The organism is Marinococcus halotolerans DSM 16375 (genome assembly GCF_000420725.1).
Lineage (GTDB): Bacteria > Bacillota > Bacilli > Bacillales > Marinococcaceae > Marinococcus > Marinococcus halotolerans.
Genome location: NZ_ATVM01000023.1, coordinates 1 through 46,575 on the forward strand (window position 1 = coordinate 1; position 46,575 = coordinate 46,575).

At 47.1% G+C, this 46,575-nt stretch carries 49 protein-coding genes and 1 pseudogene; 29 read left to right on the forward strand and 21 right to left on the reverse strand.

From position 1 onward, the window contains the following. Window positions 1-83 precede the first annotated feature (83 nt). Window positions 84-740 (forward strand): hypothetical protein, encoded by a 657-nt coding sequence (locus G548_RS19305; protein ID WP_156847949.1) that lies wholly within the window; start codon window positions 84-86, stop codon window positions 738-740. A 125-nt stretch (window positions 741-865) separates the two neighbouring features. Here G548_RS19305 and G548_RS0113715 read toward each other — a convergent pair whose 3' ends face one another. Next, a complete protein-coding gene (locus G548_RS0113715) occupies window positions 866-1,639 on the reverse strand; it encodes an MBL fold metallo-hydrolase (RefSeq protein WP_022794726.1) in 774 nt (257 codons plus the stop codon). 191 nt (window positions 1,640-1,830) lie between these two features. Here G548_RS0113715 and G548_RS0113720 point away from each other — a divergent pair, with 191 nt between their 5' ends. Then, the gene (locus G548_RS0113720) at window positions 1,831-2,604 is read left to right on the forward strand and encodes an SDR family NAD(P)-dependent oxidoreductase (protein WP_022794727.1); all 774 of its coding nucleotides are present in this window, start codon (window positions 1,831-1,833) and stop codon (window positions 2,602-2,604) included. A 556-nt stretch (window positions 2,605-3,160) separates the two neighbouring features. Here the strand turns inward: G548_RS0113720 and G548_RS0113730 are convergent. Next, window positions 3,161-3,574 carry a hypothetical protein gene (locus G548_RS0113730; protein ID WP_022794729.1) on the reverse strand — a complete coding sequence of 138 codons (414 nt, stop codon included), beginning with the start codon at window positions 3,572-3,574 and terminating at the stop codon, window positions 3,161-3,163. Between the two features lie 532 nt (window positions 3,575-4,106). Between G548_RS0113730 and G548_RS0113735 the strand changes: the two genes are divergently transcribed. The 3 genes from G548_RS0113735 to G548_RS0113745 all read left to right on the forward strand — a co-directional run bounded on the left by G548_RS0113735 (window position 4,107) and on the right by G548_RS0113745 (window position 6,815). Next, on the forward strand, window positions 4,107-5,132 hold the full coding sequence (locus G548_RS0113735; RefSeq protein ID WP_022794730.1) for a LytTR family transcriptional regulator DNA-binding domain-containing protein: 1,026 nt from the start codon (window positions 4,107-4,109) through the stop codon (window positions 5,130-5,132). A gap of 124 nt (window positions 5,133-5,256) precedes the next feature. After that, window positions 5,257-6,105: an ABC transporter ATP-binding protein gene (locus G548_RS0113740; protein WP_022794731.1), complete on the forward strand. Its 849-nt coding sequence runs from the start codon at window positions 5,257-5,259 to the stop codon at window positions 6,103-6,105. Next, on the forward strand, window positions 6,105-6,815 hold the full coding sequence (locus tag G548_RS0113745) for an ABC transporter permease (RefSeq protein WP_022794732.1): 711 nt from the start codon (window positions 6,105-6,107) through the stop codon (window positions 6,813-6,815). Before G548_RS0113740 ends, G548_RS0113745 begins: the two co-directional genes overlap by 1 nt. A 91-nt stretch (window positions 6,816-6,906) precedes the next feature. Here G548_RS0113745 and mqo read toward each other — a convergent pair whose 3' ends face one another. Beyond that, the gene (mqo, locus tag G548_RS0113750; RefSeq protein ID WP_022794733.1) at window positions 6,907-8,403 is read right to left on the reverse strand and encodes a malate dehydrogenase (quinone); all 1,497 of its coding nucleotides are present in this window, start codon (window positions 8,401-8,403) and stop codon (window positions 6,907-6,909) included. A gap of 227 nt (window positions 8,404-8,630) precedes the next feature. Between mqo and G548_RS0113755 the strand changes: the two genes are divergently transcribed. The 6 genes from G548_RS0113755 to G548_RS0113795 all read left to right on the forward strand — a co-directional run bounded on the left by G548_RS0113755 (window position 8,631) and on the right by G548_RS0113795 (window position 14,773). After that, on the forward strand, window positions 8,631-9,416 hold the full coding sequence (locus tag G548_RS0113755; RefSeq protein ID WP_022794734.1) for an SDR family NAD(P)-dependent oxidoreductase: 786 nt from the start codon (window positions 8,631-8,633) through the stop codon (window positions 9,414-9,416). Between the two features lie 171 nt (window positions 9,417-9,587). Further along, window positions 9,588-10,181, forward strand: a complete 594-nt coding sequence (locus G548_RS0113760; RefSeq protein WP_022794735.1) for a TetR/AcrR family transcriptional regulator — start codon at window positions 9,588-9,590, stop codon at window positions 10,179-10,181. A gap of 45 nt (window positions 10,182-10,226) precedes the next feature. Beyond that, window positions 10,227-11,447, forward strand: a complete 1,221-nt coding sequence (locus G548_RS0113765) for an MFS transporter (protein ID WP_022794736.1) — start codon at window positions 10,227-10,229, stop codon at window positions 11,445-11,447. A 193-nt stretch (window positions 11,448-11,640) separates the two neighbouring features. Continuing rightward, window positions 11,641-12,708 carry a WD40/YVTN/BNR-like repeat-containing protein gene (locus G548_RS0113770; RefSeq protein WP_027847428.1) on the forward strand — a complete coding sequence of 356 codons (1,068 nt, stop codon included), beginning with the start codon at window positions 11,641-11,643 and terminating at the stop codon, window positions 12,706-12,708. 812 nt (window positions 12,709-13,520) lie between these two features. Beyond that, complete coding sequence (locus G548_RS0113790) at window positions 13,521-14,228, forward strand: carbonic anhydrase (RefSeq protein ID WP_156847950.1); 708 nt, start codon at window positions 13,521-13,523, stop codon at window positions 14,226-14,228. Between the two features lie 200 nt (window positions 14,229-14,428). Beyond that, window positions 14,429-14,773: a YflT domain-containing protein gene (locus G548_RS0113795; RefSeq protein WP_022794742.1), complete on the forward strand. Its 345-nt coding sequence runs from the start codon at window positions 14,429-14,431 to the stop codon at window positions 14,771-14,773. A gap of 105 nt (window positions 14,774-14,878) precedes the next feature. Here G548_RS0113795 and G548_RS0113800 read toward each other — a convergent pair whose 3' ends face one another. Continuing rightward, window positions 14,879-16,234, reverse strand: coding sequence for a GntP family permease (locus tag G548_RS0113800; RefSeq protein WP_022794743.1), 1,356 nt, complete (start codon window positions 16,232-16,234; stop codon window positions 14,879-14,881). Window positions 16,235-16,797: 563 nt separating this feature from the next. On the opposite strand from G548_RS0113800, the gene G548_RS0113810 reads away from it, so the two are divergent. Then, window positions 16,798-17,616, forward strand: a complete 819-nt coding sequence (locus G548_RS0113810; RefSeq protein WP_022794745.1) for an alpha/beta fold hydrolase — start codon at window positions 16,798-16,800, stop codon at window positions 17,614-17,616. Window positions 17,617-17,734: 118 nt separating this feature from the next. On the opposite strand, the gene G548_RS0113815 is transcribed toward G548_RS0113810, so the two are convergent. From G548_RS0113815 to G548_RS0113850, 8 genes are all read right to left on the reverse strand, one after another. Next, window positions 17,735-18,061 (reverse strand): DUF3243 family protein, encoded by a 327-nt coding sequence (locus tag G548_RS0113815; RefSeq protein ID WP_022794746.1) that lies wholly within the window; start codon window positions 18,059-18,061, stop codon window positions 17,735-17,737. 270 nt (window positions 18,062-18,331) lie between these two features. After that, a complete protein-coding gene (locus G548_RS0113820) occupies window positions 18,332-19,081 on the reverse strand; it encodes an ABC transporter permease (protein WP_022794747.1) in 750 nt (249 codons plus the stop codon). Next, window positions 19,078-19,929 carry an ABC transporter ATP-binding protein gene (locus tag G548_RS0113825; protein WP_022794748.1) on the reverse strand — a complete coding sequence of 284 codons (852 nt, stop codon included), beginning with the start codon at window positions 19,927-19,929 and terminating at the stop codon, window positions 19,078-19,080. The genes G548_RS0113820 and G548_RS0113825 overlap by 4 nt, the downstream gene beginning before the upstream one ends. Before the next feature lie 178 nt (window positions 19,930-20,107). After that, a complete protein-coding gene (locus G548_RS0113830) occupies window positions 20,108-21,103 on the reverse strand; it encodes a LytTR family transcriptional regulator DNA-binding domain-containing protein (protein ID WP_022794749.1) in 996 nt (331 codons plus the stop codon). Window positions 21,104-21,164: 61 nt separating this feature from the next. Then, window positions 21,165-21,512, reverse strand: a complete 348-nt coding sequence (locus G548_RS0113835) for a DUF4260 family protein (protein ID WP_022794750.1) — start codon at window positions 21,510-21,512, stop codon at window positions 21,165-21,167. 241 nt (window positions 21,513-21,753) lie between these two features. Then, window positions 21,754-22,254 carry an NUDIX hydrolase gene (locus G548_RS0113840; protein WP_022794751.1) on the reverse strand — a complete coding sequence of 167 codons (501 nt, stop codon included), beginning with the start codon at window positions 22,252-22,254 and terminating at the stop codon, window positions 21,754-21,756. 136 nt (window positions 22,255-22,390) lie between these two features. Continuing rightward, the gene (locus G548_RS0113845) at window positions 22,391-22,948 is read right to left on the reverse strand and encodes an NADPH-dependent FMN reductase (RefSeq protein ID WP_022794752.1); all 558 of its coding nucleotides are present in this window, start codon (window positions 22,946-22,948) and stop codon (window positions 22,391-22,393) included. Between the two features lie 12 nt (window positions 22,949-22,960). Then, window positions 22,961-24,019: an LLM class flavin-dependent oxidoreductase gene (locus tag G548_RS0113850; protein WP_022794753.1), complete on the reverse strand. Its 1,059-nt coding sequence runs from the start codon at window positions 24,017-24,019 to the stop codon at window positions 22,961-22,963. A gap of 335 nt (window positions 24,020-24,354) precedes the next feature. Here G548_RS0113850 and G548_RS0113855 point away from each other — a divergent pair, with 335 nt between their 5' ends. Both G548_RS0113855 and G548_RS0113860 read left to right on the forward strand, forming a co-directional pair. Continuing rightward, window positions 24,355-24,795: a universal stress protein gene (locus G548_RS0113855; protein ID WP_022794754.1), complete on the forward strand. Its 441-nt coding sequence runs from the start codon at window positions 24,355-24,357 to the stop codon at window positions 24,793-24,795. Window positions 24,796-25,121: 326 nt separating this feature from the next. Further along, window positions 25,122-26,171 carry a homocysteine S-methyltransferase family protein gene (locus tag G548_RS0113860; protein WP_022794755.1) on the forward strand — a complete coding sequence of 350 codons (1,050 nt, stop codon included), beginning with the start codon at window positions 25,122-25,124 and terminating at the stop codon, window positions 26,169-26,171. A gap of 81 nt (window positions 26,172-26,252) precedes the next feature. Here G548_RS0113860 and G548_RS0113865 read toward each other — a convergent pair whose 3' ends face one another. Both G548_RS0113865 and G548_RS0113875 read right to left on the reverse strand, forming a co-directional pair. Then, on the reverse strand, window positions 26,253-27,065 hold the full coding sequence (locus G548_RS0113865; RefSeq protein ID WP_022794756.1) for a hypothetical protein: 813 nt from the start codon (window positions 27,063-27,065) through the stop codon (window positions 26,253-26,255). Window positions 27,066-27,274: 209 nt separating this feature from the next. Continuing rightward, window positions 27,275-27,838 carry a DNA-3-methyladenine glycosylase I gene (locus G548_RS0113875; protein WP_022794758.1) on the reverse strand — a complete coding sequence of 188 codons (564 nt, stop codon included), beginning with the start codon at window positions 27,836-27,838 and terminating at the stop codon, window positions 27,275-27,277. A gap of 172 nt (window positions 27,839-28,010) precedes the next feature. Between G548_RS0113875 and G548_RS0113880 the strand changes: the two genes are divergently transcribed. From G548_RS0113880 to G548_RS0113895, 3 genes are all read left to right on the forward strand, one after another. Then, window positions 28,011-28,559, forward strand: a complete 549-nt coding sequence (locus tag G548_RS0113880; RefSeq protein ID WP_027847431.1) for a dihydrofolate reductase family protein — start codon at window positions 28,011-28,013, stop codon at window positions 28,557-28,559. 182 nt (window positions 28,560-28,741) lie between these two features. Continuing rightward, window positions 28,742-29,599 carry an alpha/beta fold hydrolase gene (locus G548_RS0113885; RefSeq protein WP_022794760.1) on the forward strand — a complete coding sequence of 286 codons (858 nt, stop codon included), beginning with the start codon at window positions 28,742-28,744 and terminating at the stop codon, window positions 29,597-29,599. Between the two features lie 230 nt (window positions 29,600-29,829). Next, window positions 29,830-30,189, forward strand: a complete 360-nt coding sequence (locus G548_RS0113895) for a hypothetical protein (RefSeq protein WP_022794761.1) — start codon at window positions 29,830-29,832, stop codon at window positions 30,187-30,189. 151 nt (window positions 30,190-30,340) lie between these two features. Here G548_RS0113895 and G548_RS0113900 read toward each other — a convergent pair whose 3' ends face one another. Then, entirely contained in the window at window positions 30,341-30,529 is a 189-nt protein-coding gene (locus tag G548_RS0113900; protein ID WP_022794762.1) for a hypothetical protein, read from the reverse strand. 186 nt (window positions 30,530-30,715) lie between these two features. On the opposite strand from G548_RS0113900, the gene G548_RS0113905 reads away from it, so the two are divergent. The 5 genes from G548_RS0113905 to G548_RS0113925 all read left to right on the forward strand — a co-directional run bounded on the left by G548_RS0113905 (window position 30,716) and on the right by G548_RS0113925 (window position 33,537). Continuing rightward, on the forward strand, window positions 30,716-30,949 hold the full coding sequence (locus G548_RS0113905) for a hypothetical protein (protein WP_022794763.1): 234 nt from the start codon (window positions 30,716-30,718) through the stop codon (window positions 30,947-30,949). Window positions 30,950-31,226: 277 nt separating this feature from the next. Beyond that, entirely contained in the window at window positions 31,227-31,400 is a 174-nt protein-coding gene (locus tag G548_RS19315; RefSeq protein ID WP_022794764.1) for a hypothetical protein, read from the forward strand. Between the two features lie 84 nt (window positions 31,401-31,484). Next, window positions 31,485-31,667 (forward strand): hypothetical protein, encoded by a 183-nt coding sequence (locus G548_RS0113915; protein WP_022794765.1) that lies wholly within the window; start codon window positions 31,485-31,487, stop codon window positions 31,665-31,667. 184 nt (window positions 31,668-31,851) lie between these two features. After that, window positions 31,852-32,259, forward strand: a complete 408-nt coding sequence (locus G548_RS0113920) for a hypothetical protein (RefSeq protein WP_022794766.1) — start codon at window positions 31,852-31,854, stop codon at window positions 32,257-32,259. A gap of 24 nt (window positions 32,260-32,283) precedes the next feature. Further along, window positions 32,284-33,537, forward strand: a complete 1,254-nt coding sequence (locus G548_RS0113925) for an aminopeptidase (RefSeq protein ID WP_027847433.1) — start codon at window positions 32,284-32,286, stop codon at window positions 33,535-33,537. 127 nt (window positions 33,538-33,664) lie between these two features. Here the strand turns inward: G548_RS0113925 and G548_RS0113930 are convergent, their stop codons facing one another. From G548_RS0113930 to G548_RS18315, 6 genes are all read right to left on the reverse strand, one after another. Then, window positions 33,665-34,132, reverse strand: a complete 468-nt coding sequence (locus tag G548_RS0113930) for a CBS domain-containing protein (protein WP_022794768.1) — start codon at window positions 34,130-34,132, stop codon at window positions 33,665-33,667. Further along, entirely contained in the window at window positions 34,125-34,481 is a 357-nt protein-coding gene (locus G548_RS19590) for a P-II family nitrogen regulator (RefSeq protein ID WP_027847434.1), read from the reverse strand. The genes G548_RS0113930 and G548_RS19590 overlap by 8 nt, the downstream gene beginning before the upstream one ends. Window positions 34,482-34,512: 31 nt before the next feature. Continuing rightward, complete coding sequence (locus G548_RS19595; RefSeq protein WP_027847435.1) at window positions 34,513-34,848, reverse strand: P-II family nitrogen regulator; 336 nt, start codon at window positions 34,846-34,848, stop codon at window positions 34,513-34,515. Beyond that, a complete protein-coding gene (locus tag G548_RS0113945; protein ID WP_022794769.1) occupies window positions 34,820-35,569 on the reverse strand; it encodes a DUF1538 domain-containing protein in 750 nt (249 codons plus the stop codon). Before G548_RS0113945 ends, G548_RS19595 begins: the two co-directional genes overlap by 29 nt. After that, window positions 35,566-36,258, reverse strand: coding sequence for a DUF1538 domain-containing protein (locus tag G548_RS0113950; protein WP_022794770.1), 693 nt, complete (start codon window positions 36,256-36,258; stop codon window positions 35,566-35,568). Before G548_RS0113950 ends, G548_RS0113945 begins: the two co-directional genes overlap by 4 nt. Before the next feature lie 153 nt (window positions 36,259-36,411). Further along, window positions 36,412-36,957, reverse strand: a complete 546-nt coding sequence (locus G548_RS18315; RefSeq protein ID WP_022794771.1) for a DUF2812 domain-containing protein — start codon at window positions 36,955-36,957, stop codon at window positions 36,412-36,414. 596 nt (window positions 36,958-37,553) lie between these two features. On the opposite strand from G548_RS18315, the gene fadX reads away from it, so the two are divergent. From fadX to G548_RS19720, 7 genes and pseudogenes are all read left to right on the forward strand, one after another. After that, window positions 37,554-39,152 carry a fatty acid degradation protein FadX gene (gene fadX, locus G548_RS0113965; protein WP_022794772.1) on the forward strand — a complete coding sequence of 533 codons (1,599 nt, stop codon included), beginning with the start codon at window positions 37,554-37,556 and terminating at the stop codon, window positions 39,150-39,152. Continuing rightward, entirely contained in the window at window positions 39,142-40,665 is a 1,524-nt protein-coding gene (fadD, locus tag G548_RS0113970) for a long-chain-fatty-acid--CoA ligase FadD (protein WP_022794773.1), read from the forward strand. Before fadX ends, fadD begins: the two co-directional genes overlap by 11 nt. Before the next feature lie 45 nt (window positions 40,666-40,710). Continuing rightward, window positions 40,711-41,916 (forward strand): acyl-CoA dehydrogenase FadE, encoded by a 1,206-nt coding sequence (fadE, locus tag G548_RS0113975; protein ID WP_022794774.1) that lies wholly within the window; start codon window positions 40,711-40,713, stop codon window positions 41,914-41,916. A gap of 46 nt (window positions 41,917-41,962) precedes the next feature. Next, complete coding sequence (gene fadB / locus G548_RS0113980) at window positions 41,963-44,221, forward strand: 3-hydroxyacyl-CoA dehydrogenase/crotonase FadB (protein WP_022794775.1); 2,259 nt, start codon at window positions 41,963-41,965, stop codon at window positions 44,219-44,221. A gap of 32 nt (window positions 44,222-44,253) precedes the next feature. After that, window positions 44,254-45,441: a thiolase family protein gene (locus G548_RS0113985; RefSeq protein WP_022794776.1), complete on the forward strand. Its 1,188-nt coding sequence runs from the start codon at window positions 44,254-44,256 to the stop codon at window positions 45,439-45,441. A gap of 397 nt (window positions 45,442-45,838) precedes the next feature. Beyond that, the gene (locus G548_RS0113990) at window positions 45,839-46,282 is read left to right on the forward strand and encodes an Lrp/AsnC family transcriptional regulator (RefSeq protein WP_022794777.1); all 444 of its coding nucleotides are present in this window, start codon (window positions 45,839-45,841) and stop codon (window positions 46,280-46,282) included. 122 nt (window positions 46,283-46,404) lie between these two features. Next, window positions 46,405-46,575 (forward strand): annotated as a pseudogene (locus G548_RS19720) (IS701 family transposase); the annotation flags it as partial.

Genomic DNA, 46,575 nt, shown 5'->3' on the forward strand with positions numbered 1-46,575 from the left:
AGGCCCAACATCAATTGGAAGACATGTTCCGACCGCAGGGTTAACTTCCCGGCTGGAAAAGGACAGCCGTTTACACAAAATTATTGACGGTCCCTAAAGAAATATCAAATGTCGATTTGCCGCCTTTTACACCTAGAAATATAATAAGCATAGATGATTTATCTTATTCTTATAAAGACCTCCATCATGAACAAATTTTTAAATATGAAGCAACAACAAATGTCGTAATAACAAGGTTGTTATTCACGCTACAAGAAGCATATACTTGTGTATGGTTGTATAATGGGATTTCCGGTTCCGATCGCTTAGATTTGAATAACTATATACTATTGAGAATGTTATCCATCAAAGCTGACGAAATCATGGATAATTTGAAAAACATTCAATCGTTTTTACAAGACGATTTCAAAAAAATAGATTCAAAATGTAACTACAAGTTATCCTCATTAATTAGTAGTTTTGAAGGTGAATTAGCAGAAGAATGTCGATATTTAAGAAATATGCTGCATTACAATGAAGAAAAAACGAATTTTTTAGATTACATTGTCACTAAACATGAAAGTGACTCTACTTATGTCAAAACAACTATAGGAAGTATCGTTTTAAATTACATGGAGCCCTTATATGCCACAATTTCTGAGTATTTGAATGTGGAAAACTTAAAAAGTATGAACGATTTTGAGAAAATTTATAAGCGTTTACGTACTAAAATAAAATCAAAAATGGATAAAAATAATTAATAATAGGTTGAAAAAGCGATAAAACAGCTCCGATTTTAATAGAATTCGGAGCTGTTTGCAGTATATTGAATAGAATTTGAATAGCTTCTCCCAGCACATAAATTAAAACTAACTTCAATCTTTACCTAAAAACGATAAATTTCCCCGTCGTCCGGCACCCAAAGATTTGCCGAGATGCCTTTTTCGTCAGCAAAGCTCTTTAACTCATTTTTCGATAACGTCCAGTGGTTTACTGCTTCCATGTGCACGGCAATAATCTTTGCACTGGGGGCGGCCTGCTGCAATTTGTACACGTCTTCCTTGCCCATGACGAGCGAACCGCCCTCGGCGAACTGGTTGTCCCCGGCATTGACCACGATGATGTCCGGCTGGTGAAGGTTCACTGCCTCCTGGACGCCCTCGTACCAGACGGTGTCACCGGCCACATACAGCGTCTGCTCCGATTCGTGGCTGAACACAACGCCGCATACCGGTCCGGTCATTTCAAGGATGTCGCCGCGGCCGTGCTCGCCCTTCGTTTTGCTTAAGCTGATCCCTTCGAAGACGGTGTCTTCATGCAGCACCTCGACGTTCTGAAAGCCCTCGTTCCGGATAGTCTCCGCCTCGTCGGCATTCTGGGTAAACAATGGAATATCCCCGGGGAGCGCCTTTTTTGCGGCCTCGTCCCAGTGATCCTGGTGGGTGTGCGTGACAATCACCGCATCAATGCCTGCGGTAATTTCCTGCAGTGCAACCGGAAGCTCGGCGACGGGGTTGTTCTGGTCGCCGTCCGGGGCGTGGGGCGCCGGGTTTGGCAGCGGTGGATACGCGCCTTTTTCCCCTAAATACGGATCGATCAAAAACTTTTTACCCGCGTATTCGACAATAAGGGTAGCGTTTCGGATCTGCTGGATGTTCATCTGGCAAAACTCCCTTTACATGAAAAATTTAATGGTGTCCTGTTTATTGTAACCGAAACCCGCCAAGGAAACACACGCCGCGATGTTTCGAATACTACTGTCTGGGAATGGGAATTACGTCAATGGACAGTTAATGGCTATGGGAAAACGAAACAACAGGCTGCCCGCCGGGTAGTACAGGAGGTATAAAGATGAAGATATTGATTACAGGAGCGACAGACGGCATCGGCATGGAAACGGCAAGGATGCTGACAAAAGAGGGCCATGAGGTGCTGCTGCACGGACGCAGCGAAGAAAAGCTTGCGGATGTGGCCAAAGAGACGGGAAACGAAAACGCCGAGCAGTATGTGGCGGATTTGTCCCAGATGGCGAATGTGAGAAGCTTCGCCCGGGCGGTCAGGGAGAAGCACAGTCACCTGGACGTGCTCATCAATAACGCGGGCGTGTATACGGCGCCGGGGGAGAAGACCGAAGACGGGCTCGATGTCCGGTTTGCGGTAAATGCGGTGGCGCCGTACATTTTAACGAATGAGCTGCTTCCGCTCATGGATGACTCTGGACGCATTGTGAACCTATCCTCCGCGGCGCAGAAGCCGGTGGATGCAAAGGCACTTTCGGGTGATGCGGACCTGCAGGACGGAGAGGCGTATGCGCAAAGCAAGCTCGCACTCACAATGTGGACGGTGGAGCTGGCGGATAGTATCGATCCGGTTATCGTGGCCGTGAATCCGGGGTCCTTGCTCGGAAGTAAAATGGTAAAGACCGCGTTCGGCGTCGAAGGCAACGATATTACCATCGGGGCGAATATTCTGTATCAGGCGGCTCTTTCGGATACGTTTGCCGACGCGTCCGGGAAGTATTTTGACAACGACAGCGGCGACTTCGGCGACCCGCATCCGGACGCCATGGACCGGGACAAGCGTGCTGAGCTTATCAAACAGATAGAAGGCATTATCGGAAAATAAAAAGCATATAAGTATACATGCAGAACTCCAGGGCAAGGGGTTCTGCTTTTTTAGGCGGAAGGCTTCAAACCTGGTATCCCGGGAAACGAAAAAACTCCGGCAGAAATTACTGCCGGAGAGCTGCGGGTGAATTCAAAAAAGAAGCCTAAAGCAGCAGTCACCAGCTGCGGCTGGAAACATTAACTTATCCATAAAGAAAATAAGTTCTGGCCCCAAGCGTCAGGGTGCTTTGATTTCCGGGAATATAAAAACAATTGTGGAGGTAAGAATGTGACGCACGCTGCCGGTGCCACACGGACACAATGGTGCCGGCTGTGGTTTTCTGGGCTAAACAATGAAGAGTGGTTCCTTCTGTTTCTGCGAAAGTCTGAATGCTCCGGGACTTTCTATTAATATACACGACCTTCATAGTAACACTCCTTTTGGGACAAACGCTTGTGAAAACAAGTTTTTGAAGGATCAATGGAGAAGGGTAAGGGTCGTTGTTTTACTGGTATGAAAAGAATTAAGCGTAGACGTTTTATAGTTTTTAATTAACTCCCGGGTTGGCCGCTCTTTACTTCGATACGGTGTTCGACACACGGGTCCGTTCGCAAATCTGATGATATTTCCGGAACAAATAATAGGTCCAGTTCGCCACAGACATTGCTGTCTGATAATCTCCGGGAATGGAGGTAATGGAAACTGCCTCGTGAAAAAATCGTTTGATTTGTTTGTCGGCGTGAAGAGCGGGGGCATCGAGGGCGATGTGAGCAGCGTGGTTTAGGGCGGGAGGAAGGGGATCGTTGGTAAAAAGCGTATATTCCTTCCACTCACTGGGGTGAAAATAATACATATAAAAAGGAAGAAGCAAAGCCATTTCTCTGCTTTGATGGGCAAATTTGGTGAACGCTTCCGGGTCTTTAGGAATGTGCCCGCCGGCTGCTTGAAACGTCTCTTCAAAAACAACATGCTTCATTTCGTCATTCATTATTAGTCTCCTTTGCTCGTCCGAGTATTAGCATGAAAGGAAAATCTCCATTTTGGCTAAACGTCGATACAGGCAGAAGCACAAGAAAAAGTATTTTGTGCGTGACGCGTGATAATAGAAATGAGTCTTAGGTTACTTATATTCCCAATTATACGTTTGATACAGGTAATTACATGAACATAAAGGCTCTATAGAAAAAATCCCTACTAAATACGCATATGAAATAAATATTATTAATTTAATACTTTAAATTGTTAAATTATAAAGGCCGTAAACAGGGCATTTTAAAGAAGAAAGACGGCAGTAAAAAATATAAGCTGATAAAAAGAAATTTAATATCGTGTAATTATCCTTCGCCTGCATGAACCAGTTTTCTATTTACTAAATATGAATTCTATTTATTTACATATTTCCTGGGGAATAAAAAACGGACCTCTGGAAAATCAAACGCATCACCACTACCACTATATGGGTTATTTTAGGTATACTGAACAAAAAGAGGTGGCGGAAACCTTCGAAAGGAGAACGTGAATTGGCTACACTATCACTTCATCAATGGGAAAAACAAAACGAAGGGATCACGCTGTTTCCCGCTTTTACAATGGAGGTGACTGAGCCATCGGTGCTTGCGGTCTATACACATACCCACATCCGGGAGGTGCTGCTTCAGGCATTTCTCGGCAGGTCTGTGCTTTCAGAGGGAGCGACGATCGTAAATGGCGATCCGCTGAAAAAGCGCCGGTCGTTTACCCGGGAGGTTGGAGTGTGCCGGCTGGAGGACGGATTGTACGAGCGTATCCGGGTGCGGGACCAGGTGCGTTTGTTTCAGCAGCTGTATGCTTCCTCCTGGTCGGTCACTGAACTGCTTTCGGCAGTAAAGCTACAGGAGCGGGCACACTTAGCGGTAAAGCAGCTGACGTATTCGGAAAAGCAGCGGTTAAAACTGGTGCGCCTGTGCGCCCAGCGCGCGCCGTTCTGTGTGTTCGAAGAGCCGGACCAGAACGTGGACCTGGAAACGAGGCGCATTATCGCCCGTCTGTTTCAACGTCTGCAGGAAGAAGGCAGCACGGTGCTTGTGCTGACGGGAAATATGGAAAGTGCGGTTCTTTTGGCAGAAAATGTGTACCGCCTGGAATCCTCCGGGCTGCATTTGGTGGAAACACAAACGGAAAACGAGGAGGAAGAACCAGCTGAAGTGGAGGATAAAGAGCCGGGGCTGCCGTTTGATAAAATTCCAAGCCGCGTGAATGAGAAATTAATTTTGTTTCATCCCACGGAGATCGATTTTATTGAAAGCTTGCAGGGGGAGGTGCATCTTCACGTCCAGGGAGAAGCCTTCCCGGCGGTGTTCACGCTCACTGAGCTTGAAGAGCGGCTGCAGCCGTTCGGCTTTTTTCGCTGCCACCGGTCGTATATCGTAAATCTGCAGAATGTGCGCGAAATTATGACCTGGACCCGCAACAGCTATACGCTCGTGCTAAATGATGCTTCCCAGGCGGAAATTCCGCTGTCCAAAACGAAAATGGCCGCCCTGAAGGCGATGCTAGGCATCAAATAAGTGTTCCATTGAGGGCATTATACGCATCATTGGGGCCCGGATATGCTCCATTGACCCGTAATATAATGCGCCAGACCGCATTTCTTCGTATGCTGAGAGCAATCACATAGGAGGAGGCACAACAATGGAACCGATTCTTCATCTTCAAGGCGTATCCAAGATGTACGGCAATCAGGTAGCGGTCGCCGACCTGGATATCGACGTGCAGCCGGGCGAAATTTTCGGCTTTTTAGGCCCGAGCGGCTCCGGAAAAACAACCACTATTAAAATGATTACCAATCAGCTCGAGGCAACCGACGGCGAGGTGCGCGTGTTCGGCCGGTCTCTGCCGGTGCGGGCGACGAGCGAATTTTACCGGCGGTTTGGCGTGCTGACGGATAACAGCGGCCTGTACCAGCGGCTGAGCATCGAGGAAAATCTCGCCCTTTATGCCAAGCTGTACGACGTGCCGAGGCAGCGCATCCAGGACGTGCTGGAGCTTGTAAATCTGCAGGACGCACGCCGCAGGTCTGTGGCCAAGCTGTCCAAGGGCATGAGGCAGCGGACGGTTCTCGCCCGGACGCTGCTCCATGAACCGGAGCTTCTCGTGCTCGACGAACCGACGTCGGCGCTTGACCCGGGAAACGTACAGCATATTCACCAGGGGCTTCGGGCATTGAACGAACGGGGAACAACGATTTTTCTTTCGACCCATGACATGCAGGAAGCGGAAACGCTCTGCGACCGGGTGGCCTTTATCCATGACGGGCGTCTGCAGCAGGTTGATACCTCGAAAAACCTGCGGCGCCGGTATTCGGAGGGCATGATCCAGGTAGAGCTGACGAATGGGGATGTGCATACGCTTGCGAACACCCCGGCGTATGCCAAGCAGCTGTATGAATATATGGCTGACGACCGGGTGGCTGCAATCCATTCCCAGGAACCGACCCTGGGTGACATTTTCGTCCGTTTAACGGGAAGGGAGCTGGTGTAATGATGATGGCCGTACAGCGCATGTATGCGATTTTTATGAAGGATGTTAAAGATTTATCGAAAAACCTGTTTGTGACGACCACGGTAATAACGCCGGTCATCCTGGCTCTGTTTTACGGGCAGCAGGACCAGCTGCCGATAGAAATTCATTACTTAACGTTCAACATTGCGCTGGTGCTTGTGGCGACATTTGTCCAGGCTGCGCTGATTGCCGAGGAAAAGGAAAAGCATACCCTGCGGGGGCTGATGCTGTCTCCGGCATCCCCGTGGGAAATTCTGGCCGGCAAAAATGTGTTAACCTTTCTGTTCACGGCATTGACGCTGCTTGTATGTACTCTCCTCGCCGGCTACGAGCCGGCTCACGCAGGCATTGTCGGAGCGGGGATGGCGCTGTCGATCGGTTTTTACCTGGCGCTCGGTACGTTACTGGGGCTCCTAGCGACATCGGTCGTTCAGGCATCTGTCGCTCTGCTGCCGATCATGTTTGTTTTCGGATTTTCACAGATTATCGAAGAAATGGCCAACCGATACCAGGCAGCAGGCGTGCTGGAATACCTGCCGAACGTCCAGCTGGTGGAGATTGCCCGCCAGGTGGAGCAGGGAGCGGCGTGGGGCGACGTGACGGCTCCGCTCCTATGGATTGTCGGATGGACGGCGGTCATGTGGGGCGTTGTTTTCATTACCTACCAGCGGCGTCAACTGGAGGACTGAGAAGAAGGCCTTCGCATAAATAAGGGAAGCATCAAGCGCCGTTGGGCACACTGATGCTTCCTTTTTGTCGTGATTCTATTGGTGGGCTTTTTTATACTTTAAGAGCCGTTAACTTAAGGGTGCGTGAGGTGGAGTCGTGCACCATATCAAGCAGCTCGGGGTTATCCTCCAGGGACTGGCCGTAGGAGGGGAGGATTTCCTTCAGCTTCGGCTCCCATGCTTCCAGCTGGTCGGGGAAGCATTTGTTCAGCACTTCAAGCATGATCGATACAGACACCGAAGCGCCTGGTGATTCACCGAGAAGAGCCGCCATCGTGCGATCTTCGGCATGAATCAGCTTGGTGCCAAATTGCAGAGCGCCGCGGCCGCCTTCCTCGGTATCTTCAATCAACTGGACGCGCTGGCCGGCGACGAGAAGCTCCCAGTCCTCACTGGACGCATTCGGCACAAAGTTGCGCAGCTCCTCCATCCGGTCTTCCTTGGTCATGCTCAGCTGCTGGGCGAGATACTTGAGCAGCGGGGTATTCTTTGCGCCGGCTGCAAGCATCGTCAGCACGTTTGTCGGCTTGACCGAGCCAAACAGGTCCATCGGCGATCCCTGCTTCAAAAACTTGGGCGTAAATCCGGCGAACGGGCCGTACAGAAGCGTATCCCTGCCTTCGATATGACGCCGGTCCAGGTGCGGCACCGTCATCGGCGGCGTGCCCTCCGGTTCTTTGCCGTAAACCTTGGAATGATGCTTTTGAACAACCTCAGGATTATCACAGACAAGGAATTCGCCGCTGATCGGAAATCCTCCGATGTGCTTACTTTCGGGAATCCCGGTTTTTTGCAGCAGCGGCAGGGCACCGCCGCCAGCACCGATAAAGGCGAAGGAAGCCGTATGCTCTTCGAGCGTTTCCTTTTGATGGTTTCGGACCTTTACTTCCCACGTACCGTCTGATCGCTGGGCAATATCGTCGACGGAGTGATTGTAGCGGATCTCGACGTTATGCTGCTTCTCCAGGTTGGCAAGCATCTGGCGCGTGAGTTCCCCGAAATTGATATCGGTGCCGTAGTCGACCTTGGTGGCCGCTATCGGCTCGTCGGAGTCACGCCCCTCCATCATTAACGGGATCCACTGTCTGATTTGCTCGGGATCGTCGGAAAACTCCATCCCCTGAAACTGGGGATGGCCGTCGAGGGCCTCGAACCGTTTCTTCAGAAAGTTTACGTGATCCTGGCCGTACACAAAGCTGATGTGGGGCAGGGGACGGATAAACTCTTCCGGGTTTTGAAGGTCGCCCTGGTCCACGAGATGCGCCCAGAGCTGTCTTGAAATCTGAAACTGTTCATTAATTTCGACCGCCCGGCCGGTTTTGAGAGAGCCGTCCGGCTGCTCGGGGGTATAGTTCAGCTCACAGAGAGCCGCATGCCCGGTACCGGCGTTGTTCCATTCATTCGAGCTCTCCTGTCCCGCAGAATCGAGCTTTTCAAAAATGGTAATGCGCCACTCCGGCTCCAGCTTTTTCAGAAGCGTGGCGAGCGTCGCACTGACGATGCCGGCGCCAACAAGAATTACGTCCGTGGTGGTGTTGCTGTAGTTCATGGTTTTTCCTCCTTAAAAGGTGCATGAGTGTAAGCGTTTGCTTTAAGTAGTATGATCATCTGATGACTATAAATTTATAATAACATACTCGTCGTTGAAAAACGAGATGGAGTATAAACTGGGCACCTTAGTTTGACTAAAGCAATCCAGGGAATAATGGGAAAGGGCAGGCATAGAATATTTAATAATCAATGAAAGATTCATAGAATTTTATTGGAGGGATTATGATGAAAATTTTAATTACAGGGGCAACCGACGGCATCGGTATGGAAACAGCGAGAATGCTGATGGCCGAGGGCCACGAGGTGCTGCTTCACGGCCGCAGCGCGGAAAAGCTTGAAAAGGTGGCAGAAGAGCTCGGCAACGAACAGGCAGATCAGTATGTGGCAGACCTGTCCAAGCCGGCTGATGTAAGAAGCCTGGCTCTGGGAATCACGAACAAGCACAGTCATCTGGACGTGCTCATTAATAACGCCGGAGTCTATAATGCCACGGAGGCGGCCACCACAGATGGCCTGGACATCCGATTTGCGGTGAATACGTTCGCCCCATACATTTTGATGAACGAGCTGCTGCCGCTGATGGATGAGTCGGGACGTATCGTAAACCTGTCTTCTGCAGCGCAGAACCCAGTGGATTCGGAGGCACTTTCAGGAAACAAACATCCCCAGGACGGGGAAGCCTATGCCCAGAGCAAGCTCGCCCTGACCATGTGGACGATGGAGCTCGCTCCTCGCGTGGATCCGGTGTTAGTGGCGGTGAATCCGGGATCCCTGCTCGGAAGTAAAATGGTGAAACGGGCGTTTGGCGTCGAAGGTAACGATATTACCATCGGGGCGAATATTTTGTATCAGGCGGCTCTGTCGGATACGTTTGCGAATGCCTCCGGCAAGTATTATGATAATGACGCAGGCGATTTCGGCGACCCTCATCCGGACGCCAGCGACAGCGAAAAACGCCAGATACTCGTGAAACAGATGGATGACATAATAGAACAGACAGGTAGTTTGTAAACACTCTGCCAAGATTACTACTGTAAATTTGACAGTAAAGCAAGGCTCTGTAAAAGAGCTTTGCTTTATTTGTGTATGAAGCTGTTAAAATGGTGCTGGCATTAAAACAAGGTGTATGTTAAATTTACCTAACGTTAGGTAGGAAATGAATACAGAAAAGGTGTTGATCGGATGGACACGCGCGAGCGCATTCTTCATACAGGTCTGGAGCTGTTCACCGAACGGGGATACGAAGGGACAACGCTTGCGGCAATTGCCGGGCAAATAGGCATTAAAAAGCCGTCGCTGTATGCTCATTTTACGAATAAAGAAGCTTTATTTCTGGCTGCAGTCAAAAAAGCTGTGCTTGAATATAACCAGATCGTGAGCAGCGAATTAAAAGCATCGGAAACAGAATCAACGGAGAGCCAGTTAAAAACCTTATTATACCGACTAGCAGAAGTTTATTACGATGAATATACAATCAGTCAGTTTTATTACCGGTTTTTATTTTTTCCACCGCCGGAACTTGCCCCGCGCATGCAGGAGCTGGTGGTGTATCACGGGAGTATTGCCGATCAGCACATTGAAGCCGTCGTGCAGCAGGGCAAGGATGAAGGGGAAATAGAGCCCTCGCTTGCCAATGATCTTATCACGGAAGCCTATTTAACCCTGCTGAGCGGCATCGACTTTGACATCCGCTATTACGATTTTAATAAAAAACAGATCCGAACCCACGTCGACCGGATATGGCAGGTGTTTTGGCGTGGAATTCGGGCTTCCTGACTAAAATTAAAGAGGGAAGCCGCACAGATGTACAGGAGGGCACAGATGGCGGATTCATGGGTTTCGTTACTAAAAAATAAAACGTTTGTACTCGTATGGCTGTCGGGCATGACGGTAATGCTCGGCTTTTCCATTTTCTTTCTGTCCGTTTCGTGGTTTGTCGTCGATGAAATGCAGCAGCCGGCGATTCTCGGCGTCGTGATGACGACGATCGCTATTCCGCGTGTCGCGATGATGATTTACGGCGGGGTGCTGGCGGATAAAATCCAGAAGTCGCGGATTATGTTTACGACAAATGCGATGCAGGTGGGCGTAATGATCGTTCTGGTGGTGCTTGTGCAGCAGGACGCCCTGCAGACGACCTCGTTGATCATTCTGGCGTTTATCTTCGGGTTTCTGGATGCGTTCTTTTTCCCGGCGGCTTCGGCAATGATCCCGAGTATTGTCCCGGTGCATCAGCTGCAGCAGGCCAACTCCTGGTATCAGGGCTCCACGGAGCTGATGTTTATCATCGGTCCGGTGGGGGCGGGACTGCTGTTGACCTTTGGGGGCTTCAGCTTTGCGTTTTCTGCGGCGGCTGGTTTGATCGCGCTGTCGACCGTGCTGATTTATCCGCCGCTGTTGAAGGATCCGGTGCCGGAAGCGAGAACCGGGCGCCATACGGCCTGGATGGACCTGAAGGAGGGGCTCGCTTACGTACGGCAGTCAGGCATCCACCGATCCGGTACGATGGTGATTATTACAATTAATCTGTTAATGATCGGACCGCTGTTGATCAGCATTCCGATGCTCATCAGTGCGCTCGGAGGTGCCCCCTGGCAGCTGAGCCTGTTAGAAGGAGGGTTTTCAACCGGGACCTTTCTGTTGAGCGTGCTGCTCGTTACCTGGTCGCTGAAGCAGCGACGGGGCCGGTGGGTGCTTGGTGCTCTGGGGGCAGGCTTTATTCTGCTGTTTGTATTCAGCCAGGTGGAGGCGCTGCCTGTGCTCGTCTCAGTGATTACGCTCATGGGCGGGGCAGGGATGCTTGTGTACCTGCCGACAATTACGATGATTCAGGAAAAAACCGACAACAACAAGCTCGGCCGGGTGATGAGCCTCGTAAACTTCGCGGCGAGCGGATTCGAGCCTATTGCCTTCGCGCTCATTTCGTTTCTGGTCGCGGCCGCGATTCCGATTCAAACCGTACTCATGTATACGTCCGTCACCGGGCTTGTGCTGACCGGCCTGCTGCTGTGGCTGAGCCCCGAGTTTCGGCAGACCGATTAATGCCACCAGTAGAATACTGTTTAAGCCTTCCGCGCCGACACGAGCCCGGAAGGCTTTTTTATTTGGGAAAGCCCGCTGAAAATCGCAAATCAGCAGAGCTCTATCGGCACGAAAGGCATTTCTTTAAGAGAAAACGGGAAAAGACCACTACTGGTCATACATATATCGCTATAATTTAGGGAGGGTGAAAAGCATGAGGGTATTATATGCAGGTATGGAAAATGAACTGCTTGTACTCACACAGAACGGCGAAAGGTGGCAGACGAAGACGAAGCTTAAAGGGACCCAGCCTGTCCGGGTGGCGGTGGATCCTTCTGATAATTCCATTGTTTACTGTGCCACGTATGGGCACGGACTGTGGAAAAGCGAGGACGCAGGAGAAAGCTGGCAGGCGACAGGAAAGCCGCAGCTGTATTTTGAACCGGCAGGCGACAACGGTATCCCGTCGCCGTACATTACATTTGTCGGTACACACCCGTTGAAAAAGGGGGAGGAGTCGCATATTGTGTATGCCGGTACCGAGCCTTCGGCGGTGTATTACTCGGAGGACGGAGGAAAGCACTGGCACGAGTGGACCGGTATCCAGCACATGGCCTCCAGACCGGAATGGCAGTTTCCGCCACGTCCCCACACGCATCACGTCCGGTGGATTACGCCGGGCTACGGGAATCCGGATCATGTAGCTGTGTCGATTGAGTACGGGGCCGTGCTTTTTTCAGAGGATCACGGAAGCACATGGCAGGACCGGCCGGAGCACAGCCCGAGAGATGTGCATACCCTTCTGGCTCATCCATCCGCTCCCGGCCGTTTGTACGCAGCCTGCGGGGACGGCTTTATGAAAGCTTCGCATTCGTATGCCCAAAGTGAAGATGACGGACTGCACTGGCATTATAAGAGCGAAGGGCTGGAGAAGCATCCGTACCTTTATAACATGGTGCTGAATGCCGCGGATGCGGACGACCGGTTCGTTTCCGCCTCCAAAGGGCCGCGCGAAGCCCACTCTTCCGGTGCCGCCAGCTCCGCTATTTACCGGAAGCAGGGGGAAGCGCCTTTCCGGGAAATATCCCGGGGGCTTCCGGCAGGCTCCTTTGCCCATGTTTTGACCCAGGACCCGGAGGACACTGGCGTTTTTTACGCGCTCAATAACCACGGGATCTTTTTCCTCCGTACGGACGAAGACATATGGAAGCCTGTTGATATAGCCTGGAAGGATGAGTATAAGCACCAGCACCCGTCGTGCTTTGTGGCGGGCTCACGGTAAGGTAATTGCACACACTCTGAAATATTAGTGATTGAAGGACCGGCATGTTTTACTTGGAAATCAAGCGGGTAAACTTATTATATAACGCAAAAACCACAACAGCCTTCGCTGTTTTAAAAATTAAATGGTCGGCAGAAATGAATGGATATAAAAGCCAGTACATGAGCCGGAAAAAGGACCCCTTTCCTTTTTCTGGCTTTTTTTATTAGAAGCATACTGAAAAGATACTCTTTATGCAGTCTATGTCAAACAGACTGGGGACAGGTATTACGGGGAAAGCCATTCTTTACCGGTTTCTCGCTATGAGGCGTTAAAAAATGATGAGATCAAAGAAAGAGAGGAAATATAAAATGGGATTAGCAGCAGTGATTTTGTACGGCGTGTTTGCCACGCTTCTATTGATTAATCCAGCACAGATTAACAAAACTAAAAGTCAGCAGACGAAATAAACATTAAAAGTCACGGGGAACCATCAGGGCGCACATTGGCCTGGTGGTTTCTTTTTATTTTTATCATAAACGCGCGGACAAAAAGGGGGCAGGAATTAATGAGTACGCTTCTAGGTAACAAACCAGGAGTATCGATGGAGAGTAACAAAAGCCTTCTTACCTCGCGTTTGGCAATGGCTGGAAAAGGAAACATTCAAGGATACAGAGCGGCTGCTTCGAAGCCCGGGCCCATAAGCAGCCAACAATCTGGCAGTTTTTCGCGTTGTACTATAATTTGATAAGGAATGATGCCGTATCGCTGTATCTTTGGTTTATTCGGTCGTGCTGGCCGCCATAAGTACGCTTCCCTCTTTTTCCGCAGAAATGGAAAAACCTCCTTCTTTTGAAAAAAAGTCTGAATGGTCCTACCAGGGCGAAAAGGGACCGGAGCACTGGGGGAGACTGGACGCTGAGTACGCTGCCTGCTCTAATGGAGAAAGCCAATCGCCCGTAAATCTTCGGGAAGCAGAAACAAAACGGGGCAGTGTGGATGTGCAAATGAATTACAGACCAACCAATTTCACCCTTAACAACGACGGGCATACCGTATTGGCAGAACCCGGAAATGCCAACAATACATTAACCTACGAAGGAGAGGAATACACGCTTTCCCAATTTCATTTTCACGCGCCAAGTGAACATTCAATCAACGGGGAATACGAAGACATGGAGCTTCACCTCGTGCATGAAAGTCCGGAAGGAGAAATCGTCGTGACCGCGTTTATGCTTGAGGAAGGAAGCGGCACAACTTTTCCTTCTTCGTTCTGGGACAAGATGCCGCAAAACGAAACAGAAGCCCCGGCTTCTGCCGATAACCGCCTCAATCTGGAGAAACTGCTGCCATTCTCCGAAACGAACTTTCGGTATGAAGGCTCGTTAACGACTCCTCCGTGTACAGAAGGTGTGAACTGGATCGTTTACGAAGAGCCGGTATCTGTTTCAAGTGACCAGCTGGAGGATTTTCAGCAAATATATGACGACAACCACCGGCCGGTACAGCCGCTTAACGAAAGAGAAGTAATAAAAGACTGATGCACGTGATTTCCTGTGCTTTGGGGACCGCAGAAGAAAGTAAGCGGCAAGAGTTTGTACACAGGCGCCGCGGGGTATCATCATCTGTGGAACATTCTTCTGAGGCCACTAGTAGTATGGTGGGAAAGTACCAACGTACGGTGTTATAGAAGAAGTCTAGTATCAGACGAAATTTCGTAAAATACGAGGAGGATTTAATAATGAAGCCGCAGGTACAGGAATACACAAACGAAGACAATATCGAGCAGGATGTGCAGAAGCTTACAGATAACGGCATCAGCCGCAACGATATTTATGTCATGAGTCACGATGATGACCGCACCGACCGGATTGCTGATAAAGCAGACACCAATGAACCTACCGATAAAGAATTCGGCATTGATTCCGAGAATCGTTTCTCAAAAAAAGGAGACGAACTGCGCTTTAAACTCCAGGAGCTCGGATTTACGGAGCAGGAAGCAGATGACATGGAAGACGATCTGGACGAAGGCAAAGTATTGTTGATGGTGCAGGACGATAAAAACCTGAGTGAACTGCTGAAATAGCATCAGGTAAAACAGCCGGAGGCCGGTGGCTCTCCGGCTTTATCTGTACATAAACAAAGACGCTTCCACACGGGAGCGTCTTTGTTTTATCTTTCTGCCCAGCTATTAAACAAAAATCATCCATAAAGTAAACGTGACAAAAATCGCGGTAGCTCCTTGAATGAGCGTTCCTGTAGTCTGTGCCTTATACGCCTGCGTGACTGACATACCGCTGAATTCTTTCACTACCCAGAAATAGCTGTCGTTTACGTGGGAGACGACCATCGCGCCTGCTCCGACAGCCATGACGACCAGGGCAAGCGGCAGTGCTCCCTCGATACCCAATTGACCCAAAAGCGGTGCTACTAACGACGAGGTGATGACGAGCGCCGCGGTGGAAGAACCCTGGGCTGTTTTCAGGGCAGCCGCAATCAGGAAGGGAATGAAGACAAAAATGGCACCGGCGAAGGCTTCATTGGCCGCGATGCCTTCGATGAATTGGGCCACCGGCGTTGTCGTGATGACAGAGCCGAATGCGCCGCCTGCGCCTGTAATCAGCAGAATCGGAGCTGCTTCTTTAATGCCGGTACCTACCCATTCAGTCAAAGTTTCCTCATCGTACTTGGGCAACAGACTAAATGCGGCCAGGAGGCCAATCAGGAGTGCCACTGCCGGGGCGCCGAGGAAAAGGAAAACCTCGAATACCGGCCCCTGCCAACCGGCAAATGTAATAACCGAGCTGAAACCGATAAGAAGAATCGGCACCACTATGGGGGCAAAGGACTTCAAAGCCGAAGGCATCGCACCAAATTCGTTTACGATAGCGTTATAGTCGAAAGAGTGATCATCCTCACCTTCGATATGTATGTTAGTTCCTGCTTTCATCGCCCACAGGTAGCCGGCAATGATAGTTGGGATGGCTACAACAATACCGATTAAAATAATTGTGCCCAGATAGTCTTCTGCTCCAATATTTCCGGCAGCTGCGATTGGCCCGGGCGTTGGAGGGACAAGGGTGTGAGTGGCAAACAGTCCTGTGGATAAGGCGATGGCCATAGAAGCGACCGTGACCTTCGCTCTGCGCGCAAGTGCTTTTTTTAAAGACGATAAAATGACGTAGCCGGAATCGCAAAATACCGGAATACTAACGATGCTTCCGATCACACTCATGGCGAGCTGGGGCCGCCGCTCCCCGACGAGGCGCAAAACAACTTCTGCCATGCGAAGCGCCGCCCCTGATTTTTCCAGAATGACCCCAATAATCGTTCCGAACACGATTACGAGCCCGATCCCGCCCATCAGGTCTCCGAAGCCGCTGTTCACAGCCTCTACTACGTCCGGCAGCGGAAGCCCTGCGGCAATACCTAGGCCAAAGGCAGCGATCAACAGGGACAAAAACGGGTGCAGCTTTAATTTTGCTGTGGCAAAAATAACAAACAGCACCCCCAACACAATTACTACAATCAGACCGAAGCCTTCCATTCGATCACTCCTCTCTAAAAGTACTGTTACTATAGCTGGAAATACATGTACCAATGTTCTTCTATTATAGGGGAAAGAAAACACGTTAAGAAGGAAAAATTTAGTGCAATTGTAGCGCAGTGCGATTATACAGCGGGATAACAAAACATCAGCCCTTCATGGAGGGCTGATAATAAAAACCTTCAAAACAACAACCCCCCTGGCTAAAAATCCGTTTTGACCGCTCTGGCAATCACAAGATAAGCGATCACAAAGCCGGCAATGTCAAAGGCAACAGGAACAGCAGCAAGGGAATAGAGCGTATCGGTATTATTCATTGGAGAAGAAAGAAGGGTAATAACCAGGATAGAAGAAACAATCGTCGCGGGTACGGAATATTTTCTCATTCCAAAAAATAAGGGAATCAGGGCTATTCCGGCCGAACTCAGCGCAGATAGAAGAACACGCCATCCTTTTTCAGTGAACATCTCCAGGGTAAAGGATTGGGGGTTTATCCTGGTTAAGAAATAGTTAAAGAAAAATAAACGCACATTATAAAGGCTGAACAATCGGAGGAGAGAATTATGCCATATTTTGTTTCAGGGAATACATCAATTTACTATGAAACCCGGGGGGAAGGGCCGGTGCTGATATTTGTGTCCCCGCCTGGAATGGGCTGCGCGGCTTTTGAACAGCAGCACTCACTTGCAGAGGAGTTCCAGGTGGTGACATTTGATCCGCGAGGCAACGGCAGAAGCGAGAGGGGGGACATAAGCGAAAGCATCATTGAGCAGTGGCCAGAGGATATATACGCGCTGGTGAGCCATCTAGAGGCAGAACAAGTCATCCTTTGCGGCTATTCGTATGGCGGGTTGCCAAGCCAGTTGTTTGCTTACCGTTACCCGGAAAAGACGGCAGCGCTGGTAATGATCAGCAGTTTTCCAAGGGTACGGACCTGGATGCTGGCAGGGAAATTCCAGCTTGGCATATGGAGTACTTACGAAAACCTTATCGGCACTATTGGCAAAGCGCTTGCTTTTTCTCACACGAGCGACCAGGAACAGCAGAATCGTATTGATTGGAATATCGAAAACAGCAGTCCGGACATTTTGGAGCGTATGTATTTGAATGGACGGCATCATGACAATAGAAACATCTTTCCAGAGATTACGTGCCCAGTGCTGACGATTTTTGGGAGCAACGATGTATTCGTGAAAAGAAACCAGCATGACTTCCAAGAACTTCTTCCCGACATGCGCAATGTTCATATTTATGGCAAAGCCCATCAGCTGCCGACGAGAGCCGCGGATGAAATGAATGCCATAATTCGGAGTTTCGGGATGGAAATCGGCCTTTTAAGAAATAGAAACATTTCCAGTAGTGATTTAGCAGAATCAAGGTAAATTTTAATTTCTTCATTTATGCCGGTATTGAAGCCGGCTTTTTTATGCTTATTGAAAACAACTATTGTTTAGAATATAAAAAAGCAAATGCCCACAGGCACTTGCTTCGTATAAGGAATTATTTTTCTTCATTTGTTTGCTGGGCCAGGCGTACTAACAATCTCGCAAAAGTGTCTTTTTCTTCGTCATTTTCAGTTTCATTCCATAGTTCGTGCAGTACTTTTTCTTCTCTGTTCTTGGGTTCTTCGTGCTTATTCAAATAATCTGAGACTCGTTTGGCTCCCTGGGCTAATCCTTTTTCGCTGAGGTTTAATTTTTCTCCCTTGCGAACCTGGTCACCCAAATAATCTTTAAATGTAGAAAAGTGTTCTAAAATCTCGTTTTTGTCTTCCTGGTCCATTTTTTGAATTTCTTTATCGGCTTTCTTTGGATCTTCGTTGCTCATCTGTAAAGCCTCCTTCAAGTTGGTATGTAAAGGCCTTTCCTTTTATTTGTGGGTAACAAACATTTTTTTGGATAAGCCTGGTCTCATTCCACAGAAAAATCAACAAAACGGTTGTTCCCCCAGCTGCTTAAGGACAATAAAAAGTATTATCGCCCTTAATGTGGATGGAAATAAAAGTATTGGCTCTGATATACAAAAAAGCAGAACGCTGGCGCTCTGCTTTCCGTAAGACGCGTCCATAGAGTGTTCTATGACGTGTCTTTTTGATTATTATTCACTATCTAACCCGTTTTTCTTATAGACGTACATAAATAGGCCTAACGTGAGGACCAGCCAGGCGAAAAGCACACTGGTGTCTGTGAGGTTCCACTGGTACTCCGTGCTCGAGGAGAGCGTTTCCGCCATATTGGCCAGCACCCCGCTATACGTGTAATTTAGTATCTCCGCAAACGTCTCATTGAACGCTTTGAGGACCGGAGTCGAGGTGAACAGAACCAGAATAGGTGTGCTTACGAGCGTGGCCTGTGCCTGGTTTTTAGTGAAAACGCCGATGATGTAGCCGATCACGATACTGATCAACGTGGCGAGGGTCGTAATCACCAGATACGTGAACAGAGGAATATCCCCAAGGGAGACGCCGCTCGCGGGAACGAGCAGAATGTTAGTGGCGACGAGGATCACGAGGATCGGAATCATGCTGCCGATGAAATATTCGGGCCCTCTCACCGAAGACGTCATCAACACGCGCAGCGTGTGTTTTTCTTTTTCTTCCGCGATCGGGGAGCTGCTCATCGAGATACCGGCAATCGCAATGTTAAAAATCAGGCCAAAGCTGAGCAGAAACCCTTCTGTGGAAAATGGCATCGCCGTTTCGCTTGTATCCGCCTGCGGCATGAGATTTCCCATGACAATGACAAAGATGATAGCAAAGACCGGGGTGAAAATGATGCTCATATTGCTTACAATTAGTCGTAATTTCAATTGAAGCACCGCGCTTATTTTCCGAAACGATACACTCACACTAATTCCCTCCCCGTCACTTCCAGAAATATCTGTTCTAAATTCGGTTCATTGGAATGAATCGTTACCACGTCGTCGCTGCTCAGCCAGCGGTTGAGCTTCTGGACCGCTTCGACTGTATGAGGCAGCGTCACTTCCTGGCCGTCCCTCAACAGCACCTGATACCGTTTATCCTTATTGTACTTGAGCGTGAGCGCCTTAGGCGAATCATGCTCGACGATCAGGCCGTCATTCAGAAGGGCCACATGATCACACAGCTTGGTCGCTTCGTTCATATTGTGTGTCGTCAAAAAGATGGCTGTGCCGCTGTCTCTTATTTCCATCAGCAGGGCATGAATATATTCGGTGGTGACCGGATCGAGCCCGCTGGTCGGCTCATCCAAAAAGAGCACCTTCGGCTGATGCAGCATCGCTCTGGTCAGAACGAGGCGCTGTTTCATCCCCTTCGACAGCTTGCTGGCCAGCTTATGTTTCTCCTCGTACAGACCGACCTTTTGAAGGAGGAAATCAATGCGCTTTTTGTCCACCTTCAACAGCTTCGCGAACGCGCTCAAGTTATGATATACGCTCAGCCGCTCATACACCCCGCTGTTATCGGTTACGATCCCGAGCTGCTCATAAATGCTCTCGTCGATGCTTTCCACGGGACGATCCAGCACAAATGCCTGGCCGGAGGTTTGGGCCAGCTGCCCGGTCAAAATTTTAATCGTTGTGGTTTTGCCTGACCCGGACGGACCCAAAAACCCAAAGATTTCGCCTGCACGAACGGAGAAACTGATGTCTTTTAAGGCGGTTTCGCCTTTGAATTTTTTGGATAACTGATTTACCTGGATGAATTCCTGTTTCATCTGCCTTCGCTCCTTCGGTTGTGATTCAAGAGGGCTCTTCGTTCATTGCCCGACTCTTAAGCTCAACTTTACCGGAGTCCGGCAAAAATGTCGTAACTATCCGGTGAACAGTAATGGCCAAACGCTCAAATGTACCAAAAAGAGGCTGAAACCATCTCATTTCAGCCCCAAATGTACGTTAAAATTCCAGTAATGCTTTCATTTCCTCCAGGCGGTTCCGGGAGAGCGGCAGCTTGAGATTGGCGTTTCCTTTTAATACGAGCGTATAGCTGTTTTTGGAATAGCTTACGAGTTCCGACACCCGCTGCAGGTTAACTAAATACGATCGGTGGCAGCGGAAGAAACCAAAATTCGTTAATTTTGCTTCCAATTCATTCATCGTTAAATCGGTAGGGAAATGTTCTTCCCCGATGCGAATCGTGCTGACACTGTTAACGCTTTCGATAAAATCAATCTCATCCGGACTGAAAAAAATGGTTTTGTCCGCCATTCTGCTGGCCACTTTATACACCCTGTTTGGCTTTGGTTCCGGTTCGGCGGTCTCCGGCTGTCCGCCTGTGGAGCTCTCGGCAAGATCCGTCTGCTCCAGGCCGGTGTACCGGTTATAGCGATAAACATCATCGCTTACCAGTAACAGCTCCTCCAAAAACGTGGAGGTGCAGACAACGGCCGTGTTATTTGCGCGAAGGTGATTCAATGCCTGTAAATACAACTCGATCCCTTCGTCGGTCGCGTTGCTTAACGGGCTTTGGATTAAAAGCAGTCTCGGCGAAAACAGGGACATCCGAAACAAGCTGATTCGTTTTTTCTGATCCAGCGACAGGCGGCTGATTTTGGTGTGCCATACGTCAGACAAGGAAAAAACGCCGATAGACCTTTCTAAAGGCTCCTGGAAATCAGCAAGCTTTTTAAAGATGCTCAAATAGCTGGAGACCGTTAGCCCCTCATACAGCGCATCGTCTGTCAATTCCATCACGATGTCACTGGTTTCTTTTTTGAAATGGCCGCTCGTGGGAGCGAGTTCACCGGAGAGGAGCTTAAAAAACACCAGGCTTTCGTGGTGAGTCATTTTAATGCCTATTTGAGATTTCTCTTCGACCATTAACGTCAGGCCTTTTAATATGGTACGGTCGTTCTCCTGCTTCATGACATGTTCGAGCGTTAATAAGGGCAAAAAGGCCACTCGCTTTCGTATGTGATTTAGGGATGCTTTTCTTCGGGAGTGTTAAAAATATCTATAGGTTTTGAATGTGGGTATCCTTAAAGCCGGTAGTATATTTCAGACCGTACCCAAGCATTTGGTCCAGGCCAATATGAATGATCCAGATGAGGCTGATGAGCACCGGCCATTCGAGAGACAGAAGGTAGCCTGAAAGTAAAAGCAACAGGGGAAGGATATACGTATGAGCGGCGTTATAGACATAAGCGCCTGTCCTTGAGTTGACCGCATATCCAATCATGGAGGCGTCGGGCAGAAAAAGCAGCAGCAGGAAGAGAAGCCAGGAGTAGCCATTGGAAAAATACAAAGCAGAACCCAGAACGGCAAACATAAAGCCTTCTGTTTTAATCAGTCTTTGATTCATTCTCCTCGTCTCCTTTTTACTCCTCAAATCGAATGAAGGTAAACCTATCATATAACGAATTGTTCAAACAGCCAATCGGTGAATAACCTGAAATACTAAATACCTATTGAAGGCTGCTAACCATCGCACTTGTGTTAACGCCCGTTTTTTCCTTTCGTTGTTAATATGCTGGCAAGCATAAACAGGGCATTAAAGTCATAGAAATGTGGAAGCGTAGTTTATAAGTTCGGACTTAAAGGCATTAGCTGCCGAGGGGAAGGTGTCCGTGGAGATGGGCCTGAAAAAGCGCAAAGCTTAATTCTCCGTCAGAAAACGTGTTGTTTTTGACTTTATGGATGCATTCGGTGATAGGAAGAGAATAAACCTGAATGTTTTCGTGGTCTTCGAGCTGCTGCTCCTGCTGGAGGTTCACGTCATCGGTAAAGAAAACACGGGTGCGGTCGTTACTTCGCCAGGAGGCCGGAAGCATTGTTCCTAGATAATTCAAGTTTCCACACGTGTATCCTGTTTCTTCAGCCAGCTCTCTCCGGGCGGCTTGCACGAGTGTTTCGCCCGGTTCCGCACCGCCGCCTGGCAGCTGCACAACCACAGCATCGACCGCCGGACGGTATTGTCTGATAAGAAGAAAAGCATCTTCTTTTTTGGCCAGAACGACGACACCGTCCGGTTCGTCCAGCGTAATGTACTTTCTGCCCCGCTGGTCCGAAATGACGTGCTCGCCCTGTTCCTGCTTTTCATTCATGATAGCTGCCTCCATTTATTAGTTAACGGAAAAATCTGGTGTCGTTACACCAATTAAAAATGCGGACGGGGCTGGCCTATTTTTGGGACAGCCCCGTCTGTGTTTTATAATCTTCCGCTTTTCTCATTACAATCTGTTAAAAGTCATATTGGTTTTCCCGTATTTGTTCAAAGGTCTGCGAGAGGACAACGGTATCCTCCGCTAAGCGGTCCAGACGGTCGAGCACATCGGTATTAATAATTTCTTTCTGGTGAAAGTCTTTTTCTTCAATAAATACATACGTTTGCACGATTTGGGCCTTCATATAGGATAAAATCGGCTTCAGCTGCAGGTCTGCAACTAAATAATGCTTAGGCGACCCGGCGGTGACGAGCATACTCACTGTTTTGTCACGAAATGCATCAACCGGCAGCAGATCGAACACGTTCTTTAAAGCTCCTGGAATAGACGCCTGAAAGATTGGCATACCGATAATAACAGCGTCCGCTGCCATCAGCTGCTGGGTGACATAGCCGGTGTCTCCTTCGTAGTCGAGGTAATGACGGCCGTCGCTGAACAGCATCGAGTATTCCGCCAGATCAATCACGTCTGTTTCAATATCCGGATATCTCTCATTAACCTTTTTTATCGCTTCGTTCATGGCCGTTCTCGTTTTGGAACCGACCTGTGAGCCGGACAATCCAATTAGTTTCATTTGTTATTCTCCTTATTTTTGTGCCGTGTATTTTTTAACAACCGGCAGAATGGTATCCCCGATCAGTTCGATATTTTTTCTTATTTTATCCATTGGCATCCCGCCGAAATCAATCTGGGCAATGTAGCGCTGGTGCCCGAATACTTCATGCTGGTGCAGGATTTTTTCAATAATTTCCTGGGGACTGCCCGTATTCATAATATTATGCGGCTCTGCCCCCTGGGCAAACAGCTGCTTCGGGAAGCCTCCACCGTTGGTGCGTTTCATGCCTTCGTTAATGTGGGGATACAGGTCCTTCAGCGCCTGCTGGGTCGTCTCGGCTGCGTAAAAGAAGCCAGCTGTGGCTACCGGCAGCTCCGCCGGATCGTGGCCGCCGGCACGGGCTGCCTCCCTGTACGCATCAACGGTTTGTTTAAAACGGTCCGATGATCCGCCTAAATGAGCCATAAACATAGGAACCCCGGCATAGCCCGCTTTCATCGCGCTGGCCGGCGTTCCGCCGACGGCACGCCAGATGGGAAGCGACCCTTCCGCAGGGCGGGGGAGCACCTTGGCATTCTTTAACGACGCCCGGAACTCTCCTTCCCAATTTATATTTTCCTGTTCATTAATCTGTCGGAGCAGATCAAATTTTTCTTCATACAGGGCCTCATAATCGCGGACATTATAGCCCAGCAGGTCAAACAATCCAATCCGGGAGGCGCGTCCTGCCACAAGCTCGGTGCGTCCTTTGGAAATCAAGTCAATGGTGGCGAAATTCTCGTATACCCGGACAGGATCCGAGGTGCTGATGATCGTGGAAGAGCTGCCGATTTTTATTCGATTTGTTGCCTGGGCAATAGCTGAAAGAACAACCGTGTGGGCCTGGGTGGCGAAATATTCCTGATGGCTTTCCCCGACGCTGAAGAAATCCAGTCCCGCCTGTTCAGCAAGCGTGGCGTATTCAATTAATTCATGAATCCGGTCCTGGGCTGATATTCGCTCTCCCGTATGCGGGTCGGGCAGATGATCTCCCAGGGTATAGATGCCAAATTCCAATCCGTTCTCGGGATGAATGCGATATTGTTTCATAGCGTAAAGGCCACCTTTTTTTATTTTGTCTAATGCTATTATAAATAATACCCAACATATTAGTAAGTACGTACATCAAAGTGGCATAGTATAAAAAAGGGTACCCGGGAGAGATGATTTTCACGGAAAAGACGAGGCTTTCATCAGCAAAGAAAGAAAAACTCCAGCTTTTATAAGGGCGTTTCCTGATAAAAAAGGTTATAGAGTAAAGAAGGGAGGGAATGGTTGATTACCATCTTTACTGCAGGCAATTTTCAGCAGGAAGGAAGGCCTCCTTCATAAGTAGACAGAAAGCGACGAGACCCATGGCCATCCTAAAAACAAGGAGGAGAAATATGGCTCATTATCAACGGATTTTAGTAGGAATTGATGCTGTCGAGATCCCCACCTACACGGTATTCGACGAGGCGAAGAAAATGGCGGCCGACCACGGGGCCACATTAATTATAGCTTTTGTGTTCGATCAAAAGAGGTATGCCACGCTGGAGCGCATGGATCCTAAAGGGATTGAACAGTTGCGGACGAAAGCCGCTCTCTATCTAGAAGCCTGCCAGCAGGCTGCGTGGGCTTACGGAATTGAGAACGTGGAAACGGTTATGGATTCCGGGGCCCCGAAGAAACGATTAGCGATCGATTTAGCCAGCCGCTACCAGGCGGATGCTATTATTATAGGCGAAAGCGGTGGCACGCGTCTCGAACGCCTGGTTTTTGGCCACACGTCTAAAGCTATCCGCCGAAAAGCGAACTGTGATGTGCATGTGGTGCAAAACAGCTGAGGGACGGCTTCTTAGGTGTACGAATAAAGGAAAAGGGCTGATGCGTCTTCCTTTTGCCATTTTGGTTGCCTATATTTGAAAATAATAGAAGAAATTTAATTTCAAATGCTTTTATCCGTCCTTCAAAAACAAACATTTATCAGAAATTATAAAACTTTCGCATATCCGGTTGACATGAAAAATGCGGCCTGCGTATATTAGATACAACTCTTTGGAATAATACGAACGTAGTTTTCGTATTAATGACTGAAAATACAAAAAAAGCGGTTGCCAGAGGGAGAGCAGTAAGGAATATTTAATTAGGTAGAGAAAAGGGTGGAGATTGAATGAAGCGAAGTTTACAGGAGCGTTTAGAGGCAGGGCCGGTTATCGCAGGAGAAGGATATTTATTTGAATTGGAGCGTCGGGGCTATTTACAGGCAGGCACGTTTGTGCCGGAGGTGGCACTGGAAAACCCCGAGGCCTTAAAGCAGACGTACCGGGATTATATGCGTGCCGGTTCGGATGTAATATTGGCGTTCACGTATAACGCCCACCGGGAAAAAATGCGGATTATCGGAAAAGAAGACCTGCTCGAGCCGTTAAACCGGCAGGCTATCCGGCTGGCAAAGGAAGTCGCCCAGGAGCATCCGGAGGAAGAGGCGCTCGTTGCAGGCAATATTTCCAACACAAATATTTTCAATCCGGACGATGAGGATTCCAAAACCGCTGTCCGCCAGATGTTTGCCGAAATGATTGGCTGGTGCAGCGAGGAAGGCGTCGACTACATTAAAGGTGAAACCTTTTATTATCACGAAGAAGCGCTGATTGCCCTCGAGGAAATTCAAAAGCAGGGACTGCCAGCCGTTATTACCCTGGGATTAATGGGCGAAAATATCCTGCGGGACGGCTATGCAGTGGAAGATTCCTGCCGTATTTTATCCGAAAGCGGTGCGTTAGTGGTCGGCATGAACTGCTTCCGCGGACCAAATACGATGCAGCCGTACATGGAGAAAATCCGGGAATCGGTTGATGGATATGTGGCGGCTCTTCCTGTACCTTACCGGACGACAGAAAGCCATCCTACCTTTTTTAATTTACCTGATTCCGGATGCAGCTGCCACACTCCTTTGGAAACAACGTTTCCTACCGCGCTGGAGCCGCTTTACCACAACCGGTATGAGCTGGCGGAGTGGGCGAAGGAAGCGACAGACGGCGGCGTGAATTATATCGGTTTGTGCTGCGGAGCTTCCCCGGCGATGCTGCGGTCAGTAGCTGAAGCCGCTGGCCTGCAGACGTTAAGCTCAGAATACTCCCCGAACATGGAAAAGCACTTCTTGTTCGGCCAGGACGAAACCCTTCAGAAGCACAATACAAGCTACCGCACGAAAGCATAAGTAAGAAAGAAGCTCTCCCGCTGTATAGGCAGGAGAGCTTCTTTTGGTTAATGGTCGATTAAATAAATGGCGGGAACTTTTTTATTTCATGGAATTTGCGATCTGCAGGGTTTCCACCGGTGGCTGACTGGTCCGGACCGCGTAAACGGTTTTTCCTTCCTGCCAGCGGATATCGACGGTGACATCCTCGCTGGACGGAGCGTAATAAATATCGACGACTCCCTGTTCAGCAGAGGCAGGGAGAGGTTGACGCTTGAGGTATTCTGCTATTTGACGGATCACGGCTGTTTGATCGAGATTTGTCGAAGAGGAAGAAGAGAGGCTTACGAGCCACTGATTCTGCTTCCCGCTGTAATGGTACTGGTCTGCGCCGTTCTTCGCGTGCCCGGGCAGGCCGTGCCCGAACGGCTCTACTCCCGGACCGTCGGGGTTAACGGTTTTCCCTTCCTGAAAGTCCTCGATTTCACTGGCGGCTTCCTGTACATCCATGTACTGGGCAGCAGTAACGTGCGCTAAAGGCTCTCCGGTACTGGTGTGATACTGGATGCTGTAGGTGGCTGAATTGTTGGAAGCCACCGATCCCTGGATCTGACTGTCCTGCTGACCGGGAAAATGTGAAGGCAGCTTGATCCACTTATCGTCCATCAGAAGCTCCTGCCTTATTTTTTCAGCGTCCTGTTCTGAGGGTGTAGGAGAGGACATATTTTCCCTTTGAGGCTCCGACTGGGTGGAGGGCTCTTCTTCTACATCCTTCTCGGGCAGGTCATCTTCATCTTCAATGGAAGCTCCCTGGGCATTCGAAGCCTGGGGAGTTTCTTTTTCGCTCGTACAGCCAAACAGGAAAGCTGCAAGCAGAGTTCCTGACAGAAAATACATCAATCGCGGTTTTTTCAAAGGGGTCCCTTCTTTCTAAATGGGAGTAGCCAAAGACTGGGTTGAAATTTTTTCCATAAACAAAGAAAAAGCCAGAAAAAGTAGCGTGCTCTTTTTCTGGCTTATGGATTGGCTGTAGTATCCATCCATTGCTGCCTTATTTATTTTGTAATTTCCCTGTAGAGCTAGTGGTAAAACTGAAATACTGGCTGCTCTATCCCGGCAATTTTTCAGTTGGCATTGCACGTGTGAAAGCTGCAGGAGATAATATGATCATCCACCATACCTATTGCCTGTAGAAAGGAATAAGTAATGACCGGCCCCATGAATTTGAAGCCTCTTTTTTTAAGATCTTTACTGATTCTGACGGATAAAGGGGACTGGGCAGGAATTTCCGTGTCGGCTGTCCAGTTATTGATAATTGGTTTAAAATCCACATAGCTCCACAGGAAGTCGGCGAAGCTTCCGAATTCGTTTTGTATTTTCAGTACCGCCTCCGCATTGGAGCGAACCGATTGAAGCTTCGAGAAGTGCTTGATGACTTGATAATTCTCTTTGATTGCTTCCAAATCCGCGTCCGTGAGGCCGGCGCAATATTCGATGTCAAAGTTGTTGAAAGCGGACTGATAAGCCTCCCGTTTCGCTAATACAATATTCCACGATAAGCCGGCCTGTGCCCCCTCCAGGGTAAGCATTTCGAATATGTACCGGTCATCCCGGCTCGGTCTGCACCATTCTTCATCATGGTACGCTTGCAAACGTTCACTGCTTTGCGGCCATAAACATTGTTCCATCGACTATGTTCCCCTTTCCTTCTGTTGAAATTACTGTACCATGCAAAACAGGACAACTGCGTGTCATATTAAAAAAGTGTGTCATTGTTATTCCAGCTTTTATATTAATGATTTAAAAGGATTCCAGGAAGGCAAAGGAGAAATGAATAAAAAAAGAAGCGGAGGGAAGATCGTGGCAAAGGTATGCCTGGGCATGATTTTATCGCTGGATGGGTATGTCAACGACCGTGACGGGGAGATGGGAAAGCTTTATGCCAGCTTTGAGCCGAATGAAGTGATTGAAGCGGCGATGGCCAACACGGGGGCCGTGGTCATGGGGCGGAACAGCTTTGATGAAAGCCCGGATCCGGATGCCTACGCGGATGATTATGAGTTTCAGGTGCCGTTGTTTGTGCTGACGCACCGTCCACCGGCGAATCATCCAAAGGAAAATGAGAACCTTACAATCACCTTCGTGACAGACGGCATTGAAAGCGCGGTTCGCCAGGCGAAAAAAGCAGCCGGAGAAAAGGATGTCGTAGTGCTCGGGGCGGACGTCGGCCAGCAGCTGTTAAAGGCGAAGCTCGCGGATGAGCTGCAGATTGCGTTTGCGCCCGTCATACTCGGCAAGGGGCTGCGATTGTTTGAGCACCTGGAGGATCAGGAGATTCACCTCGAGAAGCTAAGGGCCATTGAGACCGCTCAGCAGGTGGAAATCTGGTATAGGGTCCTTAAGGAATAGGGAAAAGGTTTAGATGAAGCTCTCTTGCTTTTACAGCGGGAGGGCTTTTATTTTTGTACGAGCCCGCGTTTTAAGAAATAGTGTAAGCTGGCTTACATTTAAAAATATCAACATGCGGGAACACTACATGGAGAAAATCGTTCATTAAGAATGGTAAGAAAGAATTTTAAGGAGGCACAAACATGGAGCCAAACAAAACGATGACGGAAGAAGAATTTAAACAACGTCAACAGACAGTGACGCTCGAAGGAATCGTAGACGAGCCGGTGAAGGTCAATTACACAGATACAGGCCCGGGACCGGCGATCATACTGCTTCACGGCATACCAACCTGGTCGTATTTGTATCAGGCAGTCATCCCGGAGCTGGAGGAAGAATACCGGGTGATTGTCCCGGACCTATTGGGATACGGTTATTCCGATCAGCGTGACCGTTTTGACCGCTCACTTCACGTGCAGGCAAGATTGGTGATCAGTCTGATGGAACAGCTGGAGCTTGAGCAGGTGCATATGGCGGCCCACGATATCGGGGGAGGCGTCGGCTTAATCCTTGCCCTTGAGGAGCCAGAACGAATCGACAAATTGGTGCTTTCCAACACTGTTGCTTACGACTCCTGGCCGATCGAAGAAATGCTGATGGTGGGCCACCCGTCGTGGAAAAACAAATCCCTTCAGGATATGCAAGACTTTCTCTCGAAGGGATTCAAAGACGTATTTGCCCAGCAGGACCAGCTGACAGACACCTTTTTACAGGGAATCATAGCTCCGTATTTACATGAAGAAGGCAAGCTCAGCCTTGTCCGTAATGCGGCTGCCCTGAACACCAATGAAACAACCTCTATCACCCATAAGCTTTCCGGTATCAAGCATCCAGTGCTTATGCTATGGGGGACTCAGGACCCTTGGCAGCCGGTGGAAACAGGAGAAATGCTGGAGAAGGACCTTCCCAACAGCCAGCTGATCAGAATAGACCAATCGGCCCACTGGGTACCTCAGGAAGCGCCGAAGGAGTTTGCGGCGGAAATTAAAAAGTTTTTATAGAAGAAGAGGCTGTTCCAAATGGGACAGTCTTTTCTGTTGATGAAGAAATTAGCGGACGCTATTATGAAAACTCTTAAAGAACATATAAATCATCTACCATAATCTTCCTTATTTTTGCATTGATTGGTACCATGAAAGAATGAGAGCAGCAGAGAAATAATCGTTTTTTTGACCTGCGTGGGCTGCCGGAGTCAATTCATCTTCAGGAAAACGCAAAGGGAGCATCGTTTATGACGTATCGACAAAAATCCTACGGGGGCTTGCTGCTGATTCTCGCGGTGGTCGTAGTGATTGGTTACGCATCTGATATACCAGTCGCCGTGCTAGCACCGCTAATCGCCTTCCTAGTACTCAATCTACTGTTCGTGGAAGTAGGGCGGTATTTTATCGTGGGGAAGCCGTCGAACGGAAAGAAAGCGTGGACGTACCGGCAAAAACATTATACGGAGTTCATCCTTGGCATTGGTCTTAACGCTATTGCTATTTATTTTTTACCCTTCCCATCCTTAGTATGGATCGTATTACTCGCGGCATTTATTATAAATATCGTGACTATTGAAATTAAACATGCCTTAATAAACGAGCCGTAGCAATTATGAAAACTCAGTATATGCAATATGTAAGGGAGGGAAAAGCATCAATATTTTTGATGAAAATAAAGAATAAAGAAACCGGCTTTCATACTGTCTGAAATTTGGCTTCTTTATTTATATCTCGAAAAAAGTTAATCTAAAACAATTTCTAAAGATCGGTGGCAATTCCATGACTCAGTTGAAGAAGGGAAGCAGCCAGCAGCAAGCTCATAGAGATCATTAGCTTTTTTTGCCTGCGTGCTTCTTTTGGTTTTCGGTATTCCCGGAACATTATAATGCCAGCGACTGCAATAAATAAAAAACAGACAGTGTAGACCATCACGCTGAATCCACTCATGCACTCCCTCCTTTATTGGATTACTCCCTGTGTATTTTAAATGTATATTTATTAACTTACAATCATTTCCATAAGAACAAGTCGCAAAAATTTTGTTTGCTTGAATTTATTACATAATATGGGAAAATAGGGTCAGAGACCTGCACAGATTCAGTTTAAATACTTATACAGGAAAAGGTGCTTTTCTTGAGTAAATGGGGGCAGGATACGTATCAGGACCGCAAGCAACGTATCGAAGACCCACTGCAGCCCCGGAAAAAGGAACAAAAGTCCGGTAAATTGCCTATTGGTGCTTTTTTTCTTATTTTACTGGCCATTTTCGTCGTCTATGTTTTCGTTTCTGCCGTTTTCGGCTACCATAATGAATTTATTGAACAGCTGTTTCATTGGGTGACTAACGAATTGTTTTCCATCAAATAATATTTAAATTGCAGGTGTGTTGGCCATGAAAGCTTTTATGTATATTTCAGCATTGTATTAATAGTGTTTGGTTTATGCGTGTGTGGAAGTACTTTTTTCCCTTTCTTTGATGGTCGGAGCACTATCATGTACAGAATACTAAGTGCGGTTATTGTTACAGGCAGTGTGATAAGAATCATTCGTTATGAGAAACGAAAAAGATTCGTGGAAGCTTGAACATCTAATTTAAATGCCGGGAAGTTTGTTGATGAAAAGGTCGTTTAGGAAGAGCTTTTAGATGAAATTTGAACGTTTATTCGGGCTGTTTGTTGCTCTTGCCGTCTGTTTGACTGTATTTTCTCTCGATGCCTGGGCATCCCTGCCTTTTGTAATTCTATTGATCATAGCTGTTGTTGTAGGTGTAGTCGCGACATTTTTGGGACATAGGATCTCTCGCCAGAAGAGAACATAAAAGAAGAAGTATTTTTTCTTTGAGGCTATACTAATTTGCAGGCAAAAAACTACCGGTTAAGATATGGAAGGAGCCAGGGAGAATATGCACATAAAAACACTCATTAAAGGCGGTTTATATGTTGTACTTGCTGTCTATACGATCTTGTTTCTGGCTTCGAGTATTAAAACGGGGGACTGGAACTTATTTGTTTATATTTTTGGTCTCATTTTTATGGCCAGTCCTTTTATTGGTATGTACTATGTATTTTTTCCGCCGAGTCCATAAGTGTTGAAGCATGAATAGGTCTGGAGAATTTGTGCTCGAGGTACGTGAAAAGTCGAGACAAATAGTACCCGATTTTGTCTAGTGTTCTACACAGCAATGGTCGCTGCATTGGAAGCTCTCGAAGTGTGTTTTTCTATTTATTAGATAATGCAACGGCGGAATGATAACAAAGAGAGAAAACGTTATGAACGAACAACTATGGTTTCTCGTGGAACTATTTTCCACCTTACTGCTGTTATCAGGCGGGATGGCTTTATCGATGAAATTAACGAGGAGATGGTACGTGAAGCGCCATGGGCAGGATCGTTCCAAAGACTATGCGAATGAGGCCCCTCGAAATGTCACGCGTTGGTTTACCGTTGGTATTGCTTTTCTTACTGTAACGCTCATGAACCTGGAAAAGTGGCCGGGATATCTTACGCTTCTTGTCGTTATCTTTCCTTTGTGTTTCCTGTATCTAGCGTTTGGCACCTATCAATGGAAGAAGGAAAGTAATAATAATGATAATTATCGGTATAACTGGTTGGTCTTAGGAGGAATATCCGTATGGCTAATGTTACTCATGATAGGTAAACAATGGTTAGAGGTCTAGCAGTTTCTATGAAAAGGAGCGGAGATGGTGAAAAACATAGAAGAACTTGTCAGCGAAGAATCGTTGAAAAAGTATGCCGATCTTGCTGTACGAATGGGAGTCAATGTGCAGAAGAAGCAGTTAGTCGTGATACATAGTGATATCAAGCATGTCACGTTTGCTCGTTTCGTTCAGCGGGCAGCCTATGAGGCTGGGGCGTCCAGTGTAGTCATGGACTGGAGTGATGAATGGTCGACCCAGACCTTTTATCTTCACGCTGCCGATAAAGCCATCGATCACGTTCCTGATTGGAAGAAGGCCCGTATTAACGAATGGGACAAAGCGAGTGCTGCCTACATCCATCTCATTTCTGAAAGCTTCGATGTCTTTGCGGATATTTCTCCCGCAAGGTTCAGCCGTTATCAAAAGGCTTATCGCACCAAACTGGAGAGTTATTATGCAAAGATGAGATCCCACGAGGTACGCTGGTGTCTGTTGGCTGTCCCGTCCTCCGCCTGGGCGACAAAAGTATTTCCTCATCTACGGAAAGAAGAAGCTCTACAATCGTTATGGCAAGTTGTATTACACGGAGCCCGTGCCGATGGAAAATATCCCATCAAAGACTGGGAAAACCATGACAGAGCTTTCGAGTCCCGGAAAACGTTTCTCAACAATCGACAGTTTGGCGCTTTGCATTTTATCAATAGCCAGGGGACCGATTTGGTCATCGGAATGCCGGACAATCATGTCTTTCTTGGCGGGGGCGTGACAGACACCAAGGGAATTCCGTTCTTTCCGAACATCCCTACGGAAGAAATATTTTCAGCCCCCCATAAAAACAAGGTCAGCGGCAGACTTGTAGCAACGAAACCGCTTGTCTATGGGGGAAGGGTTATCGAGGATGTTTCCCTCACCTTTCAAGATGGACGAATCACGTCTTATTCTGCGGCCCATGGCCAGGAAGCGTTACAACGTCTCCTTGAAACCGACGAAGGTGCTATTTGTTTAGGGGAAATTGCTCTGGTTTCTAGCCATTCCCCTCTTGCTCAGACGAATACGCTTTTCTACAACACCCTGTTTGATGAAAATACGGCCTGCCATATTGGGATTGGCAACGCTTCGCCTTCCAATCTTCAACATAGCAGCAACTTATCGGAGCAAGCGTTGGAAGAAGCAGGACTAAATACATCTCTTCTGTCGGTCAATGTCGCTTTTGGAACCGAAGACATGAAGGTGGTGGGTGTCGAACAAGAGGGAGCGGAAACCATATTAATGAAAGACGGAGATTTCCAATTCTAGTTCAAGGGTTAGGTGGTGTGATTAGAGCTCTAACATATTGTTTGCTCCAATAAGTTACCGGCGAAACCGTGATTTCAGAAAAATTCTCGATACAAAAAAGCCTGTAGCAGCCAGTGGTTTACCACTGCTAAGAACCATTAGGGTCATGGGATGGGTTTTTTTCGTCGATCCCAGCAATTAATTCGTAGGCATCCAAATCGCCAATGACTTTCCCAGTTTCATCTACTACGGGTAGTTCTTCAAGAGAATGTCGCATAAATAATTCAAGAGCGGTGGTGAGAGAATCAGAGGTGCTGACGGACACAGGAGCAATCATAATGTCTTCAGCCAGGGTATCTTTAGATATAAACTCCAACAGTTTTCCTTTGGACATTTTTTTGCCGCCACGGACGCTTGCGTTTACCGCCAAGACTCTTAATAACTCCTGGAGCGTAATGATGCCAAGGAGTGATAGCTCCCGGTTCACGACGTAGACGGAGCGGTTCACCGGGCTGCCCCGGGCAATCTTTTCTTTCACCACGTCCAGAGTGTCCTCCGCGTTCACGAGACTTGGTTTTAACGTGATGTTCCGGTATACATCCTCCACCTTAAGCATGCGTGTCTCCTCCGTCCTCCATGCGCTTGACCAGATGAGTGATCCCAATGGCCCGCTCAACATCGACGACAAAAGCAATCCCTTTTCCGGGTTTGTTTAAGTCCAGGCCGGCCGTAATGGCTTGCAGAACATCATCGGTTTTCTCCCGGTCAATCAGCGTCAGTACAAGCTCTTTTTCGGGTTCAATCGTGATATTAAACAGCTTGGCGTGCTCATGAACGCCGGTGCCCCGTCCGAACAATATCGTTCCGCCTTCGGCTCCTGCCTTCTTGGAAGCTTCCACCACGTCTTCGGAATAGCCTTTATTAATGATGGTCACAATCAAGTCATATGAAACGTTGCTTTCCATGTTCTTCCCTCCCGTACCCGATTATTGGATCTTACTGCTGGAGTAAATGGGTGATGCCTGCGATTCGTTGAACATCTACCACAAAGCCCATGCCGGTTCCGGGTGTATCTAACCTGCCCGCTTTTTCCACCGCCTTGATCACCGCATCTACTTTTTCTTCCGAGATCAATGTCAATACCACCTCTTTTTCCGGCTCGACACTAATGCCAAGGAATTTTTTTGTTTCGTGAATACCTTCGCCCTTGCCTATTAAAATGGTGCCGCCTTCGGCCCCAGCTTCTTTGGAAGCCTGCACGATTTTACTCCCCGTATTTTTTTTCACGATTGTCACAAGCAGTTTATGATTCCGATTTAAGGCTTCGTTCATTTTCTTTCTCCTTCCGATGATATAATAACCCCAGGATTAACACGCACAAGATCGGAGAGAGGGCGACGAGGGCGATCATCCCAAACCCATCTAATAAAGGATCGCGCCCTTGGGTAGCTCCGGCAATCCCGACGGTCATGGCCACAATAAAGGTCACGGTCATCGGACCGGTCGCGACCCCGCCGGAATCAAAGGCAATCGCGGTGAATGTTTTGGTGGAAAATTTAATCAGGATGATCGCTAGAATATATCCGGGAATAAGGAAGTACCATAACGGGATGCCAAACAAAATGCGTACCATCGATAAAGCAATCGAAACGGCCACGCCGATGGAAAGGGTGTAAAGCATCACCCTTTGCGGAATATACCCGCCCGACACCTTTTCCACTTCGTGGTTCAGGATGCGGACAGCCGGTTCTGCGAAGGTAGCCACAAAACCGAGCACAAACCCGATGGGAATCAGCAGCCATTGGTCTTCCATGGTTCCCATCGTGGTCCCCATTGTTTCTCCGACTGGCAGAAATCCAATATGAACTCCCTGCAGAAAGAAGGCAAGGCCCCAAAACGTTAAAAACATCCCTTTAAAAATATCCAATAATCTCTTAAAGGAGAGCTTTAAAATAAACAGTTGAAACACTAAAAAGAACATTAACAGAGGGAGGAGCGCAAAGGTGACTTCATATAACACATGGCCAAAACCATCAAACAGGTGGATCGTCATCCAAAAATCACCCCCAGTATTAAGACGCCAAGGATCGGTCCGATGGAAGCCAGTGCGACTAAGCCGAATCCGTCCGCAGAGGCCGATTTACCTCCTAAAACAGAAGCAACACCTACGCCCAGGGCAAGGATAAACGGCACGGTCATGGGTCCGGTCGTAACCCCTCCGGCGTCAAACGAGATGGGAACGAACTGGGGCGGGGTAAAAGAAGCCAGGACAAAGGCTGTGCCGTACCCACCAACCAGGAGGTAGGTGATGGGGATATTCAACAAAATTCGTAGCATGGCCAGCCCGACAAAAATGGCGACCCCCAACGCCACGGTATAAATCAGCACATTACTGGAAATCAACCCGCCAGACACGAGATCCACCTGCGTGGCAAGCACCCGCACGTCCGGTTCCGCCACCGTGACCACAAATCCAAGAAGAAAACCAACAACGACAATCCAGCCGGGTTTACCAATGTTCGGTAAGGAGGCCCCGATCATTTCTCCGATGGGCAATAAGCCAATATTCACGCCTAATAAAAATAAGATTAATCCCAGGGAAACCATCACCACCCCGGCGAAAAATTGAACCAGCATCCCGAGGGGCATTCCGATGACGGTCACCTGCAGCAAAATAACAACCAATGACAGCGGCAGAATGGCATAGACCACTTCTTTCACAGTATCTTTTATGCTTTGCATTACAGCCTCCTCCCGTCTATGGTGTGTAAAGCACTTATATTCACTCGATGATTACATTTGGCAGCATCAAGATGGTTGATAAGAAGGGGAAGATTTTTCGTGAGTGTTTGCGAAAACCAACTTGCTGCAGGAAGAGAATAACAAAGCGACCTACTACCGGCGCTTGCCCCGAGTAATACGATGCGCTTTCGAAAGAATAAACTGCACCCATAACCATCGAAAGAAACTCGTAACGGTAACGCTTACAATAACGGATAGCAAAAAGAACAAAAAGTCTGTGAAGGCTGAAGGCGATGGAGTTAGGGAGAGTAAAAATAAAAGCGCGATGATCCCAAGAATGGTGCTTACAAGCAAAAACAGCCAAAAACGACTTTTGGCACGGTACTCCTGGGCTACAGGAGCGGTCCAAGCGTCCCGAAAAGGGGGAGCGCCTGGTTCGCTTTCGAGCACATGGAGCAAGGGGGAGGAGCATATCAACCTCCAGGGGGCCATTTGGGCCCGTTGCAGGGAATGGTAGTCGCGGGAAAGGACAAGACGAATGTTTCTATCAGCTGGAGGGGCGGGGATGAAGGAGTAGCCAAAGACAGAACATTCAGCGACTTGCCACCCTTGCTGCCGATACTGCTGTAATAGTTGTTTTTCTTCGGTATAGGAACGAAAAGGCATGGCAGAAATGATAATTTTTTTCTTTTTACGCACATATTCCCCCCCCTCAGCAATAGAATAATGACCGCTAATCCAGAAACAAAAAGAATAGAAGAGAAATGATAATAAAGAAGCTGCTTATCCATAAAGCGATACAAACATCTTTCCAGTAACTGGTTGGTCGTTCTGCCCATTTACCCATGGAGTTCTCCTTTCGCATGCATGTATCATCACTTATATTTTCTGGCACCACGGTGAAGTTCGTTCTGTATACATGAACGTAGTGGAAAAAAGGAAAAGCTGAAATCACGTTTGATTTCTAGATATACGCTCCATGCCAGGGTTTCGTTCCACTTTTGACGAAAAAATTGTGATTATTCAAAAAATAAATAAACAATCTAGATGGAAGTCGAATTCACGCCCACATCGTCTGGAAAACCTTTCATCTTGTAAATAATAGAAACAGGGTCTGGATTAAAGCCAATTCAATATCTACTAGTTTATTGTTTAGAGCATTAATAGAGTATAATTTGAAAACGTTTACATTTATTGTATAAAATGATAAATTTAAAACTGTAGGATGAGGATAAAGAAGGGGGGACTTTTATGGTAAAGGTTTAGCAGGATAAATACTGTAGGGAGGTTGGGACATGCAGGTTATTTCATACAATGATTTAAATAACATTATTACCACTGGAGATATTATTTCCGTCGCAGCTTTATCTGTCGGAAATTTACCAGCAGAAATATTAAAACATATGGTTGAGCAATACGATGAAACTGGAAGCCCGGATAACCTTACGTTCATCATCGCAAATGATATAAGTGATTACGAGGGTGGGATTGATCTCGATGCTTTCGTTCAACGTCGAATGATTAAACGGTTAATAACAAGTTTACTCACAGCCTCACCAGCTACTATTGAGGCGATTAAAAATAATGCAATTGAAGCGTATTTTTTCCCCCAGGGAATTCTCGCCGTACAATATCGGAATCATTCCGTTTCTTCTCCGGGGATGATTACAAAAATAGGTTTAAATACAAGTGTCGATCCTAGAAATTCAGGCGGAATGGTTAATGATGTCACCAACGAGAGCTTAGTTTCTGTATTAGAAATCAAGGGAGAAGAATATTTACACTATGACTTTCCTGGCATTGACGCAGCTCTTTTACGGGGAACTTATGCTGACGAAAAAGGAAATATCTTTATGACCCATGAGTCCCATCTGGGAGAAGGATACAGTGTAGCGGCTGCTACCCATCAAAAGGGTGGGAAGGTGATTGTTCAAGTTAAAGAAATTGTTCAAAGCGGCAGTTTTCCTCCTCATGATGTGTTTATTCCCGGCGAACTTGTGGATTACGTTGTTATAAATGAAAACCCCAAATATCATAAGCAGGTGATGCAGGCTTATTATGATCCTGCTTTATCAGGCCACTACCGGGTGAGTGATATACAGGAGCAGTCTATGAAGCTTAGCTCCCGTAAAATTATTTTAAGGCGGGCTGCCCAGTTTTTGAGTGAAGGGGATGTAGTCAGTATTGGTTTTGGCATAAATAATGAGCTGCCAAATGTATTAATAGAAGAACAAGCGGAGCATTTGGTTCAGCTTAATATTGATACCGGCATATTCGGAGGAATTATCGGCAGCAAAGACCGCTTTGGAATGAACTATAACCTGGACGCGAGAATGCGCCATGAGCTGACATGGGACTTTATATATCATGGCGGCCATGATATAGCCTATCTCAGTTTTGCGGAAATCGACCAGCTGGGAAACGTAAATGTCTCCTGTTTTGGCAATAAAAGGAGCGGAAGTGGCGGGTTTATAGACATAAGTCAAACGGTGAAGACTATTATTTTTTCAGGGACCCTGGTTGCGGGCAGCCAGTCTTCTTGTGAAAATAACCAGTTGATCATTGAACAGGAAGGACACTCGCATAAATTTGTAAAAAATGTACAAAGTGTAGATTTCAACGCAGCATATTCGAAAGAACTGAACCAACAGGTTTTTTATGTGACTGAACGCGCCGTATTCCAATTGGAGGAGGAAGGCTTAAAATTAATTGAAATCGCTCCGGGGTTGGATCTGCAGAGGGATGTTCTTTCAAAGATGGATTTTGCTCCTATTATCTCTGACGAGTTGAAAATTACAGACCAAAATATCTATCAAAACGATTGGGGGGAATTGAAGCAATCGATCCAACATCGGAATCATATTGATAAAGGAGAAGATAAATATGAATTATGATTGGATTAAAACAAGATCAGATTTTGACAGAGTGAAAGCAGCGGTTATTGATCCGGGTAAGGGCACAGAATGGTCGTATCAGGATTTAAACATCCGTGCAGAGAATTTAGCGAATTATTTACAGGACCAGGGAGTAAAACGCAGGGATGTAATCGGTATATTCGCACCAAACGACATGGCAATACTGGATTTGCTGTTCGCCTCATTTAAACTGGGGGCCGTTTTCCTGCCTATTAATTGGCGGTTGAAATCTTTAGAGATTGAAAGCATTATTTCGGATTCTAATGCCAGGCTGATTTTTTACGCCTCCAATCATCTGGAGTCCCTGAGAGGAATCCCTCAAGAGCTGATCCATATGGATGTCGATTCGTCGGAATATGATGACATTGTTAATCCTAAAAACCACCGCCCATTTAAAAGTGTCGATGTAGAAAGCGACGACCTTGCATCTTTAATATATACGAGCGGGACAACAGGATTACCAAAAGGGGTTATGTTCACTTACGAGTCGTTTGTTAATAACATGATCAATACCGCATTGACGTATAAAACACATGCCGGTTATACAACAATTGTATCAACTCCGATGTTTCATGTACTGGGATTTAATGATTTGTCGCTGCCGTTACTAATGGCTGGCGGAACCTTGATTCTGCATCGCTATTTTGACGGAAAGGAATTAAATGATCTGATGGTAAAATACCAGCCCGATTATTTAATGCTCATACCAACTATGTACTATGGCATGCTGGCAGCTGGTAATCTTGATATTCAGGGCTTCAAAAATATTGAGTTCTTAATACAGGGTGGATCTTCACCGCTTCCGGCTGTACAGAAAAAATTTGAAAGTATGGGTTACACATTAGTCAATGGCTACGGGTTAACTGAAGCTCCACTTGTTATGGTTAATACACCTCATAATGCAATGAAAAAACCAATGAGTATTGGCAAGCCTGTCATGTATATGAATGTGCGTCTGCTGGATGAAAATCATAACGATGTTGAAACTGGTGAAATTGGGGAATTGGCCATCCACGGTAAAAACGTTACACCAGGTTATTGGAACAAGCCGGAAGAAACAGAAAAATCATTTGCAGGCAAGTATTTCCTAACAGGCGATTTAGCCAGGCAGGATGAAGACGGAGATATCTTTATCATTAACCGGAAAAAGGAGCTCATTATTACCGGAGGGGAAAATGTTCTGCCTTCTGAAGTGGAAGGTGTATTATCAGAGCACCCGCTTGTAAGGCAAACGGTGGTAGTGGGATATGAAAGTCCTGAATTTGGAGAATCTGTTTCTGCAGTAGTGCAATTGAAAGAGGACGATCCGGATTTCGAAGCTAAACTGGACAAACATGTGAGAGAGCACCTGGCAGGCTACAAAATACCGCGAATGTATTTGAAGGTGAAGGATATACCATTAAACTCAACTGCAAAACCTGACAGATTAGAATTACAAAAAATGGCGAATCAAAAAGCACAGGAGGAAAATCAAGAAAACGAATTACTTTAAGCGACTATTTTGAAAGCGCTATCAGAATATACTGGAGGCTATACTATGGCTGAAAAACAAGCACTGATAAAAGAATTATATCCTGAAGATTTATTAAATATTTCTAAAGAATTAACTGAAGGAGAAGTACAGTTTTTAAAACAACTCAATGATCTGCTCGAAGAAAAATACCGGGATTCAATTAATGATCACTGGGCTAATGCAACAGTGCCTGAAGACTTTTTTAATGATATGGGTAAATTGAATTATTTCAATAACCCATTGCTGTTTGAAGGGCGGGAGGGCGAACGGACTACGAGTCAGTTGTTTCAGTTTTTCATGCTATATACAGTGGCAAGGTTTGATGTTTCATTAGTTACTTTGATGGGTGTGCATCAAGGTTTAGGACACAATGCGTTCCTGTTTGGCGGAAGTAAAGAACAAGTGGCGTATTATGTGCCGAAATTGCAATCTCACGAACTGAGGACCTGTTTTGCTTTAACCGAACCTGAACACGGATCGGATGTAGCTGGAGGTTTAGCAACGACGGCTAAGCGTGAGGGTGATAAATGGGTAATAAACGGTATGAAAAAATGGATAGGCGGCGCTAATCTTTCGGATGTCATACCGGTTTTTGCTACAGATGCGGATACAGGTAAACCAAAGGGATTTATCATTAAGCCTGACCAGGATGGCGTGGATATAGATGTCATTGAAAACAAAATCGCTTTGAGAATTGTCCCAAATGCTAATATTCACTTAAACAACGTTGTCGTACAGGAAGAAGACAGGCTACAAAATATTAACGGCTTCAAAGACATTGCGAAAGTTCTGTACTCAACACGTGCTGGTGTGGCCCATATGGCGACAGGAGCGATAGCCGGGACCCTGCGGGCCACTCTGGATTATGTGACCGAACGTAAACAATTTGGCAAAGAACTTAGTAAATACCAGTTAATTCAGGAGAAGCTGGCAATGATACAGGGAAACCTATCTCATGCAATGAGCCTGTCTGCACAACTCGCCCGGATGCAGGGGAACGGGGAATATGATGAAGTGGCAACCTCAACCGCAAAAATGATGAACGCCTTAAGATTAAGGGAGTCCGTTGCAATGGGACGCGGGATTACAGGAGGCAACGGTATTCTTGCCGAATATGATATCGCGAGGTTCTTCTCTGATGCCGAAGCCATTTACACCTACGAGGGAACTCATGAAATTAATGCCTTAGTTATTGGCAGAGCATTAACAGGGGACTCTGCATTTATCTGACTGCAGGGAGTGGCTGAATAAATTTCAGAAATATGGAGGTTATTTCATGACGATGAGAAAAGCAACCGTTTTAGGCGCGGGGTTAATGGGCAGTCAAATTGCCGCCCTTTTGGTTAATGCAGGTTTAAAAGTAAAGCTGCTGGACATAGCAGTTGATGAGAGCGATCCAAACAAGATTTCAAAAAAATCCTATGATATGATTACTGATCCGAAACGGCCGCAATTATTTGATTTAAACTTCGCCTCTAATTTGACTTATGGCAATTTTACAGAGGATTTATCTGGGCAGGATGACTCGGATATTTTTATTGAAGCTGTAAAGGAAGAAGTGGAAATAAAGCATAACATTTGGGACCAGGTGAGACGTGTTGCCAAAGATGATGCCTTATTTGCCACAAATACTTCAGGCATTCCAATAAAGGCAATATCCCGGGTATTTAATGATACGGAGCAGGAAAGATTTTTCGGCATGCACTTCTTCAACCCGCCCCGGATCATGAAGCTGGTAGAAGTGATCCCTGGTCCTAATACATCCCCTGAAGTAACAAATAAAGTTCAGGCTTTTGCTGCAGATGTGCTGGGCAAAGGCGTCATCATAGCAAATGATGTGCCGGCATTTGTTGCTAACCGGATAGGGACACAGACAATGAATGATGTTATGTATCGTGCAGAGAAAACAGGCCTTTCCATTACGGAGGTCGATGCACTCACGGGACGCGGTATCGGAAGGCCAAGCCTCGGGACGTATGGGCTCGTCGATCTGGTAGGGCTTGATATTGCGACAACCGTCATCAAGGGCCTGCAGCAGGATCCGGAAGAACAGGAATTTTTCCACGAGACACGTATTGCAGGAAAACTGATGGAAAATGGCGCGTTGGGGAGGAAAACCAAGCAGGGCTTTTATAAGAAAGAAAAGAAATCCCTGCTGGTTTTTGATCCGGAAAGCAATGAATATGTACAGCCGGAACAGCCTGAGTTTGAGCTGCTGAACAGCTTCAGTAAAGACTTGAAGTCAAATATGGACATCATCTATAACGCTGAAGATGAAGCGGGCAGGTTCTTGTGGGAAACCCTTAGAAACAATTTCTACTATTGTGCTTTGAACGTACCGAAAGCGGCAACGGACTTTAAAGATATAGACCGTGCCGTAGTGTGGGGGTTCAACTGGAAAAAAGGGCCCTTCCAGCTATGGGACCTGATGGGATTCGAACGCGTTAAGGAACGAATGCAGCGGGAGCTGGGGCCGTTACCGGAATGGATAGAAAAACGCAGTACATCATTTTATTCTGAAGGTGAGGCGATTGAGCGTGTGACTCCTGTATCAGCGTTTACAGATAGTGAACTATGGAACAGGGAAGATTCCAGTCTTTCTGTTGCAAATAAAGACCAGCTGTTACTGAAGCTACAAAGTAATAATAATATTATTACCGATGGCTTTGCTGATGATTTAATCGAGTCGATCGACCTTTTAGAAAACGAGGATTACTCGAGCATGGTCATCTATGCAGAAGGAAACAATTTCAGTGTGGGCGCCAACCTATATCTGATGAAAAAAGCACATGAAGAAAACACAGTGGAAGAGATGGTGGGGCCTGCAATTGAAAAGCTGCACGAGAGCTTCAGCCGCCTTAAATATGCACTTAAGCCCGTGGTGACAGCCGTCCACGGGAAAGCTTTAGGCGGCGGTTGTGAATTGGTTCTTCATTCACCGGTAGTAGTAGCTGCAAGTGAAACGTACATGGGACTTGTAGAAGCAGGGGTGGGACTGCTTCCAAGCGGTGGCGGCCTTGCCGAAATGGCGGACCGGATTCTCGGAACGAGCCATAAGCATAACGATAAACAGGAATCGATGACTAGAGTACTGACGAATGTAGGGTTCGCAAAAGTATCAACGAACGCTTATGAAGCGCTCAGGTATGGTTATCTTAGAGAAACTGATTCCATTATATTGAATACAGAGAAAAGAGTAGAAATAGCATTAAAACGAGCACAGTTTGAAGTGGAGACAAATTATGTTCCCCAGCCGAAGTTGACCTATTTTGCTTTAGGCAGAGATTATAAAGCACTTGCTCAAGGCCAGCTGGAGGCCCAGCGTGTTGGAAATTTCATAAGTGCTCATGATTATACAATCACTTTAAGTGTTGCCGATGTTTTATCCGGAGGAGACCTTCCGCGTAACACCTATATTAATCAAAAATACCTTCAAAAGCTTGAAAAACAAAAATTCTTAATGCTGTTACAAAACGAAAAAACGTACGAGCGAATTACTCATATGCTGGCTACAGGCGAGCCTTTACGAAATTAAAAATTGTGGTAGCAAGGAAAGGGTGAAAGTCAGTGCAAGATGCGTATATAGTAGCTTATGGGCGTTCTGCTTCAGCTAAAGGAAAGTTAAGTGGTGCCATGGCTCACGACAGACCTGATGAAGTTGCAGCACAGGTACTAAAAGGGGTACTGGACCGGGTAGGTGGTCAATTCCATCCAGACATGGTACAGGACGTTATCGTTGGTAATGCTTTTCCTGAAGGCCTGCAGGGACAAAATATCGCACGTTCGATTGCGTTGCTTGCCGGGCTGTCGGAAGATGTTCCGGCCCAGACGGTGAACCGTTATTGTTCTTCAGGGCTTCAAACAATCGCGATGGCGGCTAATCAGATTGTGTCTGGCCAGGCAGATATTATAGCAGCTGGCGGAGTTGAACTAATGAGTGCCGTTCCGATGGGGGGAAATGAGCCGGTCAACAGTCCAATACTCCAGGAGGAAGAGGCCGGAGTATCCTACCCAATGGGGCTGACCGCCGAGATGGTGGCTGAAAAATATAGCGTCTCACGGGAAGACCAGGACGCTTATGCTGTGCAAAGTCACCAGCGTGCTAAAAATGCCCAGGACTCAAGAAAGTTCGATGACGAGATTATTCCTATTAATGTAACTAAGGTAACGTACCATAATGACGGCCCGGTAGTAACAAAAGATATATTTGATACGGACGAACTGGTACGCCCTGATACCAATATGGAGGATTTAGCGAAGCTGCCCACTGTGTTCAAAGCCGATGGAACAGTAACAGCCGGTTCATCTGCCCCGCTTACAGATGGCTCAGGTTTTGTAGTTGTAATGTCGGGGGACAAAGTAAAAGAATTAGGCGTCACCCCCATTGCACGATTCGTAGGCTTCAAGGCAGCGGGTGTTGATCCAAAAATCATGGGGATTGGTCCGGCTTATGCAATCCCGGATGTGTTAAAATTAACTGACCTAACGGTTGATGATATGGATTTAATCGAACTAAATGAAGCATTTGCAGCACAAACGGTGGCCTCTATCAGGCAGACAGGGTTAGATATGACTAAAACGAATGTTAATGGAGGCGCCATCTCATTAGGCCACCCTCTTGGGGCATCAGGAGCAATGCTGACTGCAAAGCTGCTTGCGGAAATGAAAAAAAGACCAGATTCCAAGTATGGCATGGTGACCATGTGCATTGGGGGAGGCATGGGGGCTGCAGGTATATTTGAATACATCAGATAGTTAACTCCGACGTTTTAATGTGTCAGTTATCTTTGTTCGCCTAAACAATTATCAGGAATCCGTAAACATCCAGGGGGCTGTCCTATTTTTGGGCCAGCCCCACTTTTGTTTTAAACAAAAACTGCTGATAGGGGATTTTTTATGTAATAGAAAAAAAGCCGATCATCAAGGTTGGCAATGCAATACGTATAACTGGAAAATACAAAGTATTAAGGGAGTGCTTGAAAAGTACTCCCGTTTTTAATGCAATGGAATCCTTTTTTTGCCAATAATTTCTTATTCAAAGAAAAATTAGAAAATTATCGTTGAATTTTTTCCCTTTTCTTTTGTATGATTTAGGTATTTTATAGAAATTCTTTCCGCCATGAAGGCAAACGACATAAGGAGGCCCACCACCATGCCAACACTCGATGATACCGACCGGGCTATCTTACATGCCTTGCAGCAAAACGCCAAAGAATCGTATTCCACGATCGCCCAGTCCTTAGAGGTAAGTGAAGGAACGATTCGGTTCCGGATTCGTAAAATGCTTAATGCCGGGATTTTTGACTTTATTGTTCACACCGATCCGAAAAAAATCGGTCTGGATGTGCAGGCTATCATCGGTATTAACACCCGGCTCGGCCAACAACAGCACGTTGCACTCCAACTGCAAACCTTTGAAGCCGTTCGTTTTGTCGGAGCCTTTTCCGGTAATCATGATCTGATGATTCAAGCTTATTTTTCGACCAACGATGATTTGGTTTCGTTTATTAATGTCGATTTAGCCGCTCTTGAAGGAATATTAGACGTCGATGTCAATGTAGAGCTGATGCAGTACAAAGACAGCTTTTCCTACTAAGGACCTTTTATGTTGCGGATTTATTAACAATTATTTCCATTATCGATAAAAAAGAGACAGAATCCCCGTTGATACGGTACGATGACATCGACCAAAACACCATCGAGAAAGGATTCTGCCTCATGTCTACCGTATCATATTCCTCCTGCATCGCCAACGCCTTTGATCAATGGAACCTCCGGTTCTTTATGTCCGCCCCAGCTGCCCGGCATATGCAAAAGCTGCTGGAGGGTTGGACCCGGGAGCATCGCAACGGGAGTGTGAAGGCCCTTCAGGAAGCTGCGAATCATCAC

Coding starts and splice junctions, on each gene's coding strand:
- G548_RS0113715 (WP_022794726.1), bottom strand. CDS start 1,639: ATGAACATCCAGCAGATCCGAAACGCTACCCTTATTGTCGAATACGCG.
- G548_RS0113720 (WP_022794727.1), top strand. CDS start 1,831: ATGAAGATATTGATTACAGGAGCGACAGACGGCATCGGCATGGAAACG.
- G548_RS0113730 (WP_022794729.1), bottom strand. CDS start 3,574: ATGAATGACGAAATGAAGCATGTTGTTTTTGAAGAGACGTTTCAAGCA.
- G548_RS0113740 (WP_022794731.1), top strand. CDS start 5,257: ATGGAACCGATTCTTCATCTTCAAGGCGTATCCAAGATGTACGGCAAT.
- G548_RS0113745 (WP_022794732.1), top strand. CDS start 6,105: ATGATGATGGCCGTACAGCGCATGTATGCGATTTTTATGAAGGATGTT.
- mqo (WP_022794733.1), bottom strand. CDS start 8,403: ATGAACTACAGCAACACCACCACGGACGTAATTCTTGTTGGCGCCGGC.
- G548_RS0113755 (WP_022794734.1), top strand. CDS start 8,631: ATGAAAATTTTAATTACAGGGGCAACCGACGGCATCGGTATGGAAACA.
- G548_RS0113760 (WP_022794735.1), top strand. CDS start 9,588: ATGGACACGCGCGAGCGCATTCTTCATACAGGTCTGGAGCTGTTCACC.
- G548_RS0113765 (WP_022794736.1), top strand. CDS start 10,227: ATGGCGGATTCATGGGTTTCGTTACTAAAAAATAAAACGTTTGTACTC.
- G548_RS0113770 (WP_027847428.1), top strand. CDS start 11,641: ATGAGGGTATTATATGCAGGTATGGAAAATGAACTGCTTGTACTCACA.
- G548_RS0113790 (WP_156847950.1), top strand. CDS start 13,521: ATGGAAAAACCTCCTTCTTTTGAAAAAAAGTCTGAATGGTCCTACCAG.
- G548_RS0113795 (WP_022794742.1), top strand. CDS start 14,429: ATGAAGCCGCAGGTACAGGAATACACAAACGAAGACAATATCGAGCAG.
- G548_RS0113800 (WP_022794743.1), bottom strand. CDS start 16,234: ATGGAAGGCTTCGGTCTGATTGTAGTAATTGTGTTGGGGGTGCTGTTT.
- G548_RS0113810 (WP_022794745.1), top strand. CDS start 16,798: ATGCCATATTTTGTTTCAGGGAATACATCAATTTACTATGAAACCCGG.
- G548_RS0113815 (WP_022794746.1), bottom strand. CDS start 18,061: ATGAGCAACGAAGATCCAAAGAAAGCCGATAAAGAAATTCAAAAAATG.
- G548_RS0113825 (WP_022794748.1), bottom strand. CDS start 19,929: ATGAAACAGGAATTCATCCAGGTAAATCAGTTATCCAAAAAATTCAAA.
- G548_RS0113835 (WP_022794750.1), bottom strand. CDS start 21,512: ATGAATCAAAGACTGATTAAAACAGAAGGCTTTATGTTTGCCGTTCTG.
- G548_RS0113840 (WP_022794751.1), bottom strand. CDS start 22,254: ATGAATGAAAAGCAGGAACAGGGCGAGCACGTCATTTCGGACCAGCGG.
- G548_RS0113845 (WP_022794752.1), bottom strand. CDS start 22,948: ATGAAACTAATTGGATTGTCCGGCTCACAGGTCGGTTCCAAAACGAGA.
- G548_RS0113850 (WP_022794753.1), bottom strand. CDS start 24,019: ATGAAACAATATCGCATTCATCCCGAGAACGGATTGGAATTTGGCATC.
- G548_RS0113855 (WP_022794754.1), top strand. CDS start 24,355: ATGGCTCATTATCAACGGATTTTAGTAGGAATTGATGCTGTCGAGATC.
- G548_RS0113860 (WP_022794755.1), top strand. CDS start 25,122: ATGAAGCGAAGTTTACAGGAGCGTTTAGAGGCAGGGCCGGTTATCGCA.
- G548_RS0113875 (WP_022794758.1), bottom strand. CDS start 27,838: ATGGAACAATGTTTATGGCCGCAAAGCAGTGAACGTTTGCAAGCGTAC.
- G548_RS0113885 (WP_022794760.1), top strand. CDS start 28,742: ATGGAGCCAAACAAAACGATGACGGAAGAAGAATTTAAACAACGTCAA.
- G548_RS0113895 (WP_022794761.1), top strand. CDS start 29,830: ATGACGTATCGACAAAAATCCTACGGGGGCTTGCTGCTGATTCTCGCG.
- G548_RS0113900 (WP_022794762.1), bottom strand. CDS start 30,529: ATGAGTGGATTCAGCGTGATGGTCTACACTGTCTGTTTTTTATTTATT.
- G548_RS19315 (WP_022794764.1), top strand. CDS start 31,227: ATGAAATTTGAACGTTTATTCGGGCTGTTTGTTGCTCTTGCCGTCTGT.
- G548_RS0113915 (WP_022794765.1), top strand. CDS start 31,485: ATGCACATAAAAACACTCATTAAAGGCGGTTTATATGTTGTACTTGCT.
- G548_RS0113920 (WP_022794766.1), top strand. CDS start 31,852: ATGAACGAACAACTATGGTTTCTCGTGGAACTATTTTCCACCTTACTG.
- G548_RS0113925 (WP_027847433.1), top strand. CDS start 32,284: ATGGTGAAAAACATAGAAGAACTTGTCAGCGAAGAATCGTTGAAAAAG.
- G548_RS0113930 (WP_022794768.1), bottom strand. CDS start 34,132: ATGCTTAAGGTGGAGGATGTATACCGGAACATCACGTTAAAACCAAGT.
- G548_RS19590 (WP_027847434.1), bottom strand. CDS start 34,481: ATGGAAAGCAACGTTTCATATGACTTGATTGTGACCATCATTAATAAA.
- G548_RS19595 (WP_027847435.1), bottom strand. CDS start 34,848: ATGAACGAAGCCTTAAATCGGAATCATAAACTGCTTGTGACAATCGTG.
- G548_RS0113945 (WP_022794769.1), bottom strand. CDS start 35,569: ATGACGATCCACCTGTTTGATGGTTTTGGCCATGTGTTATATGAAGTC.
- G548_RS0113950 (WP_022794770.1), bottom strand. CDS start 36,258: ATGCAAAGCATAAAAGATACTGTGAAAGAAGTGGTCTATGCCATTCTG.
- fadX (WP_022794772.1), top strand. CDS start 37,554: ATGCAGGTTATTTCATACAATGATTTAAATAACATTATTACCACTGGA.
- fadD (WP_022794773.1), top strand. CDS start 39,142: ATGAATTATGATTGGATTAAAACAAGATCAGATTTTGACAGAGTGAAA.
- fadE (WP_022794774.1), top strand. CDS start 40,711: ATGGCTGAAAAACAAGCACTGATAAAAGAATTATATCCTGAAGATTTA.
- fadB (WP_022794775.1), top strand. CDS start 41,963: ATGACGATGAGAAAAGCAACCGTTTTAGGCGCGGGGTTAATGGGCAGT.
- G548_RS0113990 (WP_022794777.1), top strand. CDS start 45,839: ATGCCAACACTCGATGATACCGACCGGGCTATCTTACATGCCTTGCAG.